Annotated in this window: 52 protein-coding genes and 1 pseudogene (2 of these 53 cut by a window edge); 39 read left to right on the forward strand and 14 right to left on the reverse strand. The window is 43.3% G+C overall.

Going from position 1 to position 57,671, the window contains the following annotated elements:
- The 9 genes from GGQ95_RS12365 to qoxD form a co-directional block, all read left to right on the forward strand.
- Nucleotides 1-430: the end of a branched-chain amino acid ABC transporter permease gene (locus GGQ95_RS12365; RefSeq protein WP_044745180.1), read on the forward strand. The gene continues 557 nt to the left of window position 1, outside the view; 430 of the gene's 987 nt are visible here — the last part of the coding sequence; the start codon falls outside the window, past its left edge; its stop codon occupies nucleotides 428-430.
- A 9-nt stretch (nucleotides 431-439) separates the two neighbouring features.
- Entirely contained in the window at nucleotides 440-1,738 is a 1,299-nt protein-coding gene (locus tag GGQ95_RS12370) for a branched-chain amino acid ABC transporter permease (RefSeq protein ID WP_066150750.1), read from the forward strand.
- Nucleotides 1,719-2,498, forward strand: a complete 780-nt coding sequence (locus GGQ95_RS12375) for an ABC transporter ATP-binding protein (protein WP_066150748.1) — start codon at nucleotides 1,719-1,721, stop codon at nucleotides 2,496-2,498. The genes GGQ95_RS12370 and GGQ95_RS12375 overlap by 20 nt, the downstream gene beginning before the upstream one ends.
- A 16-nt stretch (nucleotides 2,499-2,514) precedes the next feature.
- On the forward strand, nucleotides 2,515-3,222 hold the full coding sequence (locus GGQ95_RS12380; RefSeq protein WP_066150745.1) for an ABC transporter ATP-binding protein: 708 nt from the start codon (nucleotides 2,515-2,517) through the stop codon (nucleotides 3,220-3,222).
- A gap of 108 nt (nucleotides 3,223-3,330) precedes the next feature.
- Nucleotides 3,331-4,038, forward strand: coding sequence for a TrmH family RNA methyltransferase (locus GGQ95_RS12385; RefSeq protein WP_066150742.1), 708 nt, complete (start codon nucleotides 3,331-3,333; stop codon nucleotides 4,036-4,038).
- A gap of 236 nt (nucleotides 4,039-4,274) precedes the next feature.
- Complete coding sequence (qoxA, locus tag GGQ95_RS12390; RefSeq protein ID WP_080862688.1) at nucleotides 4,275-5,177, forward strand: cytochrome aa3 quinol oxidase subunit II; 903 nt, start codon at nucleotides 4,275-4,277, stop codon at nucleotides 5,175-5,177.
- 274 nt (nucleotides 5,178-5,451) lie between these two features.
- Nucleotides 5,452-7,398, forward strand: a complete 1,947-nt coding sequence (gene qoxB, locus GGQ95_RS12395) for a cytochrome aa3 quinol oxidase subunit I (protein ID WP_066150736.1) — start codon at nucleotides 5,452-5,454, stop codon at nucleotides 7,396-7,398.
- Nucleotides 7,399-7,401: 3 nt separating this feature from the next.
- Nucleotides 7,402-8,016 (forward strand): cytochrome aa3 quinol oxidase subunit III, encoded by a 615-nt coding sequence (gene qoxC, locus GGQ95_RS12400; RefSeq protein WP_066150733.1) that lies wholly within the window; start codon nucleotides 7,402-7,404, stop codon nucleotides 8,014-8,016.
- A 1-nt stretch (nucleotide 8,017) separates the two neighbouring features.
- Nucleotides 8,018-8,317, forward strand: coding sequence for a cytochrome aa3 quinol oxidase subunit IV (qoxD, locus tag GGQ95_RS12405; protein WP_066150730.1), 300 nt, complete (start codon nucleotides 8,018-8,020; stop codon nucleotides 8,315-8,317).
- 184 nt (nucleotides 8,318-8,501) lie between these two features.
- Here qoxD and GGQ95_RS12410 read toward each other — a convergent pair whose 3' ends face one another.
- The 3 genes from GGQ95_RS12410 to GGQ95_RS12420 form a co-directional block, all read right to left on the reverse strand.
- A complete protein-coding gene (locus GGQ95_RS12410) occupies nucleotides 8,502-9,224 on the reverse strand; it encodes an amino acid ABC transporter ATP-binding protein (RefSeq protein ID WP_044745188.1) in 723 nt (240 codons plus the stop codon).
- Nucleotides 9,221-9,877 carry an amino acid ABC transporter permease gene (locus GGQ95_RS12415; RefSeq protein ID WP_044745189.1) on the reverse strand — a complete coding sequence of 219 codons (657 nt, stop codon included), beginning with the start codon at nucleotides 9,875-9,877 and terminating at the stop codon, nucleotides 9,221-9,223. The genes GGQ95_RS12410 and GGQ95_RS12415 overlap by 4 nt, the downstream gene beginning before the upstream one ends.
- Nucleotides 9,878-9,941: 64 nt before the next feature.
- Complete coding sequence (locus GGQ95_RS12420; RefSeq protein ID WP_159720661.1) at nucleotides 9,942-10,760, reverse strand: basic amino acid ABC transporter substrate-binding protein; 819 nt, start codon at nucleotides 10,758-10,760, stop codon at nucleotides 9,942-9,944.
- Between the two features lie 559 nt (nucleotides 10,761-11,319).
- Between GGQ95_RS12420 and putP the strand changes: the two genes are divergently transcribed.
- Nucleotides 11,320-12,774: a sodium/proline symporter PutP gene (putP, locus tag GGQ95_RS12425; protein WP_159720659.1), complete on the forward strand. Its 1,455-nt coding sequence runs from the start codon at nucleotides 11,320-11,322 to the stop codon at nucleotides 12,772-12,774.
- 492 nt (nucleotides 12,775-13,266) lie between these two features.
- On the opposite strand, the gene ald is transcribed toward putP, so the two are convergent.
- Nucleotides 13,267-14,403: an alanine dehydrogenase gene (gene ald, locus GGQ95_RS12430; RefSeq protein ID WP_066150725.1), complete on the reverse strand. Its 1,137-nt coding sequence runs from the start codon at nucleotides 14,401-14,403 to the stop codon at nucleotides 13,267-13,269.
- A gap of 112 nt (nucleotides 14,404-14,515) precedes the next feature.
- On the reverse strand, nucleotides 14,516-15,754 hold the full coding sequence (locus tag GGQ95_RS12435; protein ID WP_159720657.1) for a PucR family transcriptional regulator: 1,239 nt from the start codon (nucleotides 15,752-15,754) through the stop codon (nucleotides 14,516-14,518).
- A 593-nt stretch (nucleotides 15,755-16,347) separates the two neighbouring features.
- On the opposite strand from GGQ95_RS12435, the gene GGQ95_RS12440 reads away from it, so the two are divergent.
- The 7 genes and pseudogenes from GGQ95_RS12440 (at nucleotide 16,348) to GGQ95_RS12475 (ending at nucleotide 25,637) form a co-directional block, all read left to right on the forward strand.
- Nucleotides 16,348-17,979, forward strand: a complete 1,632-nt coding sequence (locus tag GGQ95_RS12440) for a M20/M25/M40 family metallo-hydrolase (RefSeq protein WP_183186884.1) — start codon at nucleotides 16,348-16,350, stop codon at nucleotides 17,977-17,979.
- An 89-nt stretch (nucleotides 17,980-18,068) separates the two neighbouring features.
- The gene (locus GGQ95_RS12445) at nucleotides 18,069-19,265 is read left to right on the forward strand and encodes an MFS transporter (RefSeq protein ID WP_080862186.1); all 1,197 of its coding nucleotides are present in this window, start codon (nucleotides 18,069-18,071) and stop codon (nucleotides 19,263-19,265) included.
- Between the two features lie 77 nt (nucleotides 19,266-19,342).
- Entirely contained in the window at nucleotides 19,343-20,260 is a 918-nt protein-coding gene (locus GGQ95_RS12450; protein WP_183186885.1) for a DMT family transporter, read from the forward strand.
- A gap of 16 nt (nucleotides 20,261-20,276) precedes the next feature.
- Entirely contained in the window at nucleotides 20,277-21,092 is an 816-nt protein-coding gene (locus GGQ95_RS12455) for a glycosyltransferase family 2 protein (RefSeq protein ID WP_183186886.1), read from the forward strand.
- A gap of 296 nt (nucleotides 21,093-21,388) precedes the next feature.
- Nucleotides 21,389-22,771 (forward strand): glycine--tRNA ligase, encoded by a 1,383-nt coding sequence (locus tag GGQ95_RS12460; RefSeq protein ID WP_183186887.1) that lies wholly within the window; start codon nucleotides 21,389-21,391, stop codon nucleotides 22,769-22,771.
- A 635-nt stretch (nucleotides 22,772-23,406) separates the two neighbouring features.
- Nucleotides 23,407-24,648: pseudogene (locus GGQ95_RS12470) on the forward strand (MFS transporter).
- 311 nt (nucleotides 24,649-24,959) lie between these two features.
- Nucleotides 24,960-25,637 carry a uracil-DNA glycosylase gene (locus GGQ95_RS12475; RefSeq protein ID WP_066150707.1) on the forward strand — a complete coding sequence of 226 codons (678 nt, stop codon included), beginning with the start codon at nucleotides 24,960-24,962 and terminating at the stop codon, nucleotides 25,635-25,637.
- 125 nt (nucleotides 25,638-25,762) lie between these two features.
- Here GGQ95_RS12475 and GGQ95_RS12480 read toward each other — a convergent pair whose 3' ends face one another.
- A complete protein-coding gene (locus GGQ95_RS12480) occupies nucleotides 25,763-27,379 on the reverse strand; it encodes a glycoside hydrolase family 13 protein (protein ID WP_159720651.1) in 1,617 nt (538 codons plus the stop codon).
- Between the two features lie 96 nt (nucleotides 27,380-27,475).
- On the opposite strand from GGQ95_RS12480, the gene GGQ95_RS12485 reads away from it, so the two are divergent.
- Nucleotides 27,476-27,727, forward strand: coding sequence for a YwdI family protein (locus GGQ95_RS12485; protein ID WP_236546369.1), 252 nt, complete (start codon nucleotides 27,476-27,478; stop codon nucleotides 27,725-27,727).
- A gap of 116 nt (nucleotides 27,728-27,843) precedes the next feature.
- Nucleotides 27,844-28,212, forward strand: coding sequence for a DUF423 domain-containing protein (locus tag GGQ95_RS12490; RefSeq protein WP_066150701.1), 369 nt, complete (start codon nucleotides 27,844-27,846; stop codon nucleotides 28,210-28,212).
- Between the two features lie 135 nt (nucleotides 28,213-28,347).
- Here GGQ95_RS12490 and gerQ read toward each other — a convergent pair whose 3' ends face one another.
- From gerQ to hemQ, 3 genes are all read right to left on the reverse strand, one after another.
- Nucleotides 28,348-28,851, reverse strand: a complete 504-nt coding sequence (gene gerQ, locus GGQ95_RS12495) for a spore coat protein GerQ (protein ID WP_066150698.1) — start codon at nucleotides 28,849-28,851, stop codon at nucleotides 28,348-28,350.
- Nucleotides 28,852-28,877: 26 nt separating this feature from the next.
- Nucleotides 28,878-29,300, reverse strand: coding sequence for a cell wall hydrolase (locus GGQ95_RS12500; protein WP_044741496.1), 423 nt, complete (start codon nucleotides 29,298-29,300; stop codon nucleotides 28,878-28,880).
- Nucleotides 29,301-29,537: 237 nt separating this feature from the next.
- Nucleotides 29,538-30,284 (reverse strand): hydrogen peroxide-dependent heme synthase, encoded by a 747-nt coding sequence (hemQ, locus tag GGQ95_RS12505; RefSeq protein WP_044741497.1) that lies wholly within the window; start codon nucleotides 30,282-30,284, stop codon nucleotides 29,538-29,540.
- Nucleotides 30,285-30,493: 209 nt separating this feature from the next.
- On the opposite strand from hemQ, the gene pta reads away from it, so the two are divergent.
- Together pta and lipL are read left to right on the forward strand one after the other, a co-directional pair.
- Complete coding sequence (pta, locus tag GGQ95_RS12510) at nucleotides 30,494-31,468, forward strand: phosphate acetyltransferase (RefSeq protein WP_183186889.1); 975 nt, start codon at nucleotides 30,494-30,496, stop codon at nucleotides 31,466-31,468.
- Between the two features lie 82 nt (nucleotides 31,469-31,550).
- Nucleotides 31,551-32,384: an octanoyl-[GcvH]:protein N-octanoyltransferase gene (lipL, locus tag GGQ95_RS12515; protein WP_080862191.1), complete on the forward strand. Its 834-nt coding sequence runs from the start codon at nucleotides 31,551-31,553 to the stop codon at nucleotides 32,382-32,384.
- Nucleotides 32,385-32,734: 350 nt separating this feature from the next.
- Here lipL and GGQ95_RS12520 read toward each other — a convergent pair whose 3' ends face one another.
- Nucleotides 32,735-33,382 carry an RsfA family transcriptional regulator gene (locus GGQ95_RS12520; protein ID WP_044741500.1) on the reverse strand — a complete coding sequence of 216 codons (648 nt, stop codon included), beginning with the start codon at nucleotides 33,380-33,382 and terminating at the stop codon, nucleotides 32,735-32,737.
- A gap of 582 nt (nucleotides 33,383-33,964) precedes the next feature.
- On the opposite strand from GGQ95_RS12520, the gene GGQ95_RS12525 reads away from it, so the two are divergent.
- The 4 genes from GGQ95_RS12525 (at nucleotide 33,965) to GGQ95_RS12540 (ending at nucleotide 36,320) form a co-directional block, all read left to right on the forward strand.
- The gene (locus GGQ95_RS12525) at nucleotides 33,965-34,192 is read left to right on the forward strand and encodes a YuzB family protein (RefSeq protein ID WP_044741501.1); all 228 of its coding nucleotides are present in this window, start codon (nucleotides 33,965-33,967) and stop codon (nucleotides 34,190-34,192) included.
- 137 nt (nucleotides 34,193-34,329) lie between these two features.
- Complete coding sequence (locus GGQ95_RS12530; RefSeq protein ID WP_066150687.1) at nucleotides 34,330-35,631, forward strand: HD domain-containing protein; 1,302 nt, start codon at nucleotides 34,330-34,332, stop codon at nucleotides 35,629-35,631.
- Between the two features lie 13 nt (nucleotides 35,632-35,644).
- Nucleotides 35,645-36,157, forward strand: coding sequence for a YwgA family protein (locus GGQ95_RS12535; RefSeq protein ID WP_044741503.1), 513 nt, complete (start codon nucleotides 35,645-35,647; stop codon nucleotides 36,155-36,157).
- Nucleotides 36,158-36,167: 10 nt separating this feature from the next.
- Nucleotides 36,168-36,320, forward strand: a complete 153-nt coding sequence (locus GGQ95_RS12540; RefSeq protein WP_156450557.1) for a hypothetical protein — start codon at nucleotides 36,168-36,170, stop codon at nucleotides 36,318-36,320.
- Nucleotides 36,321-36,369: 49 nt separating this feature from the next.
- Here GGQ95_RS12540 and GGQ95_RS12545 read toward each other — a convergent pair whose 3' ends face one another.
- Together GGQ95_RS12545 and thmT are read right to left on the reverse strand one after the other, a co-directional pair.
- Nucleotides 36,370-37,671, reverse strand: coding sequence for an NCS2 family permease (locus tag GGQ95_RS12545; RefSeq protein ID WP_080862193.1), 1,302 nt, complete (start codon nucleotides 37,669-37,671; stop codon nucleotides 36,370-36,372).
- 121 nt (nucleotides 37,672-37,792) lie between these two features.
- Nucleotides 37,793-38,038, reverse strand: coding sequence for a 2-hydroxymuconate tautomerase (gene thmT / locus GGQ95_RS12550; protein WP_080862194.1), 246 nt, complete (start codon nucleotides 38,036-38,038; stop codon nucleotides 37,793-37,795).
- A gap of 116 nt (nucleotides 38,039-38,154) precedes the next feature.
- Here thmT and GGQ95_RS12555 point away from each other — a divergent pair, with 116 nt between their 5' ends.
- Nucleotides 38,155-38,775, forward strand: coding sequence for a site-2 protease family protein (locus tag GGQ95_RS12555; protein WP_183186924.1), 621 nt, complete (start codon nucleotides 38,155-38,157; stop codon nucleotides 38,773-38,775).
- A 12-nt stretch (nucleotides 38,776-38,787) separates the two neighbouring features.
- Nucleotides 38,788-39,297, forward strand: coding sequence for a YwhD family protein (locus GGQ95_RS12560; RefSeq protein ID WP_044741507.1), 510 nt, complete (start codon nucleotides 38,788-38,790; stop codon nucleotides 39,295-39,297).
- A gap of 154 nt (nucleotides 39,298-39,451) precedes the next feature.
- Here the strand turns inward: GGQ95_RS12560 and GGQ95_RS12565 are convergent, their stop codons facing one another.
- Complete coding sequence (locus GGQ95_RS12565; RefSeq protein ID WP_183186890.1) at nucleotides 39,452-41,515, reverse strand: transglycosylase domain-containing protein; 2,064 nt, start codon at nucleotides 41,513-41,515, stop codon at nucleotides 39,452-39,454.
- A gap of 181 nt (nucleotides 41,516-41,696) precedes the next feature.
- Here GGQ95_RS12565 and speE point away from each other — a divergent pair, with 181 nt between their 5' ends.
- The 5 genes from speE (at nucleotide 41,697) to GGQ95_RS12590 (ending at nucleotide 46,137) form a co-directional block, all read left to right on the forward strand.
- Nucleotides 41,697-42,524, forward strand: a complete 828-nt coding sequence (gene speE, locus GGQ95_RS12570; protein ID WP_044741509.1) for a polyamine aminopropyltransferase — start codon at nucleotides 41,697-41,699, stop codon at nucleotides 42,522-42,524.
- A 13-nt stretch (nucleotides 42,525-42,537) separates the two neighbouring features.
- Nucleotides 42,538-43,419, forward strand: coding sequence for an agmatinase (gene speB, locus GGQ95_RS12575; RefSeq protein ID WP_044741510.1), 882 nt, complete (start codon nucleotides 42,538-42,540; stop codon nucleotides 43,417-43,419).
- Between the two features lie 251 nt (nucleotides 43,420-43,670).
- The gene (locus GGQ95_RS12580; protein WP_066150680.1) at nucleotides 43,671-44,105 is read left to right on the forward strand and encodes a YwiB family protein; all 435 of its coding nucleotides are present in this window, start codon (nucleotides 43,671-43,673) and stop codon (nucleotides 44,103-44,105) included.
- Entirely contained in the window at nucleotides 44,105-45,775 is a 1,671-nt protein-coding gene (gene argS / locus GGQ95_RS12585; protein ID WP_183186891.1) for an arginine--tRNA ligase, read from the forward strand. Before GGQ95_RS12580 ends, argS begins: the two co-directional genes overlap by 1 nt.
- A gap of 194 nt (nucleotides 45,776-45,969) precedes the next feature.
- Nucleotides 45,970-46,137 carry a XapX domain-containing protein gene (locus GGQ95_RS12590; protein ID WP_066150676.1) on the forward strand — a complete coding sequence of 56 codons (168 nt, stop codon included), beginning with the start codon at nucleotides 45,970-45,972 and terminating at the stop codon, nucleotides 46,135-46,137.
- A gap of 29 nt (nucleotides 46,138-46,166) precedes the next feature.
- Here GGQ95_RS12590 and cls read toward each other — a convergent pair whose 3' ends face one another.
- Entirely contained in the window at nucleotides 46,167-47,354 is a 1,188-nt protein-coding gene (gene cls, locus GGQ95_RS12595) for a cardiolipin synthase (RefSeq protein WP_066150674.1), read from the reverse strand.
- Nucleotides 47,355-47,557: 203 nt separating this feature from the next.
- Here cls and GGQ95_RS12600 point away from each other — a divergent pair, with 203 nt between their 5' ends.
- The 7 genes from GGQ95_RS12600 to icmF form a co-directional block, all read left to right on the forward strand.
- Complete coding sequence (locus tag GGQ95_RS12600) at nucleotides 47,558-49,663, forward strand: heterodisulfide reductase-related iron-sulfur binding cluster (RefSeq protein ID WP_066150671.1); 2,106 nt, start codon at nucleotides 47,558-47,560, stop codon at nucleotides 49,661-49,663.
- 216 nt (nucleotides 49,664-49,879) lie between these two features.
- Nucleotides 49,880-51,058, forward strand: a complete 1,179-nt coding sequence (locus GGQ95_RS12605; protein WP_183186892.1) for an acetyl-CoA C-acetyltransferase — start codon at nucleotides 49,880-49,882, stop codon at nucleotides 51,056-51,058.
- 158 nt (nucleotides 51,059-51,216) lie between these two features.
- Nucleotides 51,217-52,068, forward strand: a complete 852-nt coding sequence (locus GGQ95_RS12610) for a 3-hydroxybutyryl-CoA dehydrogenase (protein WP_044741517.1) — start codon at nucleotides 51,217-51,219, stop codon at nucleotides 52,066-52,068.
- Between the two features lie 43 nt (nucleotides 52,069-52,111).
- A complete protein-coding gene (locus GGQ95_RS12615; RefSeq protein ID WP_044741518.1) occupies nucleotides 52,112-53,245 on the forward strand; it encodes an acyl-CoA dehydrogenase in 1,134 nt (377 codons plus the stop codon).
- 16 nt (nucleotides 53,246-53,261) lie between these two features.
- On the forward strand, nucleotides 53,262-54,404 hold the full coding sequence (locus GGQ95_RS12620) for an acyl-CoA dehydrogenase (RefSeq protein WP_044741519.1): 1,143 nt from the start codon (nucleotides 53,262-53,264) through the stop codon (nucleotides 54,402-54,404).
- 21 nt (nucleotides 54,405-54,425) lie between these two features.
- Entirely contained in the window at nucleotides 54,426-55,055 is a 630-nt protein-coding gene (locus GGQ95_RS12625; protein WP_044741591.1) for a TetR/AcrR family transcriptional regulator, read from the forward strand.
- A 21-nt stretch (nucleotides 55,056-55,076) separates the two neighbouring features.
- Nucleotides 55,077-57,671 carry the 5' portion of a fused isobutyryl-CoA mutase/GTPase IcmF gene (gene icmF, locus GGQ95_RS12630; RefSeq protein WP_183186893.1) on the forward strand. 663 nt of this gene lie beyond the right edge of the window, so 2,595 of the gene's 3,258 nt are visible here — the first part of the coding sequence; it begins with the start codon at nucleotides 55,077-55,079; the stop codon falls past the right edge of the window.

Below are 57,671 nucleotides of genomic sequence, written 5' to 3' on the forward strand. Positions count from 1 at the left end.
CGTGAATAGAACCAAATGGGGAATGGCGATGCGCGCTGTTGCACAAGACCGGGAAACAGCGGCGTTGATGACGGTAAACGTGAATAAAGTCATCGCTCTTACATTTTTTATTGGCTCAGCATTAGGAGGAGCCACGGGAGTATTGTTTGCCGTTCAATACGGAACGATCGATCCGTACATTGGCTTTATTCTAGGGCTAAAGGCTTTTACGGCAGCGGTTTTAGGCGGTATTGGCAATATCCGCGGTGCGATGTTTGGCGGGATTCTCATCGGTTTGCTTGAGATGTTTGCCGCGGCGAATTTGCCGATCGTTTCCCACGGAGTTCTCGGCGCAGAATATAAGGATGTATTTGCTTTTGCTATTTTAATTATCGTATTAATTTTCAAGCCGGAAGGTTTATTCGGAAAAGTGACAGTAGAGAAAGTGTAGGTGATCGACATGAAAAATTGGCTGAGTACGATTCAAGCGAACAAGCGCCTTCAGGCAATCATGATCGGATTGTATATTGTTGTGACATTTCTGAGCTTATATTTGGCTCAAAAATCTGTTATCGCTTTTTTATTGCTCCTTGCTTCCTTATTATTATTGTATTTTACCACATTTTCCAATCGCATCAAATGGCTGGTGGCCGGCTTAGTGATGGTGGTACTGCTCCCCTTTGCCGCTAGCCAAGGGGAAGCGTATCAATCTTATATGGAAGTGGCAACGTTAGTCGGCATTTATATTGCGATGGCACTCGGATTGAATATTGTTGTAGGGATGGCAGGGCTTTTAGACTTAGGATTTGTCGCCTTTTTTGCCATCGGGGCCTACACATATGGCATTTTTGCCACATCGCAGGCAAATAATTTTATGCCGTTTGGACATTATCCTCTTTCTGGAGGGAGCTTTTGGGTATTTATTTTTATCGGATGTCTCGCTGCGGCGTTATTCGGAATATTGCTAGGGATTCCTGTTTTACGGGTTAAAGGAGACTATTTAGCGATTGTTACGTTAGGTTTTGGAGAGATTATCCGCATTATTTTCAATAACTTGGATAAGCCTGTGAATATTACGAATGGAGCCATGGGGCTCGCATCGGTTCAACCGCCTAAATTATTCGGACTGGACTTTATGTATCCAAGCCAATTTTATTACATCGTATTAGTTATTTTACTGGTAGTTATTTTCGCCGTTCGCCGTTTGGAATACTCAAAAATCGGCCGTGCATGGAAAGCGGTGCGGGAAAATGAGATTGCCGCCCAATCGATGGGGATTCATCTTGTGCGGACGAAGCTGATGGCGTTTGCCGTCGGGGCATCGTTTTCCGGAATGATGGGGGTCGTATTTGCTGCCAAGCAAACGTTTGTTGACCCGACAAGCTTTACGCTGCTTGAATCCATTACGATTTTAGTCATGGTGATTTTAGGAGGAATGGGCAGTGTGCCAGGCGTCATCCTTGGTGCCGCTCTTGTGACGATTCTAAATCTCCAAGTGTTAACAGAGCTGACAAACTGGCTCAATCAGCTTAGCTTAAACGGTGTGATCAGTATTCCTGACGCTCTTTCGCCAGCGAAAATGCAACGGTTTATTTTCGGAGCTATTTTGATTTTATTTGCACTTTACCGCCCGCAGGGATTATTGCCGGCGAAAAATCCGGTATTTAAAAAAGAGGATTTAACAGACACATCAGGACATCCGCCAATGAATGCCGGCGTACAAAAGGAGGGGGCACAGCATGTCCATCTTGACAGTTAAAAATTTAACGAAGCAATTCGGCGGACTTGTCGCTAACAGCAACATCGACATGGACGTGGAAAAGGGTTCGATTACAGCTGTGATTGGTCCGAACGGTGCCGGAAAAACGACGTTTTTTAACATGGTGACAGGCGTTTACCAGCCGACAAGCGGTGATATCTTATTAAATGGCGAATCGATTGTAGGGTTAAAGCCGCACCAAGTCACGAGAAAAGGCATTGCTCGTACCTTTCAAAATATTCGGTTGTTTGGGGCGATCACTGTTTTAGAGAATGTGATGGTTGGTATGCATACGCATCTTCATGGCGGACTGTTCAGTACAATTTTTAATTTACCTCATGTAAGAAAAGAAGAGAAGGAAGCAAGAAAAGAGGCTTATCGCTTACTAGAATATGTCGGGCTCGAATCACTATTTAATGAAGAAGCGCAAAATCTGCCATACGGAGCGCAGCGTAAGCTAGAAATCGCCCGCGCATTGGCGACGCAACCGAAAGTGCTGCTGCTGGATGAGCCGGCGGCCGGGATGAACCCGAAGGAGACGAGTGAGCTAACAAAGCTTATTTATAATATGAGAGAAGAGCTTGATTTAACGATTATTTTGATTGAACACGACATGAAGCTTGTCATGGAAATTTCCGAGCATATTGTGGTGTTGGATCATGGGGAAAAAATTGCCGAAGGTACACCTGATGAAATACGTAACAATCAAAAAGTCATCGAAGCTTATTTAGGAAAAGGCGCGGCTGCAACAGCTTCATAAAGGGAGGACCTCGCAGATGAGTTTATTACGTTTAGAGAATATTAATACGTTTTATGGCGGTATTCACGCTTTAAAAGGAGTTACGCTTGAGGTGAATGAAGGGGAAATCGTTACGCTGATCGGCAGCAATGGTGCCGGAAAATCGACGACGCTGAAGACGATCAGCGGGCAAGTCAAACCGAAAAGCGGCACGATTTTGTACAATGGAAAGGATATTACGAATACGCCTCCGCATGTCACAGCTTTTGATGGAATTGCCCATGTGCCGGAAGGACGACGCATTTTCCCGCGTTTAACGGTAAAGGAAAATTTAGAAATGGGGGCATTTTCTGTAAAGGATCGAAAAGTCATTGAGGAGCGTATGGAACGCGTGTTTCACTACTTTCCTAAAATTAAAGAGCGGCTTCATCAAAAAGGCGGCACGATGAGTGGTGGAGAGCAGCAAATGCTAGCCATCGGCAGAGCGCTGATGATGCAGCCAAAGCTCTTAATGCTAGATGAGCCATCGATGGGACTTGCGCCGATTATCGTTGAACAAATTTTTGAAATTATCCATGAGCTCAACGAAGAAGGGATGACAATTTTGCTTGTCGAGCAAAACGCGTTCCAAGCGTTGCAAATTGCTCACCGTGGTTATGTGATTCAGACAGGGGAAATCGTCATGACCGGACCTGGACAAGAACTGCTTGTCAATGAGCAGGTGCGCGAGGCTTATTTAGCGTAGACGGAAAGGGCTCTATATAAAGAGCCCTTTTTCATTTGCTGGATACCTTGAAATTTTGTACAATGAAATTCGTTCTTAGAAATTTTGATAGGAACGAAGGTGAAGCCGATGAACGATCAAGAAGCAAAGGCGTTCATTGAACAATTAAAGCAAGAGGGTTTATTAACAGAAGAAAACCAACCTATTTGGGAAATGATTGTACCTGAGCGATTAAAGCGAATGTATGATGTGTTAAATAAGAGAACTCGCCATATTACGATATTAACGGAAGCGGTAGATGATCCGCATAATCAAGCGGCTGTGCTACGTTCGGCGGAGGCTTTTGGACTACAGGATATATATGTGGTCACAGGACAAGCGCCGTTTCAGCCGAATCCTTTTGTGACAAGAAATGCGGATAAATGGCTGACGGTTCACCAGAAATCGGATATCTCCACTGCTATTCGAGAGTTACAATCTGCCGGATATCAGGTACTCGCGAGCTATTTAAGGGAAGGAACCATTGCGCTTCATGAGATGGATGTGTCGCGTCCCACGGCGCTTCTGTTTGGCAACGAGCATCGCGGTGTATCAGAGGAAGCGCTTCATTTAGCTGATGGAACGTTTATGATTCCGATGCATGGCTTTGTACAAAGCTTTAACATATCAGTAGCAGCTGCTTTGACGCTCTATGACGTGACACAACGGGCGCGGAAGCAGGCGGGGGAAGCGTATTATTTAACGCTTTCTGAGAGAAAAGAACTATATGAAAAATGGATGTGGCAAACCCTTCATCCGCGTACAAGAAAAATGATGAAAATGCGCCTGGGAAAATAAAGCTGATCCTTCCAAAAGGATCAGCTTTATTTTGAATTTGGGGGTTTTTCATATTTTATCCACACAAATGAATATTTCATGAACAGTTTTTGAACACATTGTGACAAATATTTTTCTGATTTATGAACTTTTTTCATAATTAGTTTCAAACATTTTTACTTTTGATATGTTAGAAACGGATTAAAACAATTTCTACGTAACAGTGTTATCTTGTTTGTGAAGGGGGAAGCAAAGCGATGAAGCAGAAGATATGGAAATGGGCTTCGTTGCTTCCGTTATCTTTAGTGCTGTTATTAAGCGGTTGCAGCGAAAATATGCTAGTCATGCGGCCAAAAGGGCCAGTAGCCAAAACGCAATACGATTTAATCCTTTGGTCGATTGGATTTATGCTGCTCATTATTGTCGTCGTATTCGTATTATTTACCGTTGTACTGATTCGCTATCGGGAAAAACCGGGGATGGAAAATTATGAGCCAGAAGAAGAAGGAAACACATTGCTGGAAATCGTCTGGACAGCCATTCCTATTCTTATTGTTACAGCATTGGCCATTCCGACTGTAAAGGCTACCTTTGCTTTGGAAAAGCCAACGAAGGAAAAAGTAGAGCCTATAACGATCCATGTAACAGCAGCGAACTGGAAATGGATTTTTAGCTATCCGGATCAAAATATTGAAACGGTAAACTATGTCAATATTCCTGTAGACGTTCCCGTCAAGTTTAAATTAACGTCCGTTGGCCCGATGAACTCTTTTTGGGTTCCGCAATTAGGTGGACAAAAATATGCAATGGACGGTATGGAAACAGAATTGTTCCTAGAAGCAGATGAACCAGGCTCATACATGGGACGGAGTGCGAACTTCTCAGGAGAAGGCTTTACTCATATGGAGTTTGAAGTAGTGGCCCAAACGCAAAAAGAGTTTAATAAATGGGTCAAAGAGGCACAAAGCACAGCTCCTAAATTGAGTGAAACGAAATATGAAACCATTTTAAAACCAGGGCTCGTTGGCAGAATGACATTCTCCAACACACATCTTGAATGGATCGACCATTCCAAACAGAACAGCCATCATGCGGGAGAGGCCGACGAACAAGCAAGATTGTGCAATCCGCTTGAGGGCAACGGGATAGTAGTAGAGTAGGTTTCGAAGAACATGAAGATAGGGAGCTGTTGTTTGGCGTGCGAGAGATGGTTGGTCAATAGAATGAGGATGTGAGCGATCAACAGCTCCTAAACAATATGTGGCGAAGAGGCTCTTTGTTAGGTAAATGACGTTTTGAACACGTACCTTGCATGGATCGAGCATGCGAAACGATTCGTGAAGGGAGAGAGCGTGTCAGATCGATGAGAGACCGTATCGTCAAGGACAAAGGGACGAAGACGTGCATTCAATGTAAGGAAGGAGGAACAGGTGCATGAAGTGGAGCGAGTTTTTTGTTACAGGGGAACCGCTGATCTATGCAGCCGATGTAGCGATTGTATTAACGGTGATTGGTATTGTTTTCGTTCTTACGTATTTTAAAAAATGGAAATGGCTTTGGGATGAATGGTTGACAACTGTTGACCATAAAAAAATCGGAGTCATGTACATTATTTCAGCGGTGCTGATGTTGTTCCGCGGCGGTGTGGATGCGCTGCTTATGAGGGCGCAATTAACAGCACCAAACATGAAATTTCTCAATTCAGAACATTATAATGAAATTTTCACTACTCACGGTACGATCATGATTTTATTCATGGCGATGCCGTTTATTATCGGGTTGATGAACATTGTCGTACCTTTGCAAATCGGAGCGCGTGATGTCGCGTATCCTTATTTGAATGCGTTAAGCTTTTGGTTATTTTTCGTTGGTGCGATGTTGTTTAATATCTCCTTTGTCATTGGGGGATCGCCGAATGCCGGTTGGACTTCGTATTTCCCGCTTGCTGGCAACGAATTTAGTCCAGGTGTTGGGAATAACTATTATGCGGTTGCTTTGCAAATTTCCGGTATCGGTACGCTGATGACGGGGATTAACTTTCTCGTGACCATTTTAAAAATGCGTGCGCCAGGCATGACATTGATGCGCATGCCAATGTTTACATGGACGATTTTAATCACGTGCGTATTAATTATTTTCGCGTTCCCAGTGTTGACAGTCGCATTGGCGCTTATGACGTTTGACCGTCTATTTGATACACAATTCTTTACGATGGCGAATGGCGGGATGTCGATGCTTTGGGCGAACCTATTCTGGATTTGGGGACATCCGGAAGTATACATTGTCATTTTGCCGTCGTTTGGAATTTTCTCTGAGGTAGTGAGCACGTTTGCTCGCAAACGTCTTTTTGGTTATAAAGCGATGGTCTATTCGATTGTAGGAATTGCCTTTTTAAGCTTTATCGTTTGGGTGCATCACTTCTTTACAATGGGAGCTGGAGCAGCTGTTAACTCGGTTTTCTCGATTACAACGATGGCGATTGCCGTTCCGACGGGTGTGAAAATTTTCAACTGGCTCTTTACGCTTCGTAAAGGGAAAATTCGTTTTACAACAGCGATGCTTTGGTCATTGGCATTCATACCGAACTTTGTCATTGGTGGGGTCACCGGTGTCATGTTAGCCATGGCTGCGGCGGATTATCAATATCATAACAGCTATTTCTTAATTGCCCACTTCCATTACGTGCTAATTGCCGGTACCGTTTTTGCTTGCTTTGCAGGATTGCATTATTGGTATCCAAAAATGTTCGGGCATATTCTAAACGAGCGTTTAGGAAAATGGACATTCTGGCTGTTTATGATCGGATTTAATATTTGCTTCTTCCCAATGTATTTCTTAGGATTAATGGGTATGACGCGACGCATGTATACGTATTCTGAGGGGCTTGGCTGGACGCCGCTTAACGTTGTCGCATCCGTTGGTGCGGTTCTAATGGGAATCGGGTTTATCGTGCTTTGCTATAACATTTATTATAGCGCGCGCTACGGGGAACGCGATATGACGGGAGATCCATGGGATGGCCGTACACTTGAATGGGCGACGTCTTCCCCGGTGGCACATTACAATTTTGCGATCACCCCTGAGGTGAAGGATTTAGATGCATATTGGGAGATGAAGAAATCCGGAAAGGGCTTCGAAATTGATGAGGAAAAATTAAAACCGATTCATATGCCAAGCAATTCCGGTCGTCCGTTCCTTATTTCAATCGCCTTTTTCTTTGCGGGCTTCGGCCTTGTATTTAAATGGTTTTGGTTGGCGATTATCGCAACGATCTTTATTGCTCTTGGATTGATTCTCCGTTCATTTGACGATGATGACGGTTATTATATCAGCGTAGATGAAATTAAACGTACGGAACGTTTGTCGGGAAAGGGGGCATAAGAGATGGCAGAAGCAGCTCATCAGTACGATGAAACGATGCCATTGGAGTATCGAACAGAGGAAAGCCGCCTAAATATTCTAGGGTTTTGGATTTTTCTTGGTGCTGAGGTCGTGTTGTTTGCGACCTTATTCGCCACCTATCTTGTTTTATTCCAACGGACGGGCAGTGGTCCAACGACCAGCGACTTGTTTGAAATTAAAGATGTGATGATTGAGACATTGCTTCTTTTAACAAGTAGCTTTACGTGTGGGCTTGCGGTGTTTGAGATGCGCCGTCGCCGCTTGTCCGGTTTGTTAACATGGCTTTTAGTGACGCTTCTTTTAGGGGCAGGATTTATTACGTTTGAAATTCGTGAGTTTATTCATTATGTGCATGAGGGCGCGACGATCCAGACAAGCGCATTCCTTTCGAGCTTTTTTGTGCTCGTTGGGACGCACGGAGCGCACGTGAGCCTCGGGATTTGCTGGATGATTTTAATTATTATTCAGCTGTTGCAGCGTGGTTTTACTCCAAGAACGGCGCGTAAAGTGTTTATCGTCAGCTTGTACTGGCACTTTCTTGATGTCGTCTGGATTTTCATCTTTACTTTAGTTTATTTGACAGGGATGGTGATGTAAGATGGGAGCAAACCATCACCATGAGACATTTCCTTGGAAACATATTGTCGGGTTTATTTTATCTCTTGTGCTCACATTTATCGCGTTATGGGTGGCTCTGTCGTCAGGCTGGACCATAAAAGCGATTCTTGGCGTGATTGTGACGCTAGCTGTGTTGCAAGCGGCATTGCAGCTGTTTATGTTCATGCACATGACGGAAAGCGACAGCGGCAGAGTTCAAACCATTAATATGCTCTATAGCTTTTTCATCGCTGTTGTTGTTGTCGCTGGTTCGATTTGGGTTATGTGGTTCGTTTTATAATACAAAAGACCGATCTCTGTAACAGAGACCGGTCTTTTTTGTGTATTCGTGTATGACTAAGCTGGATTCGATGGGCTGAGCGGATGCCTCGCATGTCGCGTCATAAAAAATGATCCACTTTGTCCGAAACTCGTCTCTTTTTGAGGTGAGACGTGTTTTCGTTAAAGTGGATGACAAAGGTTTTTTATAGCACTTTCGATAAAAATGATTTTGTCCGTTCGTGTTGCGGGTTGTCGAAGATGTCGCTTGGCGCTCCTTCTTCGACGATATAGCCGCCGTCCATAAACAGGACGCGGTCGCCAACCTCGCGAGCAAAGCCCATTTCATGTGTGACGACAACCATCGTCATTCCTTCGTTGGCTAACTGCTTCATAACGGATAATACTTCTCCGACCATTTCCGGATCTAATGCCGATGTTGGTTCATCAAACAGCATCACCTTCGGCCCCATGGCTAAGGCGCGGGCGATCGCGACGCGCTGAGCTTGACCGCCAGAGAGAGAGTCAGGATAGACGTTCGCTTTATCTTGAAGGCCGACTTTTTTCAAGAGCTCCAATGCCGTTTCTTTCGCTTTTTCTAGCGTCCATTTGCGGACTTTGACAGGAGCTAGCGTAATGTTATCCAGTACGGTCATATGCGGGAATAAGTTAAAGCGTTGAAACACCATGCCGACTTCTTCACGCACTTTGTTGATGTTCGTGTTTTTGTCTTTTAAATGGAATCCATCGATTATAATATCGCCCTCGTCAAAGTCTTCAAGCAAATTTAAACAACGTAAAAAGGTGGATTTTCCTGAACCGGATGGGCCGATGACGACCACAACCTCGCGTTCTTTAATGTGTGCATTAATTCCTTTTAATACTTCAAGATCGCCAAATGATTTTTTTAAATTTGTCACTTTAATCATTGGTTCGAATACTTCCTTTCCAAATAATTTAGTAATTTACTAAGGGAAAGGGTTAAAATCAAATAAATAAGCGCGACCGTTAAATATGGCTCCCATACGCGATAATATTGTCCCTGTGCGGCTCTCCCCCAATACATGAGCTCCGGGGCCGCAATGACAGCACCAAGAGAGGAGTCTTTTATTAAGACGATAAATTCATTCGCAAATGGTGGAATCATTCGTTTTAACGCCTGCGGTAAAATAATATAACGCATCGCTTGGGTATGGGTCATTCCTAATGAACGGGCGGCTTCCATTTGTCCCTTGTCGATGGATTGAATGCCGGCGCGGAAAATTTCCGCCACATAGGCTGCAGAGTTTAAGGATAAGGATACAGCCAGTGATACGGTAGCGCTTGGCTGTGCAAAGAAAATAGGCATTAACCCAAAATGGACTAACAGCATTTGGACTAATAGCGGTGTACCGCGGAAAAAGTTCACATACCATTCAAATGGGAAGCGAATAAGCCGATTAGTGGACATTTTGCCTAGACCGATGGCAAGTCCGAGGATTGAACCGACAACAATGGAAATAATAGATACAAAAATCGTGATCCCTAGGCCTTTTAGAAAAAAGGGGGCATATTCCTGAATAATATCAAAACGAAAATCCATTCTCCTCACCTTTCTTATAAAAATTGCGTAACTAGCGACGAATAGTTACGCAATTTTTTACCGATTATGATGATTGTTGCTTTAACAAATTATCGAGATTTGGTTCTTTCCCGAACCATTTTTGATAGATTTCAGTATATTTGCCGCTGTCGATGACTTTTTTCAGCGCTTCATCGATTTTTGGCTTCAAATCGCTTCCTTTAGGAAACATAAAGCCGTAAAATTCTGGTTGGAAGTTTGTTGGATCTTCAATCGTTTTTAGTTTTTTATCAGGATTGTTTTTCACGTATTCGTTGGCGACACCATTATCTGTCACAACGGCCTCCACGCCGCCGTTTAAAAGGTCCATAATCGCGACGACGGTATTTTCAAATTTTTTAATGTTTTTGTTTTCAGCCCCGAACAACTTTTCCACGGCTGCTTGTCCCGTCGTTCCATTTTGGACGCCAATCATTTTGCCTTTTAAATCAAGGGCGTTTTTGACTGGGCTATTTTCTTTTACAAGAATCATTTGAATGGATTCGAAATATGGGATAGAGAAATCATAAGTTTGTTTCCGTTTATCGTCAATTGTAATTCCGGAAACACCCATATCCACTTCTTTTCCATTTTGTAAAGCTGCGAATAAAGGATCCCAGCCGGTGTTTTTTAACTCATATTTGATGTCTGCTTCCTTCATGACAGCATCTAACAAATCAACATCAAATCCTACAATTTTCCCTTTATCCATATACTCAAATGGTGCGAATGCAGCATCTGTTCCGACAATGATTTTTTTGTTGTTATCTCCACTTTCTGAAGATTGATCGGATGATTTGCCGCCACACCCTGCTAAAGCCACAAAGAGAGCAAGTATCACAGCAAATACCGCCATTTTTTTCATTATTTCCTTCCCCCTTTATATTGTAAAAATATAAAAAATAACATTAATTTCTCATTTAGTTTCAGCTGATCGATTTCTTCAAGTGTTTCCTAGGACGATTATCATACTACCAGCATTCGTTTGTTTATGCAATACTTTTTATAAAAACAATTTTTGTAATATTTAGAAACAAAGAGAAGAAGATGAGTTCTTTTAGAATAATATGTAATTGAATTCATTGGTTCTTAAAGCATATCGCAAATGTAAATGTAAAATTATACATTTTTAAAAAATGTTTTATTTCAATAAATATATTATAAATTAAGACGATTAAGAAAACAAAATATATTTTTATAATAGAGGAAGAAATAATGCAATCTAAATGCAATTGAATTATTTATTATTTTTTATTTGTCTGAATATTTTTTAAATATATGTTGAAAATGCCTAAAAACATTGATTTTTAGCGGCTTTATTGTTGTTATACTACAGATGGAAAAATATGATTACTATTGCATAAATAATATTCTTTCGTTTATGATGTTATTGACTAGAGACAACAAAGGAAGGGGAGAACACCATGGTATTAATTTCGGTCACGATTTATATGATCGGGATGTTACTGATTGGATATTGGGCATATAAGAGAACATCAAATCTCTCTGATTATATGCTTGGCGGACGTACATTAGGTCCTGCGGTTACAGCGCTCAGTGCCGGGGCTTCCGATATGAGCGGATGGCTTTTAATGGGATTGCCTGGAGCGATGTATGTACAAGGCTTAAGCGCTTCTTGGATTGTCATTGGTTTAACGCTTGGAGCTTATGCCAACTGGTTGTACGTGGCACCGCGCTTGCGCGTTTATACAGAAGTCGCTAATGATTCGATTACCATTCCAGAATTTTTGGAAAACCGCTTTGGGGACACATCGAAGCTATTGCGTTTAATTTCCGGTCTTGTCATTATGATTTTTTTCACATTTTACGTATCTTCTGGATTAGTATCCGGAGCGGTCTTGTTCCAAAACTCTTTTGGCACAAGCTATCATACAGGACTATGGATTGTTGCGGGAGTAGTTGTGGCTTATACGCTGTTTGGCGGATTTTTAGCCGTTAGCTGGACAGACTTTGTTCAAGGCTTGATTATGTTTATTGCTTTAATTCTTGTGCCTGTTGTCACCCTTTTTCATACAGGGGGCGTAGGCGATACGATGAACACGATCCGTGACATTAATCCGGATTTGTTAAATTTATTCAAAGGGACCACTTTGCTTGGCGTGATTTCTTTGTTTGCTTGGGGACTTGGATATTTCGGACAACCACATATTATCGTTCGATTTATGGCGATTTCTTCTATTAAGGAAATGAAAAACGCTCGCCGCATTGGAATGGGCTGGATGATTTTTTCTGTCGTTGGGGCTATGTTGACAGGGTTATTTGGAATCGCTTACTATTTTAAGTCAGGAGCAAAGCTAGCGGATCCAGAAACGGTATTCCTTAAGCTTGGCGAAGTTTTATTCCATCCGTTAATTACGGGATTTTTGCTTGCTGCGATTTTAGCGGCGATTATGAGCACGATTTCATCGCAATTGCTTGTTACGTCCAGTTCATTAACGGAGGATTTATATAAAGTATGGTTCCGTCGCTCAGCCTCTGATAAAGAGCTTGTTCTTATTGGCCGATTGGCTGTTTTGCTCGTGTCATTGGTCGCTGCTGCGCTTGCTTTCAAGCAAAACGATACCATTTTACGCCTTGTCGGCTATGCGTGGGCTGGATTCGGTTCTTCTTTTGGACCTGTTATTTTGCTAAGCTTATGTTGGAAGCGGATGACCAAGTGGGGAGCATTAGCCGGAATGGTTGTGGGAGCTGCAACGGTCATCCTTTGGACGCAGTCGGATTATTTGAAAAACCTGCTATATGAAATGGTTCCTGGTTTTGCGGCAAGCTTGCTCGCGATTATTGTCGTCAGCTTGTTGACGAAACAGCCATCCGATAAAGTTCTTGATCAATTTGACCAATTTAAAAAAGCGTTATAAGGAAACAGCCTTTCCTGAATGGGAAAGGCTGTTTTGCTTTTTGGCTAAGGACCGACTCGGATAGAGTTTCTCGAGACTCAAGTCGCACGATGTCTTCATCGTTGAGCCACGGCCGCAGGTGATGAAAAAGATTTCTAATTCCGTTCCGTTGACATCGGTCGTTGATCTCATGCAAGGAGGATGGACAGGAAAGCTGTTTGTATCAGACTTGTTGTTCGATTTTATTTTTCTAGCGGTTCTCTATGTAGGCAGCATTCTTATTGGAACTAGATATTTTAGATGGCAAGAGCAGAAGAATCCATGATTCCTTAGAGGAGATCGAACGGGTTCCATGTTTCCAGATTTTTGGCCATCCGGCTATATGAAGACGGTTGGATGTTTTTTAAAGCGATAATGTAAAGAAGGGTTCGTTAGCCTCCAAACAGAGGCTTTTCTTTCATTAAAAATAAAAAAACCGGGTACCACCATGATCCGATGGTACCCGGTTTTGCATTATGCTTGAACGGCAAATTGTTTTTCGAGCGCTTCTTCAACTGATACGTATTCGTAGCCAAGGTCACGGGCAACGGCTTCATATGTGATTTCGCCATTTGCGACATTGACGCCAAGTTTTAATGCGGCATTGTCGGCAATGGCTTGACGTACCCCTTTATTTGCGATTTGTAGCGCATATGGAATGGTTACGTTTGTCAAAGCAATGGTGGATGTTCTTGGTACAGCGCCAGGCATGTTGGCAACCGCATAGTGAACAACCCCGTGTTTTTCATATGTTGGGTTGTCGTGTGTTGTGACATGGTCGCTTGTTTCCACAATGCCGCCTTGGTCGATCGCAACATCGACAATGACAGAACCAGGCTTCATGTTTTTCACCATTTCTTCTGTTACAAGCTTAGGCGCTTTGGCACCTGGAATGAGGACGGCGCCAATCACAAGATCCGATTGTGCGACAGCTTGGGCAATGTTCATTGGATTTGACATAAGCGTTGTAATTTGGTTGCCAAAAATGTCGTCAAGTTCGCGAAGACGGTCAGCGCTCAAGTCGATGATCGTAACATCTGCACCTAGGCCGATCGCCACTTTCGCTGCGTTTGTTCCGACGACACCGCCGCCGATAATCGTGACTTTGCCGCGGCTAACGCCTGGGACACCGCCAAGAAGAATGCCTTTTCCGCCTTTTGGCTTTTCTAAAAATTGTGCGCCGATTTGTGCGGACATGCGTCCAGCGACTTCACTCATTGGTGTTAAAAGCGGAAGCGTGCGGCCAACTTGTACAGTCTCATAAGCGATGGCGATCACGCCTTTTTCTTTTAACGCCCGCGCTAATTCAGGCTCTGCCGCAAGGTGCAAGTATGTGAATAAAATTAATCCTGGGCGGAAATAGTCGTATTCACTTGCAAGCGGCTCTTTCACTTTCATAACCATATCAGCTTGCGCCCAAACGTCTTTCGCGCTATCAATGATTTGCGCACCAGCGCTTGCATAGTCTTCGTTTGTGAAACCGCTTCCAATCCCTGCGTCTTTTTCAATAATCACTGTATGACCAGCTTGAACGAATGACATAACTCCAGCCGGAGTGATTGCCACACGATTTTCGTTATTTTTTATTTCTTTTGGTACACCAATAATCATGGATGAGTTCCTCCCTCATATTGTCCTTACTTGCAGTATACACAGTTTCCATGATTTTTTCTTTGTTTAGAAAAGAAAAAGAAGCAGCATTATTTTGTGGATTTCCACAAAATTAATGCAATGCTTCATATTTGGCCAATTTAATATCGATATATAATTTGACTTTTTGGTTCATATTGTGCAAATCGATTTCACCAATTTCGGCGATGCGCTTGAGCCGATATGAAAGAGTGTTGGGATGGATATTTAACGCCTTTGCGGTTTCATTGACATTGCTGTCGTGATCGAAAAAGGCTTCATACGTTTCGATGAGGTTGGTATGATGCTTCTCATCGTAGGCCTGCAGTTTTGTCAGCGCTGAATTTGCAAATTCTCCTTGCTGTTTTTTTTCTAACAATAAATCAAAAAATTGATAAATACCTAATTGTTGATATCCATAAATGGAAAAAGTTTGCTCAGGAAACTTTTCTTTCATTGATAAAACGGTCAGGGCTTCCTTGTAGCTCTTTTCAATGTATTCGAACGTTTCATAAATGCCGCCAAAGCTGCTTTGAATGCTGTTAATATGGAAGCGTTCCTTCATTTTTGTCGCAAATGAGGAGATAAATTGATTCAATTCATACAATGGCTGATCGGCTGATTTTGGAGCCACCAATAAAATGAAATCGTTTCGTTCAACGGTATACAGTAGAACTTGAACTTGTTGAGTGGTTTGTAAAATGTAAGAAATTTGTTTTTCTAAATCGCTTGTAATGCCGTTGGCAAAGCGGAAGACAAGAACGGAAAAACGTGGGGCGGCCGGAATTTGCATCGCGCTAAAATTTTCATGAATTTCTTCATTTGTTTTAATATGGCCAGTAAGCAATTTCCAAAAAAATTCTTGCACCCGTTCTTCTCGTTTATTTTTGCGCATGTACAGCTGCAATACTTTATTTTTAGCCGCCTTCGCTGCTTTTTTCAGCAATTCCATATCATCCTTGGAAAGGGTTCTCCCTGTTTCTAGCGCCCAAATAAATCCAATCACCTCATTATTTTTCCAAATGGATACGGCCACTCGATTCCCGAGACCCACATCAGAGATCGTTTCGACGCGCAAAGGCTCTTCGCTACTTAACAACGCAGGAATGACTCCTGTTTTCCAGAGGCTATTAATGACTTTCTCTGGAACACGGCGGCTAATAATGGTGGCGGTCCGCGCCGGATCTGTATAGTCATCATGGGCGCTGTAGGCGATGAGCCGATGGTTCGCATCTTCAATCGTAATCGGGCATTGCAACAAATCACTGATGCGATCGGCAAACTCTTCAAGACTGTCGAAATTCGCTTTAAATGGATCTTCTTTATGTATCATGTCATCCCCGCTTCCAAACGAAATAATAGTTTCAGCTCATAAGACTGATCTGCCAGTAAAGCATGGTACGGATTATTTTTTGTCTATCGTTAAACATCGGTATGGTTGATCTAGAATCAAACAGAAAAGCAATGTTGATCGTACAAGTCATGGCTGGCAAATTAGGATGTATTTTTATTGTAGCAAAACAGAAAGGAAAATAAGCAATGATTTGTCGCTGTTTTGTAAACAAGCGATAAAGGGGATATTTTCCTAAGATTGGGCGATCGAACAGCGCTGTTTCACAGAACGATGAATAAGTCTGAAAACGGCGTTGTTTGGCTGTGGTCTATAGATAACATTTGTTTAACAATCCCCCAAAAAGTTTCCCGCTCTTAACGGAGTGGGGTGGGAGAGGTTCATGGTTTAAGTTGTATTTATATCGTTTGTTTATCCTCGATATTTGTTAAAATAGTAGCGATAAGGAAACGTGTGGATGGATGAATAAAGATCGAAGCATTCTATGCTTTCTTTATATCATAAGCACAAGCGTACTTTTTCAAAACCACTATCCATCAGCACGAAAGGATGACACAGAAAAGCGGGGGAAGAGGATGAAATGGCAGACAAAGCAACAGTTAAAGCAGCTGCTCTGTCAGTTAGTGCAGCATGCAAGTGTAAGTCATTCAAAAGCGGAGGTCGAGCTGGCGCATTATATTGCGCAACAGCTTTGTACACTTGAGTATTTTCAAGCGCACCCATCTCTTGTGCAACTGCATCCGACAGGAGACGGCCGCTATTTTGTCACAGCACTTGTTAAACAAGAGGAGCAGGTAGAAGATACGATTGTTCTTGTCAGCCACTTTGATGTGGTCGATGTACAAGATTATGGAATTTGGAAGGAGTGGGCATTTTCTCCGGAGACGCTGACCCAGTATTTTTATCATCATAAGGAGAAGCTGCCGGCAGCTGTTCAAGCAGACTTAGTACAAGGGGAGTGGCTGTTTGGCCGCGGGGTCATGGATATGAAATGCGGGCTGGCTTTACATATGTCGCTTATCGAGCAGGCATGCCACGGCTATTTCCGTGGAAATGTATTGCTTCTAACCGTGCCGGATGAAGAAGTGAATTCAGTGGGCATGCGGGCGGCTGTGCCAGCGCTGGTTGAGATGGCGAAAAAACATCGCCTGAATTATCGGCTTGTTCTTAATTCAGAACCGATGTTTACGCGTTATCCAGGCGATCAAACGAATTATATTTATACAGGTTCCATCGGCAAAGTGCTGCCAGGGTTTTATTGCTATGGGAAGGAAACGCATGTTGGTGAGCCATTAGCGGGATTAAATGCGAACGGGATGGTTTCGCAAATTGTGAATGAACTAGAGTTGAATGTTGATTTTTGTGAGCTGTTTGGTCAAGAAGTGAGCCCGCCGCCGACAAGTTTGTTCCAGACCGATTTAAAAGAGGATTATTCTGTACAAATTCCGCATCGTGCTGTAGCGCTATTTAATCTATTTTTGCAGCAAAAATCAATGGATGACATTACAGAATCGTTACGGCAATTAACAAAGCGGGCAGCGGAAAAGATTGAACAGCGATATCGTGAGCAAGCTCTCCGTTTTGCGCAAATGGAGCAATCTTCGCCGAGATCGCTATCCATTCATGTGTGGACGTTTGCTGAACTGCGACAAAGGGCGGTCGAGATGTTTGGAACGGAAAAAGTGGAGAAGCTTGAACAAAGCGTGTTGGCGGATGGAGACGGAAAAGATGAGCGGCAACGGACGATTGAGCTCGTTGATCAGCTAGCCATTCTTTGCAAAAATTTAGGACCGATGATCGTATTATTTTATGCGCCGCCTTACTATCCAGCTGTGAATTCCAGCGATGATCCGCTTGTTCTTTATCTCGTTGATCAGTTGCGGGCGTACGCCAAGGAAAAAGATGATATCTCCCTTGTACAGCAACATTATTTTGGCGGCATTTCCGATTTAAGCTATGTTGGATTGCATCAACCGCTCTCTGCTTTAAGAACGCTCACAGCCAATATGCCGCTATGGGGCCAAGGATATGATCTTCCTATTCAGGCGCTGGCGGAGTTTTCTGCGCCTGTGCTAAACGTTGGCCCTATTGGCCGTGATGCCCATCAGTGGACAGAGCGTTTGAATGTGCCATTTGCTTTTGAAACACTTAGGAATTGGTTAACATATGTGATCGAACAAGCTTTTTCATTCCGAACAAAGGAGTAAGCCTCCTTTGTTTTTTTGTTTGAATAACGGGGAATATATCAATATAATGAATGGTATAGATTGACACCTGTCAATAAAGGAGGCTTGTCATGAGTCAATATGCAATTTCACAGCGAAAACTTTTAGGAATTGCCGGCTTAGGCTGGATGTTCGATGCCATGGATGTGGGCATGCTGTCATTTATTATTGCGGCGCTGCAAAAAGAATGGGGGTTAACGGCTCAGCAAATGGGCTGGATTGGCAGCATGAACTCGATTGGCATGGCAGTAGGAGCGCTTGTGTTTGGACTTTTAGCAGACAAGATTGGAAGAAAGCAGGTCTTTATTTTGACGCTTTTATTATTTTCGTTAGGAAGTGGATTGTCTGCTTTAACGACGACTTTAGCAGCGTTTCTAGTGCTGCGCTTTATTGTGGGGATGGGCCTTGGCGGAGAGCTGCCAGTCGCCTCAACATTAGTGTCTGAAAGTGTTGCGGCAAGTGAGCGCGGGAAAGTGGTTGTCTTGCTGGAGAGCTTTTGGGCGTTGGGTTGGCTTTTATCAGCATTGATTTCCTATTTCATTATTCCGTCCTATGGGTGGAAGCTCGCCTTGCTTTTGTCAGCGATTCCTGCCCTTTATGCGCTTTATTTACGGTTGAATTTGCCTGATTCTCCGCGATTTACGAAGCCGAAAGCAGAAAGCAATGTTCTTGCGAATGTGATCAAGGTATGGTCTTCTGCTTACCGCCGTGAGACGATTATGTTATGGGTGCTTTGGTTTGCTGTTGTATTTTCCTATTACGGCATGTTTTTATGGCTCCCGAGCGTGATGGTCATCAAAGGATTCAGCTTGATTCAAAGCTTTCAATATGTCCTGATTATGACGCTGGCGCAATTGCCGGGATATTTTAGCGCTGCTTGGCTGATTGAGCGGCTCGGGCGAAAATTTGTGCTTATTGTTTATTTAATGGGGACAGCGGTCAGCGCCTACTTTTTTGGCAACGCGGAATCGCACGCCTTTTTAATGCTTTTTGGCATTTTACTTTCATTTTTTAACTTGGGGGCATGGGGTGCTTTGTATGCTTATACTCCAGAGCAGTATCCGACCTCGATTCGCGGAACGGGAGCAGGGATGGCTGCTTCATTCGGTCGGGTTGGCGGCATTTTAGGGCCGCTGTTAGTCGGCTATCTTGTCGCGCAAAAAGTGGGAGTGACCACAATTTTTACGATTTTTTGCATTTCTATTTTTATCGGTGTTTTGGCCGTATGGATATTAGGAAAGGAAACCAAACAGCAGGAGCTAGCATAAGAATTGACAAATAAGAAAAGGAGCGATACTTTTAGTATTATCGCTTCTTTTTATTTTGACAAAAGAGGTAAAATCAGATGACAAAATGGTCGCTATATATTGGGCTTGTATTCGTGATGATATGCTGGGGAGCCAATGTGGTTGCAATTAAAATATTAGTCAATGCTTTTTCCCCTATTACCATTACAGCTTTGCGCCTGTTGGTTGCCGCGTTGACCGTGCTCGCTATTTTGGCGGTAACGCGACAAAGCCAGTCGGTTACGGCGCGGCAGCTGGTGTGGATTGGTCTTGTGGGGCTGTTCAATGTGGTAGGCCATCATTATTTTTTATCAGCGGGTCTGGTGAAAACAACCGCTTCTAATGCAGGCATTATTTTAGGAATGTCGCCGCTAGTCACCGGATTGCTCGCCATCGTGATTTTGCGAGAGCGGCTGGGAGTAAGCAAATTTGTCGGGATCGTTCTTGGTTTTACAGGAGTAATCTTTATTGTGATACATAGCTCTGCAAAGCTCGGTTCCGTTTCCCTTGGCGATGTTTCTATTTTTTGTGCCGTACTCGCCCAAGCACTCAGCTTTATTTTTATTAAAAAGCTGGCGGAGACCATGGATGTAAGAGCATTAACGGCTTGGATGCTGTTGATAGGCTCTGTTATTTTGTTTATCATCGGCCTCGTTACTGAAAAAGACGGTCTGTCCAAATTGTTGGAGGGCCGAGGCTCTGCATGGCTTGTATTTTTGGCTTCTGCGATGGTGGCTAGCGGGTTGGGACAAATGATTTATAATCGGGCGATTCAGCAGCTTGGAGCCGCGGAAGCCGCTATTTTTATTAACCTGTCGCCATTTTTTTCGTTAGTCGCTTCGTCGCTTTTTTTAGGTGAGACGATCCAGATGGTGCAATGGCTCGGCTTTTTGTTGGTCGTTATCGGTGTTTTGTTTGCATCTGGAGCATTAGAGCAAGGGATGCGGCAGTCCCTGCGTAGAAAAATAATGGGGTGAAGGCAGTGACGCGACGATGAAACCATTTGTTTCGATTGTTGTTCCTACTTATAATCGACCGTATCCGCTCGCCGAGCTGTTGGAGTCGTTAAGCAGGCAAATATACCGCCATTTTGAAGTGATCATTGTCAATGATGGCGGTGAACGTGTTGATCATATTATCGCATTGTACCCAGAGATGCGCATTCGTTTGATTCATTGTCAGGCGAATGTCGGTCATGTGGAAGCGCGAAATATCGGAGTAAAAAAGGCGCGAGGCGAGTGGATCATGCTCTGCGACGATGATGATTTATTGCTGCCTTGCCATCTTGAGCGGATGGTGGAAGCGATGGTTGATGCGGATTTTGTATATTCCGATGTGGAAATCTTTCACTATCGAATGGATCGGGGACAGCGCATACCGCTCCGTCGTTTTTTGTTCGCTTATGAATATGATCAAGAAGCCATGCGGAAATTCTCCACCTATGTGCCATCCGGCAGCTTATATCGAAAGGAGATCCATGAGTCGATCGGCTACTTTGATCCTTTTGTACATAATTACTGGGATTGGGATTTCTTTTTGCGTGTGTCTGAGGTATTTCGCGTGAAGCGCGTTGCGGCGGCCAGCGTCTTGTACGCTTTTTCAGACGAAGGGGATCATTTATCGCGACAGATGGACAACAAACGGCAAATGTATTTAGACCGGCTTAGCGCAAAGCATCGCCTTGGGAAGCTGCCAACGAAGAATTTTTGGCTTTTGCTTCAAGAGCCGGAGGTGGCAAAGCGAAAAGCAAACAGTGAGGTTATTTGGGATGGAGCGCCGATCGTGTCGCGCTTAAGAAGAAAAATATAAAAAATAACTCCTGGCATTGACGAACATTTTTTATTTTTGTTATGATAAATAGCAAAATATGATATTGTAACGATGATGGATCAATAGTAGTTGTCCCTCTCTTCCATAGCGAGCCGGGGGCGGTGGAAGCCCGGTGAAGATGGTCAATGAAGCGGCAATCCGGAGTTGCTTTGGTACAAAGTGGATGCGGCATACGCATCAACTAGGGTGGAACCGCGGGAGTCACGCTCTCGTCCCTAGGCGCAAGGCCTAGTGGCGAGGGCGTTTTTGTTTGAAAAAATAAAGGAGGAAAAAAGATGTCAGTGACAATGGATCAAATCGTTGCTCATGCGAAGCATCGCGGATTTGTCTTTCCAGGATCAGAAATTTATGGCGGACTAGCCAACACATGGGACTACGGTCCGCTTGGTACAGAGCTCAAAAATAATATTAAGCGGGCATGGTGGAAAAAGTTTGTTCAAGAATCCCCTTATAATGTCGGCTTAGATGCCGCTATTTTAATGAATCCAAAAACATGGGAAGCATCAGGCCATTTAGGCAACTTCAATGATCCAATGATCGACTGTAAACAATGTAAAGCGCGTCATCGGGCTGATAAGCTCATTGAAACAGCTTTAGAAGCAAAAGGAATCGAAATGATTGTTGACGGGCTGCCATTTTCCAAAATGGAAGAACTGATCAACGAGCATCATATCGTTTGTCCGGATTGCGGCAGTCAAGATTTTACCGGCATTCGTCAATTTAACTTAATGTTTAAAACGTTCCAAGGCGTGACCGAATCAAGCGCCAATGAAATTTATCTTCGCCCAGAAACCGCGCAAGGAATCTTTGTCAACTTTAAAAATGTGCAACGCACGATGCGCAAAAAGCTCCCATTTGGTATTGCGCAAATCGGGAAAAGCTTCCGCAATGAAATTACACCAGGGAACTTTACATTCCGCACGCGCGAATTTGAACAAATGGAGCTGGAGTTCTTCTGCAAACCGGGCGAGGAGTTGAAGTGGTTTGATTACTGGAAGCAGTTTTGCGAGCAATGGCTGTTATCATTGGGAATGAAAGCCGAGAATATCCGTCTTCGCGACCATTCGGAAGAAGAATTGTCGCACTACAGCAATGCGACTACGGATATCGAATATAAATTCCCGTTTGGCTGGGGAGAGCTCTGGGGGGTTGCTTCTCGTACGGATTATGACTTGAAGCAGCATATGGAGCATTCTGGCGAGGATTTTCATTACATCGATCAGGATGCGAATGAACGCTATATTCCATACTGCATTGAACCGTCGCTTGGGGCGGACCGCGTCACACTTGCTTTTCTGATTGACGCGTATGACGAAGAAGCACTTGAAGACGGAACGACGCGCACCGTCATGCGCCTACATCCAGCATTGGCGCCGTATAAGGCGGCGGTGTTTCCGCTATCGAAAAAGCTTTCTGAGGGGGCGCGCCAAGTTTTCGCTGATTTATCCAAATATTTTATGGTCGATTACGATGAGTCTGGATCAATCGGTAAACGTTATCGCCGCCAAGATGAGATTGGCACGCCATTCTGCATTACGTATGATTTTGATTCAGAGCAGGACGGCATGGTAACCGTGCGCGATCGCGATACGATGGAGCAAACGAGAGTGCTGATTACCGAGTTAAAAAGCTTTCTTGAAGAAAAAATTCAATTTTAACATAATCCACCGCACCGAGAAGTCTCCCACCTCTAAACGGAGTGGAGGTGGGAGAGGTTCATCGTCGGGACATTTGCGGTAAGATGCGGTTGAACATTCATGGACTCTCTCCTGAGAGTCCTTTTTGCCGGTCATTTGCTTTTTCACCTTCCTGCGCTTCGTTTGGTGGCTCCGACAAGCGGTGCGAATAAAAGCTCGCAATCCTCGTCGGGGATCACTCCTACACTCTATCCACCAATCTTTCGCTTACACATACATTGTTAAAAAATGGAATAAAGCGATCTCGGCGATGCTGTCGGGGCATTTCTAATGTTTTAAAAAATAGAAATATTAATAAAAATTCTTGAATGTCAAATTTATTTTACGGTAAATTTTACATAAAAGGTAATATTAATGGTATAAAGCAGGGAGAAGGTCATCCTGAGTATTGAAAAAATTCGTATAAAAAACTTTTCCTTTCTTTAATGGGAATATATCCGTTGTAAAATGAAAGGGCTCTTCTATGGGAACTGCTCCTTTTGCTGTTTGGTTGCACTTTCATTTGAAGGAGATCCTCATGCAAGGGCTATTTTTTACGCTTGTCTGATTTTATCCAGCACCACGGGAATAAATAATTCATAATTTAGGGGGAAATGATGAGAAGAAAAATCTATCAAATTTCTATTTTCAAGTCATTGCGGTATAAAAATTTCTTTTTATTATGGTTAGGATTGTTTATTTCCAATATTGGAACTTGGTCACAAATGTTTGTAGAACAATGGTATATTTATAGTTTAAATAAGTCTCCGTTAGATGTAGGACTTTTAACTACTATGCAATTACTTCCTAATACGCTTTTTATGATTATTGGTGGAACTTTAGCAGATCGAATAAACAGAAAGAGATTGTTATTGTTTACCCAAACAAGTATGGCTGTATTGACACTTATTATAGCTACGTTCATATTTTTAGATAAAATGAGTATAGGATTGCTATTAGTCCTGAATTTCCTTTAGGGAATATTCGTTGCACTTGATATACCAGCTAGGAGATCTTTAGTTCCTAAGATGGTGCCAAAGGAATTTATAGGTAATGCAAATGCTCTATATGGAGCTACTTTTCAGATTGCATTATTTTTAGGGCCTATAGTTGGGAGTTTTATTACTAGTATGTTGGGATTTAAGTTTACCTTCTTCTTTAATGCCTTTACTTTTATTGTTATTATACTCTGTGTGTGGAAAATGAACGTTCCCAAGGAAAGTACTACTATCCATATTGAAAGTAAATTTTTGGATGATTTAAAAAATTCACGCAGTATATTCATAAGCAATAAAGCAATCTTTATGATGATCATTCTTGGATTTTTGAGTGCATTAATTTCGAAAATTGATTTTTTGCTTCCCGCATATGTAGATACATTAAATTCTAGCAATACAGAAATATTGGGATTATTGAATTCCTCCATAGGTTTAGGTCTTTTGTTTAGCGCCATTATATTTGGAAAGTACGATAGGAGCTTCCAGCAAAAGTCGAAACAACTTCTACTATTTGGGTTTCTTGTAATTTCTATATGTACTACTTTCATTCCATTTATAAAGTTCTATTTAGTTTCTGTCGTCATCATATTTGTTCGTTCACTATTCACACAATTTTGTTCTCTGATTATCATTTCCCAACTCCAATATTACACTAGTGACGAATACCTAGGTCGAGTGATGGGAGTATATAGTTCATTAATTGCTTTTTCTGGACTATTCTCTCTTCCAATATCGTATTTGGTAGACAAATTTTCTGTTGAGTTTGCTTTTATTCTATTGTCCATTATTTCCCTTTTCTCTGTCTTTGTTCTTCTTAATCGTAAAATGAACCAAGCACTTAACCAAACACATAATATGTAATGTCTTGTTCCGGTGCAACGAAACTTAGGCTGACTGTAAGCAATCTGTCAAACTCGGACATGCTGATGCCCGAGCTCGACAGTCACTAGGCAAACGTACTTTTTCGCCTCACGAACTGCTTGCTTGTCGATGCGAAGTGTTCCATCCTTCCATTGACGCAAGCATTTTTCATAGGACGGAGACCCCTGTCTACTTGACAGGGGTCGATTCATTGTGAGGTTACTTTAATACCGCACAACGATAGAACAGTTTATACAAGAGGTCTGATTGTGATACATTAATGGTAAAAGAATGAAGAAAGGGTTGTGACGATGGCCATTTTAAAGAATGATTGGGCTCCTTTGTTAGAAGAAGAATTTCAAAAGCCGTATTATATCAAACTGCGGGAATTTTTGAAAGCGGAATATCAGACGAGAACGATTTATCCGGATATGTACGATATTTTCAATGCCCTTCATTATACGCCTTATAAGCAAGTCAAAGTCGTCATTTTGGGACAAGACCCGTATCATGGCCCCAATCAGGCGCATGGACTCAGTTTTTCAGTGAAGCCGGGCGTTCCGCTGCCGCCTTCTTTATTAAACATCTTTAAGGAATTGCAGGATGATCTTGGCTGCTATATTCCAAACAACGGTTATTTAGTCAAATGGGCTCAGCAAGGGGTTCTTTTATTGAATACGGTATTAACCGTTCGCCGTGGAGAAGCGAATTCTCATAAAGGTAAGGGATGGGAGATCTTTACAGACCGTGTCATTGAGCTCGTGAACAGCAAACAAGAACCGGTGGTTTTTATTTTGTGGGGACGTCATGCCCAAGCGAAAAAAGAGCTGATTACAAACCCTGCCCATTATATGATTGAAGCGCCGCACCCGAGTCCATTTTCTGCCGCACGCGGCTTTTTTGGCAGCCGTCCGTTTTCCAAAACCAATGCCTTTTTGAAAAAAACAGGGAGAGAACCAATTGATTGGCAAATTGAAAATATGGGATAGAGCTGTCCGTTATTTGCCAGACTCAGGATCATCCGTTTTCAAGCCAGTCTGATAGGGGAAAATCACCAGTTGTAGACAAAATCCAAATGGACTTTGTCTACAACTTGGGATGACGTGCTTTCGCTTTATTCTAATTCGTAAATCCGCGCCTCATGAGGACGCATGTGCAAGGTATTTCCCGTCTCTTGCACGTCCTGATAATTGGTGAGCAAGAGCTGGCGGTTTGTAGCGGTTAAAGCTTTCGGCAGCTCGTAATGGTTGGCGTGGTCACAATGGTTAAGCACGACGAGAAGACGCTGTCCTTCCCATTCGCGCGTGTAAGCATAAATATACGGCTCGTTTTCGGTGTAGTCGCAGAAGGTGCCGTATACCATTTCAAGGCGCTCTTTTCGCAGTTGAATGAGCTTTCGATAATAATGATAGACTGAATTTGGATCGGCAAGGGCTTGTTTGACGTTAATAGTTTTATAGTTAGGATTGATTTTGATCCATGGCGTCCCTGTCGTAAAGCCTGCCTGTTCGCTGTCCTCCCATTGCATAGGTGTCCGCGAATTGTCGCGGCTTAACGGCTGCAAGCTTTCAAGCACCTCCTGCGGGTCGCGTCCTTTCGCGACTTCTTCCGCATATTTATTTTTCATCGCAATGTCGTTATAGTCTTCAATCGATGGGAAGCGGACGCCCGTCATGCCGATTTCTTCTCCTTGATATATGTATGGAATTCCCGGCAGTGTATGGAGCATGGTGGCAAGCAATTTTGCCGATTCCATGCGATACTCCTGATCATTTCCATAGCGCGTCACCTGTCGCGTATGATCATGGTTGTTTAAAAATTGCGAGTTCCAGCCTTTTCCCCATAATGCTTCGTACCAGCGTTTTTGAATTTGTTTAAAGCGGAGCGGATCCCAGCTTGGCATTTCATCGCATACTTCAAAATGGAACAGCGTATGCAATTCTTGCCGATCTTCTGCTACATATTTTAACCCCTCTTCCGGAGTGACAAAGGCGACTTCGCCAACGGTAAAAATGTCGTAATGACGAAACACTTTTTCGTTCATTTCCTTTAGGTAATCGTGCAGCCCCGGATGATTGGTCAAATAACGAATATCATTTGGGTTGGCGGCATCAGGAAATCCATCCGGTTTAGCGAGAAGAGCAATGGCATCTAAGCGAAATCCATCAATGCCTTTATCAAGCCAAAATCGCATCATTTCATAGATGGCTTCACGCACTTCAGGGTTTTTCCAATTTAAATCTGGCTGTTCAATCGCAAAGGAATGAAAATAGTACTGTCCTGTTGTTTCATCAAATTCCCAAGCGGATGGAGTGAAATAAGACCGCCAGTTATTTGGCTTGTCGCGCCAAATGTACCAGTCGCGCTTTGGATTGTCTTTGGATGAACGGGATTCTAAAAACCAAGGATGTTGGTCGGATGTATGGTTAACGACAAGATCCATAATGAGCTTCATGTCGCGCTTATGTACTTCATGGAGCAAGGTTTCCCATGTCTTCATGTTTCCGGCTTTATCCATGATTTGATAATAGTCGGAAATATCGTAGCCGTTATCTTTATCTGGTGATTGGTAGCATGGGTTAAGCCAAATCACATTAACGCCGAGATGCTGAATATAGTCCAGCTTTTCCATTAAACCTTGCAGATCGCCGTAACCATCGCCGTCGGAATCGTAAAAGCTTCGCCAGTAAACTTGATATACGACCGCTTCTTTCCACCATGTTTTTTTCACAGCTTTCGCTCCTCTCAAACTATCTTAGCTTGAAATGTTTTTATATATAGAATACCATTGAATCAACATGAGAAGAAAGATGGGAGTGAAAACGTTTTGGATGTTTCAGTAACAACGATTTTAACGAAAATGTCGGAACAGCTTCAAAAAGCTCGGTCGATACAAAATGAACAGCAGCTTCGCGAACATGTTGCCGCCCTTCGAGTTCTTTGCGATCTGATTTTAGAAGGAGAGCTTCAAGCGGCGCATGTTGCGGCTTCTTCATTTGAACCGCTAGTATTAGAAACAAAAACAGAGCGGATGGACATCGGGGATGATGCGAATGGGCCATCTTTGCTCGATTTTTAACATCATTCATCCAGAAATCCCCGCCTCTTAACGGAATGTAGAGGGAGGGTTTTTCTTTTGATGGTGAATGCGATATGATAAGAGTGGAACTTATATCAACGAGGGGAAGAAAAAGGATGAAGCTATTTGTCTTGCTGGGAGCTATCAATGGATTTTTAGCTGTCGCTTTGGGAGCATTTGGTGCACATGGACTAGAAGGAAAAATTCCCGAACGTTATTTAGAAATCTGGAAAACGGCTGTGCATTATCAGATGTTCCATGCTGCTGGTCTTTTTGTTGTCGCGCTTTTATTGGCCAAATGGCCCAACGCAGGATCGCTTCAAGCAGCGGGCTGGCTTATGTTCACAGGTATTGTCTTGTTTTCGGGAAGTTTGTATGTGTTAAGTTTAACACAAATCAAACCGCTTGGGGCGATTACGCCATTTGGGGGAGTGGCCTTTTTAATTGCGTGGGCGCTGATCGCTTACGCGGCCGTAAAATATTGAAAAAAACAGGTTGTAGACAAAGTCCTTTTGGATTTTGTCTACAACCATTTTAGGGGCTCTCCACTTATGATGGTTTTAATGAAGGCGTTTGTCAACAATCTGAAAAGGGCTGCGTTTGGCAGCCCTTTTGCCTTATCATCGAGGAGAGTAGGAGCTTAATCCAGCGGCACTGCCTGCGTATGGATATTCATAGGCAATCTCTTCATCAAAAGTCACATAATTAAGGTAAATCATCGGAAGCAAATAGCGCTTTCCATTTTGCGGATCACTTAAAATTAAATGATCTCGTCCAGCTGCTTCGATCGTGCCCCGAAAAACTTTGGCGTTCCATTCCCGATTGTTTTCAAAGGTCATATAAACGGTAGCCATTTTCCCTTTGTTTAAACGTAAAATATTTTCAATATAAGACTCTTCGAGCGGCAGCATCCCGGCTACCGGCTGGCTGGCAGTTGTGGGAGTTTGGGCTGCGAACGAAGGGGTCTGCATTCCAAATCCAGCCATTGGCGCGGCAGCCGGTTGATATGGTACAGCTTGTTGAGAGTATGGATAAGTGGTTGGATAATAGCCTTGCGGATAAGCATATCCATAAGGATATGATGCATAACCTTGGCTTTGTTGACGATCTTCTTCATACGTCATCTCAAGACCCTCCTATGAAAAGTAGATTAATATACTCGCGGACAATTGCTTCGCGTTGGTGCAAAGAAGCAATGTGATTTATAACGGCCGACGTTTTGCTGATTAAACCATTGCGGTGGGCAGTCGCCTTCCGGTTTGAAAAACCAAAGTGAATTCGTAGCTGGATGATAACGCCAGCCGCGAATCACTTGGCGGGCTAGCTGAATATCGAGATCTCTCGCTGCTTGGTAAAAGTATCCTTTTTGTGTGGCTTCAAAGCCGCCAGGTCTTTGAAAGACCATTTGCCGGATTGTGCGCAACCCTCGAAAATCAAGACAATCGGCGATTACCCGATTGACACCGACGTTGCCAACCATCAACATTCCGAGCCGTCCTTCTCCTTCCGCTTCTGCCCGCATCAGTCTTGCCAGCAGTTTAACATCCTCTGTATTGGTAGCTACAACAGCCAATATTGTCACCTCATTCTGTCTTTGTTCTCGACAATAATAGGCTATTGTAAAAGGAGAAAATGGTGACAATGAAAGGAGACATTTTTATTTTTATAGTTATGGGCAAGGAGGAGATGATATGACAAAAAAATTCGGGATGTCTGTTTATTTTGACATCCCGAATGCATCAAGCCGGAACTTGGCATGCCACGCCCTTTGGCGCGACAGAGGCAAGTCCATGATGGGCCTTAGTTTGTACTATACATGAAAAAAGGAAGAGATTTTATCTTGCGGAAGTTGATTTCCAACAAAGAAGGAGCCGAAATCTCCATAGCGAGCGCTGACCTCATCAAAGCGCATTTCATAGACTAGCTTTTTAAATTGCAATGCATCATCTGAGAACAAGGTAACGCCCCACTCGTAATCATCAAATCCGACAGAGCCTGTAATGATTTGCACGACCTTGCCGGCATACTTGCGCCCTGTCATTCCGTGTGCTCGCATCAGGTTGCGGCGCTCTTCCATCGGAAGCATATACCAGTTGTCGTTTCCTTGGCGGCGCTTGTCCATTGGATAGAAGCAAATATGTTTGGTCTTTGGCAAAATTGGGAACAAACGGCGGCGAACCTCTGGATTTTCGTAAGGATCCCCTCCATTAGAAGGCAAATAATTGCTTAGTTCAACGACGGATACATACGAATAAGCCGGTACAAGATATTCTGCTAGCTTTGTTTTGTTGAATGCTGTTTCAATTTCATTTAGCTCTTCCATTGTCGGACGCAAAATCATGAACATGATATCGGCTTTTTGGCCGACTACTGTATAAATGGCATGGCTGCCTTCGTTATTGTTTTCTGTTTGCTGCCATTTTTCTGCTAATGATAAAAATTCATGGATGGCTTCCTGCCGCTCATCATCTGTGAGCGTTTTCCAAGCGGACCAATCCACTGAACGGAAATCATGGAGACAATACCAGCCCTCAAGCGTTTGTGCTGCTTCACTCATCATTTTCCACTCCTTATGTATAAATGATCTTTTGTTACTACTATACCATAGTTTGTCCCGGAAACGCTCGAAAAACAAATGGTCTTGTCCATGCCTGAATTATTTTAATAAAAAGACTATTGTTTGTAAGGGGTTACCTTGGTTGCTTTTCCATACAATAAGAGTATGCTAATAGATAAGGAAGTTTATTGAATTGAGGAGGATTATGTGTGGGTGATTTATTTTCTATTTTAAAACAAAAAGTAACAGGAAAAAATATATCGATTGTATTTCCGGAAGGAACAGATGAGCGGATTTTGACCGCTGTCAGCCGCTTAGCACGTGAACAGGTGCTGCGTCCCATATTAATCGGTAACAAGGCGGCCATTCAAAATCAAGCAGCTGAAATCGGAGTTGAGCTTGCACATATAGAGATAATAGACCCGGAAACATATGAAAAAATGGATGAGCTTGTTCAAGCATTTGTTGAGCGCCGAAAAGGCAAAGTGTCTGAAGAAGATGCTCACCGTATTTTGTTAGATGAAAATTACTTTGGAACGATGCTTGTATATACTAATCAGGCGCACGGCTTAGTTAGTGGTGCGGCGCACTCGACGGCTGATACAGTGAGACCAGCCTTGCAAATTATTAAAACAAAACCAGGCATTCGTAAAACATCAGGCGTGTTTATTATGGTGCGCGATGAGGAAAAGTATGTATTTGCGGATTGTGCCATTAATATTGCTCCAGACAGCCAGGATCTAGCGGAAATTGCGGTTGAGAGCGCTCATACGGCGCGCATGTTTGATATTGAACCGCGTATTGCGATGCTAAGCTTTTCAACAAAAGGATCGGCTAAATCACCAGAAACAGAAAAAGTGGTGGAGGCTGTTCGTCTTGCTAAGGAAATGGCGCCGCAGCTGACTATTGATGGCGAGTTTCAATTTGATGCGGCGTTTGTGCCGTCTGTCGCGAAAAAGAAAGCGCCTGATTCCGTGATTCAAGGCGATGCTAATGTCTTTATTTTCCCAAGCTTAGAAGCAGGAAATATCGGTTATAAAATTGCTCAGCGCCTAGGCCATTTTGAAGCAGTTGGTCCCATTTTACAGGGCTTGAATAAGCCTGTGAATGATTTATCGCGCGGCTGCAACGCGGAAGATGTGTATAAGCTTGCTCTGATTACCGCTGCTCAAGCGCTTCAATAAGAGCAGAGAGGTTTGACGGCGTCGTCAAACCTCTTTTTTATGATATAATGAATGTAAACTATGGCAGCAAGGAGATTGATTCATGGCAAATGAGCTGTTACAGCAGCCGAGATGGCGAATTATTGACCAATCACATTTAGGTCCAATCTTTGATGCAAAGCAATCATTTGCGATTGATGATACGCTCTGTACAATGGTGGGACAAGGGGTATCAGAAGCGGTTGTCCGTACATGGGTGCATCATGATACGATTGTATTGGGCATTCAAGATACGAAACTCCCGTATTTGCGTGAAGGGATTTCTTTTTTGCAGGAGCAAGGCTACCGCGTAATGGTTCGCAATTCAGGAGGGCTTGCCGTTGTGCTAGACGAAGGTGTGCTGAATATTTCGCTGATTTTCTCAGAAACGAAAAAAGCGATTGATATTAATCAAGGCTATGAAGCGATGTGGGCGCTGATTCAGCAAATGTTTGCTTCCTATGGAGCGATCATCGAAGCGAAAGAAATCGAAGGCTCTTATTGCCCAGGCAGCTACGATTTAAGCATTAACGGCAAAAAATTTGCCGGTATTTCGCAGCGGCGCGTGCGCGGGGGAGTGGCTGTGCAAATATATATATGCGTTCATGGAAGCGGTTCAGCTCGCGCGGAGCTCATTCGCCAATTTTATGAGCGCAGTTTGCAGGGAGCGCCAACAAAATTTATGTATCCGCGCATTGTTCCGGAAACGATGGCATCATTGTCTGAACTGCTGCATGTGCCGCTGACGATTTCAGATGTGATGCTTCGTTTGCTGCAAACGTTGCGCTCGTTTGGAGCAGAGCTATATTCTTCTGTCTTAACGCAAGAGGAATGGCCGCTATATGAACATCATTTGCAGCGGATGATCGAACGGAATGAAAAAACGCTGTCGCAATAAAAGAGCGGTGCTCTGAGAACGGATTGGACAGCGTCACGATCATCAAAATAGTAGAAACATCAGAGGCATAAAGCCATGGTCATATAGAGATAACGAAAAGATTCCACTTATATCCGATTCAAATATGTATTGTTCTATTTTTTTGGCCGTACCACCATCGAAATTGGCTTATTTGCAAATGAAAAATATGAATGAATCGAGTGGTATCTATATAATTTAACCATTTTTCACTATTTTTTGTCCATTGAAGCCTTTTCACTTTTCATTGATGGCGATTTTCAATCTGAGTATAGTAAATAAAAGGTGACCCTCAAAGGAATGCTTTCTCCTTATTGGGGTCACCTTTGTCATTATTCGGCGATTTTTTCTAAATTGCCGTTTTTGTCCATTTTGAATTTTAGCATTTGCCGCTCCTCTTCTTCTTGCAAAGTAATTTTTCGAGCGCGGTTCATAATGCGTAGCATCGTTTCGTATTCTTCACGAATGGTAGAAGATTCTTCTTCTAGTTTCGCAATTTTCGTTTCTAATTCGTCATTTTTAGCTGCCAGCTCTTCTTTTTCTTGCCGCAGCCGTTCATTTTCACTTTTAAGCGCCTCGGCATTGACGCTAGTCGATTGGAATGATTGCAAAAAGGCAATGACATGATCAAGTGTCATCGTTGTTTGCTCAGGAGAATGGGTGATTTCTGTTATTTCTCCCAATTCTTCAAGAGCAGGAACGGGTGGTGTATACAACAATTTTTTGCGAACAGCTTGATTTTTGCCAAGTAGCCGCTGTCGCTCTTTTCTTTGTTTTTTCGCCAGCTGCAACGCTGTTTCGTAGCGGCTGCGAACGACTGCGTTCCAGCGGAATCCGCAAGCGGCAGATGTGCGGTTAAGTTTGTCTCCTACTTCCTCAAAAGCATTGAGCTGCGTGCTTCCTTCGCGCACATGGCGCAATACGGTTTCCGCAAGCAGCAAATCATCTTCTTCTGTCCATGCATCTTGTCGTTGTTTCATAATTTCTCAACTTCCTTTCTTAATTATGATCGCTTTATGAAAAAAGACAGCTTTGCTTTTAGTAGGAAAGCAAGCTATATGAAGCATCCATGATCCGTATCTGGACGGGCTGCCAGCTGCGGGCGGCTAAATGGATTGGCGTCATGTCAGGCTGGGCTGTTGGTTAGTAGTAGCATAGACAAAAATAAGAAAGTCTATACAATTTTTTGAGTTTTTGTGAATAAAAAATTGCAAGTTTTACAAGAAAGATACAAGCTCAATGCCGCCTGAAGGTGATCTCTATATCGACAGAAGCCCATCGCTCTCCTTATAGATAGAGGTGATAAGGAAGGTAGGACATATCACCGATTCAAAAGCAGCATTCTATTTTTTTGGAGGAAAGCTGGTTACTCTTTTATGGCGGTTTTTCGAGCCAAGTCGATATCGCCGGTGGAAATAGCTGAACAACAGGATTGTTGTTGTTCATTTTTGGTCGATGGAGTTGATTGGAAAATCAATTTACAGTTATATAGCTTGCATTGTGGACGAAGAAGAGGTAGAATACTCGTTAGCGCAAAAACGTTGGAAAGGATGACGTTCAAAATGGCCAACGAGTTTCGGGTGTGCGATGATTGTCAAGCCACTAATTTAAAAACGTTGCTGCCTCGGCTGAAAAAATTGGATCCAAATGCAACGATTCAAATCGGCTGCCAGTCGTATTGTGGGCCTGGCCGCAAAAAATCGTTCGCTTTTGTCAATAATCGTCCGATCTCTGCCGCAAATGAAGATGAATTAATCGAAAAAATTATGCAAAAGCTCAAAAAAGCTTAAAAAATCGCCTTCATTTTTATGAAAGGTGATTTTTTGTTTCTATTTTTAGGAAATATTAATCATAAAAAATCAAGTATTTTTTTGCATGAGAAAACACCTTATAATAGATTCATGCTATGAATGGAAGAGGGGATTATATGTCATATCCCGGCGGTCAATTAAGTGAAGAGAAAGTCTTCAAAGACCCTGTTCATCGTTACATACATGTTCGCGATAAGATTATATGGGATTTAATAGGAACAAAAGAATTTCAACGATTGCGCCGCATTAAGCAGCTAGGCACCACTTACTTAACGTTTCATGGTGCGGAGCACAGCCGTTTTAACCACTCGCTTGGCGTCTATGAAATTATCCGCCGCATTATTGATGATGTGTTTGTCGGCAGGGAGCATTGGGATCATAGTGAACGGCTGCTTTGTTTATGTGCGGCGTTATTGCATGATTTAGGTCACGGTCCGTTTTCACACTCATTTGAAAAAGTATTCCACCTCGATCACGAAGATTTCACACAGGCGATTATTTTAGGAGACACGGAAGTTCATGCGGTTTTAAAAAGAATGGGGGATGACTTTCCACAGAAAGTGGCAGAGGTCATTGCCAAAACGTATCAAAATAAGCTTGTCGTCAGCTTAATTTCGAGCCAAATTGACGCTGATCGCATGGACTATTTGCTTCGCGATGCCTATTATACAGGCGTCAGCTATGGAAACTTCGATATGGAACGCATTTTGCGCGTCATGCGCCCGCGTGAAGATCAGGTCGTCATTAAGCGAAGCGGCATGCATGCAGTTGAAGACTACATTATGAGCCGCTATCAAATGTATTGGCAGGTCTATTTTCATCCCGTAACACGCAGTGCTGAAGTGATACTGACGAAAATTTTGCATCGGGCGAAAACTTTGCATGAAGAGGGCTATATGTTCCGAACGCATCCGCATCACTTCTATTCTCTTTTTACGGGGCAGGTGATGCTGCATGATTACCTTAAACTGGATGAAGCGGTGATTCTGTACTACTTTCAACAATGGCAGGATGAGAAAGATGAGATTTTGCGGGATTTATGCCGCCGCTTTGTTCATCGCCGTTTATTTAAATATGTGGAATTTAGTCCGACCAATGAGCAAATGAAGAAGCTGATGGAGCTGACCGCTTTATTTAAAAAGGCGGGGATTGATCCAGACTATTATTTGGTGGTTGATTCCTCGTCTGATCTTCCATACGACTTTTACCGTCCCGGGGAAGAAGGGGAACGGTTGCCAATCTATTTGTTAATGCCAAACGGGGAATTTCGTGAGCTGTCAAGGGAATCGGTGCTTGTGGATGCGATTTCTGGCAAGCGCAGAACCGATCATAAATTGTATTTTCCGGACGATTTTCTGCAGGATTTTTCGACAAAACGTACGACAAAGAAAAAGATTCTTGAAATACTTGAGGGTTAGGAGATGACAAGGGGTGTTAACAGAACACGCAAAGATTGTAAAGGCATTTGCGGCGGCTGGGGAAATTGTAGGGCGAAAAAAGCTCCAAAAGATGATTTATATTGCCAAGAAATTAAATTTCCCTTTTTATGAGAAGTTTGACTTTCATTTTTATGGGCCATATTCAGAGGAATTGACATGGCGCATTGAAGAACTTTGCAATCTCGGTTTTTTAAACGAAGTAAAAGAGAAAAAAGGAGGCTATTTCCAATATCGCTATACGCTGACGGAAGCGGGAGCGGATTTTTTAAAGCATTATGATATTCATATGCCGCATTTAACAGAATGCCTCCAAGATATGAATGAACAAAATTCACGATTTCTTGAGCTTGTGTCTACCATCCTTTATTTTGACAATTTCAGCAAGGATGCAGTAAAAGAAAAAGTGTTTTTGGTAAAGAGCAAGCAGCGTTATACAGAAGAAGAGATTGAGCAGGCTTATCGATATATTGAGCAATTGCGTCATAAAACAGAAGCTCCTGTTTGAGGGTTTACAGATGGTGGACAAAGTCAACATGGACTTTGCCTACACCTTTTTACATCAGATTGGCTTGAAAACGCTTGGCAGACAAGGAACGCAGCCGAGTGAGGACGCGAATGGAACAAGAGATGGTCATGAGCGGACGACCGGGGTCCGTGACGCAGGATAAAAGCGTTTGTTAATGGTTTGAGAAGCCCTCTGAGCTGAGGGGCTTCTTTTTAATGGGGCAAAAATGCGAGCTGGTAGAAAAACAGCACGGCGAAAATATAAACGAGCGGATGGACCTCCCGCCACTTCCCGCGTGTTACCTTTAGCAGCGGATACGAGATAAAGCCTAGCGCGATCCCTGTGGCAATACTCGATGTGAGCGGCATACTCAGGATAATGAGAAACGCCGGGAACGCCTCATCTAATTCATCCCACTGAATGCGAGCAATGCTTCCCATCATTAAACTGCCCACGATAATAAGGGAAGGAGCCGTAATGGCTGAAATTCCAGAGACAGCGCTGACTAGGGGGGCAAAAAAGGCGGATAGGACAAATAAAATGGCAACCGTCAAAGCTGTCAATCCCGTGCGTCCGCCTGCTGCTACTCCGGCAGATGATTCAATATAAGCGGATGTTGGGCTGGTACCAAAGATGGCGCCGACAGTTGTCGCGACAGAATCAGCCAACAGGGCTTGACGAGCGCGCGGCATGGTTTTTCCTTTCATTAAACCAGCTTGCTGCGCTACGCCGATCATTGTGCCAGTTGTATCAAAAATCGTCACAAGCAAAAAGGAAAAAACAACCGCATATAAACCATATTGCACAACATCGCCAATGGCAGTGAAAGGGTTGGCGATGATGAGTCCTTTAGGAAGCGAAGGCATCGCAGCAATCCCCTGATCAAATTTGAGCTGTCCCGTAAAATAAGCGACAGCACCCGTGATGATCATGCCAATGAAAAGCGCCCCGTTGACGCGAAGCGACATTAAAATAAGGGTAACAGCTAAACCAATAAGCGTCAGCCAAGCAGAAGGGGCGTGTAAATCACCCAGCGCCACTAAATTTTGTGGGTGCGCCTTAATGATTCCTGTTAAGCGCAAGCCAATAAAAGCAATAAATAGGCCGATTCCAGCCGTAATGCCATGCTTTAAGCTTTCAGGAATCGCTTCAATGAGCTTGTGGCGTAACGGCGTTAGCGATAAGATAACAAACAAGATTCCTGCTACAAAGACAGAGGAAAACGCGACTTCGTAGGAGATGTTTCCATGCGATCCGACAACGGAATATGTAAAATAGGCGTTCAGGCCCATGCCTGGCGCGATCGCGATAGGATAATTAGCGAAAAGCGACATCCATAGCGTTCCGACCACAGTGGCAATGATCGTTGCCATAAATACTTGTTGAAATGGTACGCCGGCATCTGATAAAATGACCGGATTGACAACAACGATATAGACCATCGTTAAAAATGTCGTGAGCCCAGCGATGATTTCTGTTTTTATATTTGTGCGATATTCCGATAGCTTAAACATAGGCACCTCCAAAAATACGAACGTTTTATCAAACATATATTATATTATTCGTTTTTTATGGGATGTGCAATAAAAAAATAAGGAAGCCGGTCATAGGGCCTCCTCCAATCGCTATGTACGTTTATTCGTCGCTAAGACGCTTGCCGCCGATAGCGTAATGGTTTTTTGACATTTCTTCAATAAACACGACGATTTTTTCTTTTGGCGCTCCTGTCGTTTCGGCGACCGCTTCTGTCACCTTTTCGACAAGCGCTTTTTTCTGTGCTTCGGTGCGGCCTTCAAGCATTTTTACCGTTACATAAGGCATGATTGCCCGCCTCCTTTTTAAGAAAATCACTTTTATTATAGCATCAGCTAGGGAGTGCATGTGCACTTTTTGTGAGGAATCATGTATACTTAATTTTAGTAAATATTATAGAAAAAAGGAGAAAAGTCAACGTGGACATTTTGCCATACTCGCTCGGTGAAATCCCTTATGTGCTGATGGCGCTGGCCATTGCTTTTTCAGTTCATGAATTTGCCCATGCTTATGTCGCCTATAAATTTGGCGACCCGACGGCAAAAAATCAAGGAAGGATGACGCTGTCGCCGTTAGCTCATTTAGATTTGCTGGGGACGCTACTTATTTTTCTTGCCGGTTTCGGTTGGGCGCGCCCTGTGCCTGTTAATCGGCATCATTTTAAAAATCCGCGTTTAGCCGGCATCCTTGTCTCCATTGCGGGACCGATCAGCAACTTATTGCTGACGGCAATAGGATTTCTTGTTTGGTACAGCATGATTCGCTTTGGAGTCATGACGATGATTCCTGACTGGTTTGCCGCGGGATTCGATTTATTTTTCCGAATCTTCATCAGTTTAAATGCGTTGTTATTCGTGTTTAATTTGTTGCCGTTTCCTCCATTGGATGGATACCGGATTATTGAGGATCTTGCGCCTCGCCATGTGCGGGCGAAAATGACGCAATGGGAAAACTACGGCGCGCTTATCTTTCTGATCCTCGTGTTGACGCCGCTTGATCGATATACGATCCATCCGATTTTTAATATAGCGGTTCCTTTTGTGTTGCAGCAGATGCAATCATGGTTTTCATCCATTATTTTTTAAAGGGGTGTTTACATGGAGCAAAAAAAGAAAAACATCGGTTTTAATATTATTAAAAGTGATCCGACAGCTGGGCATGGCGGATTTGGAGCAGGAGCGCTAAGCTTGGACAACGTATCGCCTGTCATTATCGATGTGGAAGCTGGCGAAGCGTTTGTTGATATTGGGGCGATGCATGCTCGAAGCGTAGTGGAAAAAGGAATTAAATTTACGCCTAACCGCGATGAAGTACCGAATGGAAAACCTTATTGGCTTGTGTGGGTGACGATTGATCGAGCAGCCGAGGGGCCTTATTATGCAGGGGTCACTGCGTGTGAAATGACAGTGGATCGCCAAGCGCGTCGCGGATACAAGGTGCTTCCGGATCATGTCAATAAGCTTGATAAATCGCTGAAGCGGCTCATTCTTATCGACCATATGGACGAACGATCGAAGCGAGTGCTGGCTGACTTTTTAAAGCAGCATGATCGCGGGATGTGGGATCGCTCTAGCGATGAATTGAAGAATGGATTGGAATTTAAGTAATATTTATCCATATATATGGCTTTTTTGTGAACGTATGTAGGCGAGTACTTGAGCTTTTTTTGGAAAAAGAGTAAACTAAATCTACATGCATAACACAATAAAACTAGGACAGGAAAACCCTCAAGCAAATGTCGCTTGAGGGTTTTCTTTTTGCTTAAAACCATTTGAATAGCTTATCAAACCAGTTCGGTTCATTTTCTTCTTTATGATGAGGTGCCTTTTTCTTTTTCTTATCAAGGTGTTCCGTGCAATATTCAGTCGGTTCTGTTCCAGCCACATAATACGTGAGCCGTTTTATAGGGCATGCTTTTGTGGCTAATTTTCCGTTATCGGGATTGATATATACTCCGACGACTCCTTTTGTTGGTTTAAATGATTGAACCGGTTCATTTTTTAAGCTGTTTTCCATAAATTTGACCCAAATCTTTTTAGCGTATTGTTTTTCTGCCAGCTTCGTAATTTTTTCTCCGCGATCGTATCCTGTCCATACACCAGCTACCAGCTGCGGCGCATAGCCGATCATCCAGCTGTCCGTTTCGGTTGTTCCGGATTTTCCTGCGTATGGACGAGTAATATCATGAAGAACGGCTTGCCCAGTGACGGTCGTGTAATCGTTAAGCTTTGGATCGAACATGCCTGTCATCAGCTGAGTCGTTACATAAGCCGCATCGCGTTTAAGAATTTGCTTTGATTCTGCGTTGTATTCGTAGATCGTTTCTCCTTTATGGTTGACAACTTTCGTTATAAATACAGGCTCGACCTTCTTTCCATTATTATCTAATATACTGTAGGCATTGACCATTTCAATCACTCTTACTGGCGATGTTCCCAGCGCCAGTGACGGCACTTGCTTTAATGAACTGGTAATACCCAGCTTTTTGGCGGTTTGCACAAGCTTGTCTTCGCCAATAAATAGATGGGTTTTTACGGCAAAGACATTATCAGAAAGAGCGATGGCTTGCGCTAGTGTGATGGTATCATTAGCGTAATAATTATTATAATTATGCGGCGTATAAGTGGCCTTGCCATCGTCAAATGTAAAGGTGGTTAATTCGCTGCGCATTTCTGTTGATGGCGTAAAGCCTTGGCGGATCGCTGCATAATAAAGGAACGGCTTAAATGTTGAACCTGGCTGCCGTTCGGCTTGAACCGCTCGGTTATAAGGACTTTTATTGTAATCTCTTCCGCCGACAAGTGCTTTGACCTCGCCAGTATGAGGATCCATCGCTACAAATGCCACTTGAATCGCTGATGCTGGATCGATCGTGTCGCGAATTTGCTGTTCAGCAATGGTCTGCATCTTCGGATCTAAAGAAGTATAGACGCGCAAACCACCCATTTCAATGGTTTGTTCATCAATTCCTAATTTGTTACGCAATACATCCTTTACTACATCTTGAAAATAAGGAGCGATTTGCTTTTTTGTGACTTCGTGATTTCGCGAATAGACAAGCGGCGCTTTATATGCTGCTGCCGCCTCTTTTTTCGTAATATATCCGCTTTCAACCATGGATTGCAGCACAATTTTCTGTCTCGACTTGGCTCGTTGCTCGTTATTGAACGGCGAGTAGTAGGAGGGGCCTTTCGGAATGCCGGCTAACATGCTGGCCTCGCTTAGTGTGAGTTGTTTAGCTGATTTTCCAAAATAATAATTAGCGGCCGCTTCAATTCCATAAACGCCGTGTCCGTAATAGATTGTATTTAAATATCCTTCTAAAATTTCCTGTTTACTATAGTTTACTTCTAAGCGAATGGTATATAATGCCTCTTGCAATTTTCTCGTCCATGTTTTATCTAAGGTTAAAAATAAGTTCCGGGCATATTGCTGTGTGATCGTGCTGGCTCCTTGCACTTTACTCATGGCTTTTATATCAGCAATGACGGCAGCGGCGATCCGCTTGGTATCAAAGCCGTGATGCTCAAAAAAACTTCGATCCTCCACGGCGACGGTGGCTTGAATAACAGACGGAGAGATATCGCGCAGGTTCACCCAGTAACGCGTTTGTCCGTTATCGCTTTCCCCGATTTTTGTGCCGTCATCAGCATAAAAAATCGTCGTTTGCGGTACAGCCAAGGGAGGCGCTCCTTCAATTTTCGCCAGCGCAATGACCCCTGCTAGGCAGAGGGTGAATAAGATTGCTAGGATAAGGGTTATAAATATAAATGCACGAATGTATTTGACTGTTCCGCGGAACCGGCTGCTTGGGATGATTTCCAATGTTCATCACCTCATCGATGTTATTGATATTAGTATGAAAAAATTTTTCCCATTTTAAACATTTTTCTAGCAATTTTCACTTGAAATTTTGCTAGATTGCTCTATACTTTTTCATGTTTGGTTTTTTTGTGTGAGGAAATAATCATTGTATATGAATGCTAATCAAGAAAGGGTGTTCAGTATGGAACTATGGTTTACGGAAAAACAGACAGAAAATTTTGGAATTACTGCGAAAATTAAACGCACTTTACATACAGAACAAACGCAATTCCAAAAGCTTGATATGGTGGAAACAGAAGAGTTTGGAAACATGCTGATTCTTGATGGAATGGTCATGACGACGCAAAAGGATGAGTTTGTGTACCATGAAATGGTCGCACACGTTCCTCTGTTCACACATCCAAATCCGGAGAATGTGCTTGTGGTTGGCGGCGGCGATGGTGGAGTCATTCGCGAAGTTCTTAAGCATCCAAGTGTCAAAAAGGCAACACTTGTTGAAATCGATGGCAAAGTCATTGAGTATTCGAAGCAATATCTTCCTGAAATCGCTGGGAAATTAGAGGATTCGCGCGTCGAAGTGAAGGTAGACGATGGGTTTATGCATATTGCGCAAAGTGAAAACGAATACGATGTCATTATGGTAGACTCAACAGAACCGGTTGGTCCTGCAGTCAATTTATTTACAAAAGGCTTTTATGCAGGCATTGCGAAAGCGTTAAAGGAAGATGGCATTTTTGTAGCGCAAACAGACAACCCTTGGTTTAAAGCAGATTTAATTCGCAATGTTCAACGCGATGTACGCGAAATTTTTCCGATTACGCGCCTCTACATTGCCAATATTCCTACGTACCCTAGCGGCATGTGGACATTCACACTAGGTTCGAAAAAATATGATCCGCTTGCAGTAAGTGATGAACGTTTCCATGAAATCGAAACGAAATATTACACGAAAGAGCTTCATAAAGCATGCTTCGTGTTGCCAAAATTTGTGGCGGATTTAACGAAGTAAAGGAGAGGTGCTTATGCGATTCGATGAAGCGTATTCTGGCAATGTCTTTATTAAAAGCCATCCGAACTTTGAAGAAAGTGAAGCCGTGATTTATGGCATGCCGATGGATTGGACGGTCAGTTACCGTCCCGGCTCCCGTTTTGGCCCGGCGCGCATTCGCGAGGTATCAATCGGGCTTGAAGAATACAGCCCATACCTAGATCGTGAGCTGGAAGAGGTCAAATTTTTCGATGCTGGGGACATTCCGCTTCCGTTCGGCAATGCCCAACGGAGCCTGGATATGATTGAAGAGTTTGTAGACCGCATTTTGGCAGCCGATAAATTCCCGCTTGGCATGGGCGGTGAACATTTAGTTTCTTGGCCGGTGATGAAAGCTGTATATAAAAAATATCCTGATTTGGCAATTATTCATATGGATGCCCATACAGACCTGCGCGAGCAGTATGAAGGCGAACCGCTTTCTCATTCAACGCCAATCCGTAAAATTGCTGAGCTCATTGGACCGCAAAATGTATACTCGTTCGGTATTCGCTCAGGGATGAAAGAGGAATTTCAATGGGCGAAAGAAAACGGCATGTATATTGCTAAATTCGAGGTGTTAGAGCCGCTTAAGCAAGTGCTTCCGACGCTTGCGGGACGTCCTGTATATGTGACGATTGATATTGATGTGCTAGATCCAGCGCACGCACCAGGAACAGGCACCGTAGATTGCGGAGGCATCACGTCAAAAGAGCTGCTGGCTGCCATTCACGAAATCGCACGGTCAGATGTGCATGTAGTCGGTGCTGATTTAGTGGAAGTAGCACCGGTTTATGATCATTCTGAACAAACAGCTAACACAGCAAGCAAACTAATCCGCGAAATGATTCTCGGATGGGTGCAAAAACGAAAATAAACAAACCCCGTCTTTGTCAAAAGACGGGGTTTTACTTCATACTCACGCCTGCGTCCATTAGAATATATCAATAGTGGACAGTTCAACTGGTCCATTTTTGATAAAATTTTGCTTGAAGTGGCCTTGGAGGCTTGAAAGCATCCGGTTTCAAGCGAGCCGCTTTGTTTTCTTGTCTTCGCACTCTTGAATATCATCACACCATTTCTTATACTTATTAAAGTTATAACATGTTTATAAGGGTGTGTCCAACGATGGAAAAGGCCAACGGAACACCGATCCGTCTGAAGCATGTAACGGATATTCGGGACGGAAGCCGAAAAGAGACAATTGTATTGGAAGCGCATGGTCTATATTACATAAAAGAAAATGCTTCGTATTTAACATTTGAAGAAAGCCAAGACATCGGCAACGTGAAAACCGTTGTAAAAATAACGAAAGATGAGGTCGTCGTGATTCGTTCTGGAGCGGTTCAAATGCGCCATGTGTTTCGAAAAAAGCAAGAAACATCAGGAAACTACCGAACGCCGTTTGGAGTATGGACCATGAAAACGAAAACGGATCATATCGAATATTGGTATGAAGAAAAAACGAAAAAAGGGAAGCTATTTCTATCTTATACATTAGAAATGCAGCATGAGCGAGTGGGTCGCCACGCCGTAACGATCACATTTAGGGAGGAATTATGATGAATATTGTGGAACAGGTGAAGGAGCAGTTAAAGAAAGAAATCAAGCAAGCGGTAATCAAAGCGGGCCTTGCGACAGAACAGGAAGTGCCCAATATTATTTTAGAGGTGCCAAGAGAAAAGGCTCACGGCGATTACTCGACCAACATGGCGATGCAGCTTGCCAGAGTGGCTAAAAAAGCACCGCGTATGATTGCAGAAGAACTGGTCCGCCATTTTGACAAAACGAAGGCATCGATTGAAAAAATTGAAATTGCCGGTCCTGGGTTCATCAACTTCTACATGGATAATAGCTATTTAACCAACTTAATTCCGCTCATTATTGAAGCAGGCGCATCCTACGGGCAAACGAATGTCGGACAAGGACAGCGCGTGCAGGTCGAGTTTGTATCAGCCAATCCGACTGGGAGCTTGCATTTAGGACACGCGCGTGGAGCCGCTGTTGGTGATTCCTTGTGCAATGTTTTAGAAAAAGCGGGATTTGAAGTGACACGCGAATACTATATTAATGATGCAGGCAATCAAATTTTCAATTTGGCGAAGTCGGTGGAAGCTCGTTATTTCCAAGCGCTTGGCCTTGATAAAGACATGCCGGAGGACGGCTACTATGGCGAAGATATCGTTGAGCTAGGAAAACAGCTGGCTAAAGAGCATGGAGACAAGCTTGTAGCTTTGGACGAAGAGGAACGTTTAAAGCTGTTTCGCGAATACGGCCTAAACTACGAAATGAATAAAATAAAAAAAGATTTGGAGGATTTCCGCGTCCACTTTGATGTATGGTATTCGGAAACATCGTTATATCACAACGGTAAAATCGAAAAAGCGCTGCAAGCGTTGCGAGAGAAAGGGCATATTTATGAGCAGGATGGCGCTACATGGTTCCGTTCGACAGCCTTCGGCGATGATAAAGATCGTGTGCTCATCAAACAAGATGGTTCTTATACGTATTTGCTTCCAGATATCGCCTATCATCAGGATAAACTGCAACGCGGTTTTACGAAGCTGATTAACATTTGGGGAGCCGATCATCATGGCTATATTCCGCGCATGAAAGCGGCCATTGAAGCGCTCGGCTATGATCCGGCGGTATTGGAAGTCGAAATTATTCAGCTAGTAAGCTTATATCAAAATGGCGAGAAAGTAAAAATGAGCAAGCGTACTGGCAAGGCGGTGACGATGCGCGATTTAATGGAAGAAGTTGGCTTGGATGCGACTCGTTATTTCTTTGCGATGCGTTCAAGCGATACCCATTTAGATTTTGATATGGACTTAGCGGTTTCGCAATCGAATGAAAACCCGGTATATTATGCACAATATGCTCATGCGCGTGTCTGCAGCATTCTTCGTCAAGGAGCCGAGCAGAATTTGACATATGAAGGGACACAGAAGCTCGAGTATATTCAATCTGAAAAAGAAATCGAACTCTTGAAAAAGCTTGGCGAGTTTCCGTCTGCTGTTTCTGAAGCGGCTTTGAAGCGCACGCCGCATCGAATTACCAACTATGTTTTTGATCTGGCTTCTGCTTTGCACAGCTTTTACAATGCGGAAAAAGTAATTGATCCGGAAAATAAGGAAAAAAGCCAAGCGCGCTTAGCTCTTGTTAAAGCTGTACAAATCACGCTGCAAAACGCTTTAGCTTTAATTGGCGTGTCGGCGCCAGAAAAAATGTAATCGCCTATTTTATTTTTTGAATATCATATTAAGTGAAACAGGAAATGGATATATTTGTATTGAAGGCAACACAAATATATCCATTTTTTTTGACTCCTCATTTTGCAGAGAGTATGTTAAGATGTGTAAGGGCTGTCGATAAAAGTAGATATATGTCGAAAAATGGACAGCGGACATGAACGGAGGAGAATGTCATGAAAGAAGTAATTATATCATTACTGACCGGCATGGTCGTCGGTTTTTTATTTACCCTATTTCGTCTGCCGATTCCAGCTCCGCCGGCGCTGGCGGGAATTTCAGGAATTATTGGCGTTTATCTTGGCATGAAAGTATTTCAGTGGCTGAGTGTATTTTGGAAATAAAAATGTTGGGGAAAAAGCCCCAACATTTTTTATAGCCATTCAGAAAGAAGGAGAGATAGCGATTCTTTGCCGCGGTCCCATATGGTTCGTTTTTTCCAAAAATCGATCGTCAATCGTTCAGAGCGGGAAAGGTCGCGTTTAATCACCTGATGCATGTGCTGCATAAAGGAACGGTCATAAATCAAGCAATTCATTTCGCCATTTAAAAACAAGCTGCGCTTATCGAAATTAGCGGTGCCAATATCGCATACGCGATCATCGATCATGATCGTTTTCGCATGGTAAAATCCTTGATAAAAACGATAAATTTCCGCTCCCGCATTTAATAAGCGGTAGAAATAGGGAAAGGCGGCTTCCTTGACAAATAGATGATCCGCTTTGAGCGGAACGAGAATGGTCACCGCGACTTGGCGTTCTAATGCGTCAAGCAACGCGTTCATTACTTTAGCACTAGGAATAAAATAAGGGGAACCGATGATGATTTGCTGCTGTGCTTGGCGGATCAGCGCAATGAATTCATTTTCAAGTCCTTGCCCATTTGTCGCAATGAACTGATGGGTAATGGGGCCTTTATCTGCTCGTGGAAAGTACAGCTGGCGTGTCGTGAGCTTTTCTTTTGTCGCGGCTTCCCAATCATCAAAAAACTGTGTTTGCAAATCCGCTACCCCTTCTCCGGTTATTTTTAAATGATAATCACGCCAATCTCCAAAATCCGTATCCTGGCCAATGTACTCTTTGCCAATGTTGAAACCGCCAACATAGCCAATCATTCCGTCAATTACGGTTATTTTTCGATGATTTCTGCGATTTAGCTTGTAAAAGAAATAAGGGAATGTAGGTTTTCGGCTATAGACAAACTGGACACCACTTTTTCGTAGAGAACGAATAATTGATTTAGGAAGTCCAAAGCTGCCGATCCAGTCTACAAGCAAACGGACTTCCACTCCTTCTCTTGCCTTTTGCTGTAAAAGAGAAAAAAAATATTGACTAATGTCGTCCGTTTTGACAATATAAAACAAAATATGAATATGATTTTTTGCTTGTTCGATTGTTTGGAAATAATCGAAGAATAAATGTTTTCCATTGGTAAACAGCTCTATGTTGCCTTGGCGCATCGGGTATTCTTTTTTGGCATTTCCGCTTGTCCGTCTGCGCCCTATTTGTACATCTATTATAATCAGTACAACGAAAATGACAATGACCCACAAAATCATCATTGTACGTTCCTCCTGTCTGCATCGATCGTTATTAATGTTCCCTAAATGAAAAAAATTAGCACCTGCCCCAGCAAAACGTTGTTGACTGAATGCTCATTCATTATTAAAATAAAGCCAAGGGGTATAATTCTGAAAATTTCTTTTGTTATTAATATTATTTTTATTATTAATGGAAAAACAAGGGGGAAAGGAGCATTAGAAATATGAATGCGTTATTAGTGATTAACTTCCTTGCGTTTTTGCTTGTAACCGCTTACGCTGTGTATTTATTTGCGTATCTTGTAAAAACGCGCATTGCTTACATTAAGCTAGGAAAGAAAGTGGAATTTGACCAAAAGGTAAAAGAAAGGCTAGATAAAATTTGGGTGAATGTATTCGGGCAGAAAAAGCTTTTGAAGGATAAAAAAAGCGGTTTAATCCATGTCGTTTTTTTCTATGGATTTATTCTTGTTCAATTTGGGGCTATTGATTTTATTATGAAAGGAATTGTACCAGGAGCCCATCTTCCATTAGGGCCGCTTTATCCAGGATTTACGTTTTTCCAAGAAATCGTGACTCTCCTCATTTTAATTGCCGTATTTTGGGCGTTTTATCGCCGATATATTGAAAAGCTTGTGCGCTTAAAACGCGATTTCAAGGCTGGATTAGTGTTAATTTTTATCGGGGGGCTTATGCTTTCTGTGTTGTTTGGAAATGGCATGTCCATGATTTGGCACGCCGAGGAAGCAACATGGAGCGAACCGATCGCCTCTCTTGTCGCTGGTGCGTTTTTCTGGGTAGGAAAAACAGGAGCGACTGTACTTTTCTATGTCGCATGGTGGATTCACTTGCTGATCCTGCTTACCTTCTTAGTATATGTCCCTCAGTCGAAGCATGCACACTTAATTGCAGGTCCAGTGAATGTCTTCTTTAGTCGTTTATCCCGACCAAAGCTTGAGAAAATTAATTTTGAAGATGAGACACAGGAATCATTTGGCGTTGGAAAAATTGAAGACTTTAAGCAAACGCAGCTGATCGATTTATATGCTTGTGTGGAATGCGGCCGATGTACGAACATGTGCCCAGCCACAGGAACGGGCAAAATGCTTTCGCCGATGGACTTAATTTTAAAGCTGCGCGATCATTTAACGGAAACAGGAGCGGCTGTGACCTCCAAAGCTCCATGGGTGCCGGCATTTGCGTTTAAAAATACGCGAGGCAATCAGCTGGCGTTTGCCGCACAAGGCTTGCAGGAGCAAGCAGCTACGCTCGAAATGCCAAGCTTAATTGGCGATGTCATTACTGAAGAAGAAATTTGGGCCTGTACGACATGCCGTAACTGTGAAGATCAGTGCCCAGTCATGAATGAACATGTCGATAAAATTATCGATCTTCGCCGTTATCTTGTATTAACAGAAGGAAAAATGAATCCCGATGCCCAACGTGCCATGACCAATATTGAGCGCCAAGGAAATCCATGGGGGCTCAATCGAAAAGAGAAAGAAAATTGGCGGGAGCTGCGCGAGGATGCTCATATTCCGACGGTGAAGGAAATGCAAAAAGCCGGCGAAGAATTTGAATATTTATTGTGGGTTGGTTCAATGGGCGCATTTGATAATCGAAGCCAAAAAATCGCTTTAGCATTTGCGCGCTTATTAAACGAAGCAGGCGTCAAGTTCGCCATTTTAGGAAATAAAGAGAAAAACTCCGGTGATACCCCACGCCGGCTCGGAAATGAATTTTTATTCCAAGAATTAGTGAATAGCAATATCGCTGAATTTGAAAAAGCAGGTGTCAAAAAGATTGTAACAATTGATCCACATGCTTATAACACATTTAAAAATGAATATCCGGATTTTGGATTCGAAGCAGAGGTTTATCATCATACGGAACTTCTTGCCAAGCTTGTGGAGGAAGGGCGATTAGTACCGAAATATGAAGTGAATGAAACCGTTACGTTCCATGACTCTTGCTATCTTGGGCGCTACAACGAAGTATATGAGCAGCCGCGCAGCGTTTTGCGAGCGATTCCAGGCGTCAAGCTTGTAGAAATGGAACGCAACCGCGAAAAAGGAATGTGCTGTGGCGCCGGTGGCGGTCTCATGTGGATGGAGGAAACGACAGGAACGCGTATTAACGTTGCACGTACGGAACAGGCATTGGCTGTCAATCCAACGGTGATCAGTTCCGGCTGCCCATATTGCTTAACGATGCTGACGGATGGAACAAAAGCGAAGGAAGTAGAGGAAAAAGTGGCGACGTATGATATTGCCGAGCTTTTAGAAAAAGCGGTATTTGGTGACGAAAACCAAAAGGATATGGTATCTTAAAAAAAATTGAATAAATAATTCGTATTTTTAAAAATAATTAGTATAATAGAAGAGGGAGGTGTGCGAAATGTACACCTTTCTCCTAGTCTATTGTATCGAGCGAGCGTTCAGTCTGTATTTTGTAATCGCTTTCTAAATTCGAACAGTCCATCGTACAGACTGCTGACACTTAAACATGGCTTAAGTGGATAAATATAGTTCAAAGGGGAGAGGAAGATGGGAAAAACGGTTATTTTAAGCGGAGTGCGTACGCCGTTTGGAAAATTTGGCGGAGGACTTAGCTCATTAACGGCTTCACAATTAGGCGGGATCGCTATTAAGGAAGCGCTTCATCGGGCTAATCTTAGCGCTGAGCAAATTGATGAGGTCATTTTAGGAACTGTTCTACAAGGAGGGCAAGGACAGCTCCCTTCACGCCAAGCGGCTCGCTATGCCGGAATTCCGTGGGAAGTGCGCACGGAGACGATTAATAAAGTATGTGCCTCTGGTATGCGGAGCGTAACATTGGCTGACCAAATCATCCGCGCTGGAGATGGCGAAGTGATTGTCGCCGGAGGAATGGAATCCATGAGCAATGCACCGTATGTTTTACCAAAGGCACGCTGGGGGCTCCGCATGGGCGATTCGACAGTAAAAGATTTAATGGTGTATGACGGTCTCACATGCAGCTTTACAGGTGTCCATATGGGCATATATGGAGGCGAGACGGCCAAAGAATTAGAAATTTCCCGGCAGCATCAAGACGAGTGGGCGTATCGCAGCCATCAGCGCGCGATCGCGGCGATCGAGGCAGGGTTGTTAGCAGAAGAAATTGTACCGGTTGAAATACCGCAACGCAAGGGTGGAACGCTGTTGGTGGAGCATGATGAATCACCGCGTAAAGATACATCGCTTGATAAATTAGCAAAGCTGTCTCCTGTATTTGATCCGTCTGGCACGATTACAGCCGGCAATGCTCCAGGAGTCAATGACGGAGCAGCTGCGCTTGTTTTAATGAGCGAAGAACGAGCGCTAAGAGAAGGAAGAAAGCCGTTAGCGACCATTATCGGTCATGCTGCGATAGCTGTTGAGGCAAAGGACTTCCCAAAAACACCAGGGCTTGTCATTAATGAATTGCTCAGAAAAACAGGAAAAAAAGCGGAGGCAGTCGATTTGTTTGAGATTAATGAAGCGTTTTCAGCAGTCGCTTTAGCCAGCATCAAGATTGCTGGATTAGACCCTGAAAAAGTGAATGTGAATGGCGGGGCGGTCGCACTAGGACATCCGATTGGTGCAAGCGGCGCGCGGATTATTATCACGCTCATTCATGAATTGCAACGTCGCGGCGGCGGCATCGGAATTGCGGCTATTTGTAGCGGCGGCGGTCAAGGGGATGCCATTATGGTACAAGTATAAACATTACCAAGGCCCGCAGCTGTACATGGAATGAATAGTGTGGAAAATAAGCCTTGTAGACAGAGCGGGCCATTCTTGACAAGAGGCCAATCGCGATTGATCGACCTATTTCAATGCTGAAGATTTTACAAAAAGTTTGATTGATGGAGGATAGAAAGATGGATGTAAAAAAAGTAATGGTAATTGGTGCCGGTCAAATGGGATCAGGTATTGCGCAAGTATGTGCCATGGCTGGATATGATGTGTTTTTGCATGATTTAAAACAGGAATATGTAGATCGCGGCCTTGCTACGATTTCAAAAAATTTAACGCGACAAGTCGAAAAAGGAAAGCTGACTGAAGACGAAAAAGCAAGTATCTTGCATCGCCTTACCCCTTCTCTAGATCTACAACATGCAAGCGAAGTAGATTTAGTCATTGAAGCGGTTGTGGAAAATATGGAAGTGAAAACAAAGCTGTTTGCACAGCTTGATGAAATGGCCCCTGCGCATGCCATTTTAGCAACGAACACATCCTCGCTTCCGATTACAGAAATCGCCGCAGCAACAAAACGACCAGAGAAAGTGATTGGCATGCATTTTATGAATCCAGTTCCTGTAATGAAGCTTGTCGAAATTATTCGGGGGCTGGCAACCGCTGAAGAAGTCTATCAAACGATTGAAGATATGACCCACAAGCTCAATAAAGTACCTGTCGAAGTAAACGATTTTCCAGGATTTATTTCAAACCGTATTTTAATGCCGATGATTAATGAAGCGATTTATGCGCTATATGAAGGTGTAGCGACAAAAGAGGCGATTGATGAGGTCATGAAGCTCGGTATGAATCATCCGATGGGACCATTAACCTTAGCAGATTTTATCGGCTTAGATACATGCCTTTATATTATGGAAACGCTTCACGAAGGATTTGGCGATGATAAATATCGTCCATGCCCGCTGTTGCGCAAGTACGTAAAGGCTGGATGGCTTGGACGCAAAACAGGAAAAGGCTTCTACACATATGAATAATCAACAGATGGTTTGACAGTATCCAACAAAGAGGGTGACAAACATGAATTTACATTTTACAGAAGAACAAGAAATGATGCGCAAGATGGTCAGAGAGTTCGCAGAAAGTGAAATTGCCCCGTTTGTAGAGCAAATGGAGAAAGGAGAATTCCCTCGCCCCATCCTCAGCAAGATGGCGGAGCTCGGTTTAATGGGAATTACGATTCCAGAAGAGTACGGCGGGGCAGGAATGGATTTTGTTTCGTATATTATTGCGATTCATGAAATTTCAAAAGTCAGCGCAACGGTCGGCGTGATTTTATCTGTGCATACATCTGTCGGCACGAATCCTATTCTTTACTTTGGAACGGAGGAGCAAAAAAGAAAATATGTGCCGAAGCTTGCAAGCGGTGAATATTTAGGAGCCTTTTGCTTAACAGAGCCTAGCGCAGGTTCAGATGCGAAAAGCTTAAAGACAAAGGCCGTTCGCCAAGGAGATTATTATATCTTAAACGGTTCAAAAGTGTTTATCACAAACGGCGGGGAAGCAGATACGTATATTGTATTTGCCCGCACAAATCCAGACGAAACAGGAAGCCGAGGCATTTCTGCTTTTATTGTGGAAAAGGATACGCCAGGATTTATCATCGGAAAAGATGAAAAGAAAATGGGGCTTCACGGTTCACGAACCGTACAAATCTCTTTTGAAGATGCGAAAGTGCCAGCGGAAAATTTATTGGGCGAAGAAGGACAAGGCTTTAAAATCGCCATGGCCAACCTTGATGTTGGGCGCATCGGCATTGCTGCCCAATCGCTCGGTATTGCGGAAGCAGCGCTTGAGCATGCAACGGCTTATGCAAAGGAAAGAATCCAATTCGGCAAACCGATCGCTGAACAGCAAGGAGTGGGGTTTAAACTTGCTGATATGGCGACAGCGACGGAGGCTGCCAAGCTGCTCGTTTATCGTGCTGCCTTTTTGCGCGCAAATGGAATTCCGTGCGGCAAAGAAGCATCAATGGCTAAGCTGTTTGCATCGCGAGCGGCTATGGAAAATGCCATTGAAGCGGTACAAATTTTCGGGGGGAACGGATACACCGAAGATTATCCGGTAGAGCGCTTATTCCGTGATGCAAAAATTTGTGAAATTTACGAAGGAACAAGTGAAATTCAACGGTTAGTGATTAGTAAACAATTATAAAAACGGGGGAGAGGACATGAATTTCCAATTAACAGAAGAGCATGAAATGATACGAAAAATGGTGCGGGATTTTGCCAAAAATGAAGTCGCGCCAACAGCGGCAGAGCGCGATGAAGAGGAGCGCTTTGACCGCAGTATTTTCGATAAAATGGCCGAGCTTGGCTTAACCGGCATTCCATGGCCGGAAGAATACGGCGGCATTGGCAGTGATTATTTAGCTTATGTGATTGCTGTGGAAGAGCTATCAAGAGTTTGCGCTTCGACAGGCGTAACATTGTCGGCCCACATTTCTTTGGCAAGCTGGCCTATTTATAAATTTGGTACTGAGGAGCAAAAACAAAAGTATTTACGCGCTCTTGCAACTGGCGAAAAACTTGGAGCTTACGGCCTTTCGGAGCCAGGGGCAGGATCGGATGTTTCTTCCATGAAAACGCGGGCGGTGCTTGACGGGGATCACTACGTGCTAAACGGCTCGAAAGTATGGATTACGAACGGCGGAGAAGCGGAAATTTATGTTGTATTCGCGGTGACAGACCCAGAGAAAAAGCATAAAGGCATTAGCGCGTTTATTGTAGAAAAAGGAACGCCAGGATTTTCGATTGGTAAAAAAGAGAAAAAACTTGGTATCCGTTCTTCGCCAACAACCGAGCTTATTTTTGAAGATTGCCGCATTCCGAAGGAAAATCTTCTCGGTCAAGAAGGGGAAGGCTTTAAAATTGCCATGATGACATTAGATGGCGGGCGCAACGGCATCGCTGCACAAGCAGTAGGCATCGCGCAAGGAGCATTGGATGCGGCGGTGGAATATGCAAAAGAACGCGTTCAATTTGGCAAGCCGATCATCGAGCAGCAGGGAGTCGGATTTAAGTTGGCGGATATGGCGACAGCCGTTGAGGCGTCTCGCTTGTTAACCTACCAAGCAGCATGGCTAGAATCCAATGGTCTTCCATATGGCAAAGCGTCAGCGATGGCCAAACTGTTTGCTGGAGACACAGCGATGAAAGTAACGGTAGATGCGGTTCAAGTTTTTGGTGGATATGGATATACAAAAGATTATCCAGTCGAACGTTTTATGCGTGACGCGAAAATTACGCAAATTTATGAAGGAACACAAGAAATTCAACGAATTGTCATTTCAAGAATGCTCACAAAAGAATAAGCGGAGCGATCCACGATGAATATGAAAAAACGAGAAGTCCCAGCATCTGTAAAGGATGAACGCCTTGTGAAAAAAAGGCGCAATGAAATGATTAAAGGGGCCATTTCCCTTTTCAAGCAAAAAGGATTTCATCGTACCACAACAAGAGAAATTGCGAAAGCATCAGGGTTTAGCATCGGAACTTTATATGAATATATCCGTCAAAAAGAAGATGTGCTGTATTTAGTGTGTGACCGCATTTACGATGAAGTACGCGAACGGATGGAAAAGGACATTGATACTCATCATGGAACAATTGAAAGCTTTAAATTGGCGATCGCTCATTACTTTAGGGTGGTCAATGAATTGCAGGACGAAGTCCTTGTCATGTACCAAGAAGCAAAATCATTAACGAAAGATTCGCTCCCATATGTTCTTAATAAAGAACTACAAATGGTCGGAATGTTTGAAAATATTTTGCAGGCTTGTGTGCAAAATGGCGTGTTTGAATTAACAGAACAAGAAATTCAGCTGTTTGCCCATAACATTTTTGTGCTAGGGCAAATGTGGGCGTTTCGCCGTTGGGCGCTGCACAAAATGTATACATTGGAAGAATATATTGAATTGCAGACGGATTTGTTATTAAGGGGTATTTTGGAAAAACGGTCATAATGACAATAAGGGGGAGAGAGGATGGCTCACATTTACCGTCCGAAACATCATGTTCGTTTTGTGACAGCCTCTAGCTTATTTGATGGCCATGACGCTTCAATTAATATTATGCGCCGCATTTTACAAACAAGCGGCGCCGAAGTCATTCATCTAGGGCATAACCGCTCGGCAGAAGAGATTGTCAATGCGGCCATTCAAGAAGATGTTCAAGGCATTGCTGTTTCTTCTTATCAAGGAGGACACGTCGAATTTTTTAAATATATGTATGATCTGTTGCAGGAAAGAGGCGCTTCCCACATCCGCATTTATGGCGGAGGGGGCGGCGTCATTATTCCTAGGGAAATAAAAGAGTTACATGACTATGGAATTGCCCGCATTTTTTCGCCAGAAGACGGTCGTGTTCTCGGCTTACAGGGAATGATCAATGTCATGTTGGAAGAGTGTGATTTTCCAACGGTTCGAACGATCACGGATGAACTTGAACGCTTGCCAAATGGCGACGTTCAAGCGGTTGCCCGCCTGATTACCTTATGTGAAAATCGGATGGATACGGCAACAGAAGTCGCCGCTGCTGCGGAGACGGTTCTTGATAAAATAAAAAAGCTGACAAAACCTGTTCCGGTTGTAGGGATTACAGGAACGGGGGGAGCAGGAAAAAGCTCGTTAACCGATGAATTAATACGCCGCTTTTTAAATGAAATTCCGGATAAAAAGGTGGCTATTTTATCAGTTGACCCAACGAAGCAAAAAACAGGTGGCGCGCTATTAGGAGACCGCATTCGTATGAATTCCATTCATTCTCCGCGAGTCTATATGCGCAGCCTAGCCACTCGTAGCTCTCGTTCTGAGCTTTCATTGGCGATTCAAGATGCCATTGAAGTCGCAAAAGCGGCCGGTTTTGATTTAATCATTGTTGAAACGAGCGGAATCGGTCAAGGGGATGCTGCGATTACCGAAGTATGTGATATTTCCATGTATGTCATGACGAGCGAATTCGGTGCGCCGACACAGCTTGAAAAAATTGACATGATCGATTATGCAGATTTAATCGTGATCAACAAATTTGAGCGCAAAGGTTCTGAAGATGCAAAGCGCCAGGTGCAAAAGCAATATCAGCGCAGCCATCAATTGTTTGATAAAGATTTATCAGAAATGCCGGTATATGGAACGATTGCAAGCCAATTTAATGATCCGGGCACGAATACATTGTTTGTCGCTTTAATTGATCTGATCAATAAAAAAGCGGGAACGAACTGGACAACAACGCTTGAATCGGTGGCAGATGTTCAAAAACAAAATGTGATTATTCCGAATGATCGCCGCTATTATTTGCGTGAAATCGCTGATACCGTTCGCTCTTATCACAAAAAATCTGAGCAGCAAGCCGATGTGGCTCGGCGGTTGTTCCAATTAGAAGGGGCCATTGAAGCCGTCAAAGAGCGTGAACGAAACGAGGAAGTGCTCGCCTCGCTCGAAGCGTTAAAGCAACATTATGAAAATCAATTAACAGCGGAATCTAAGCAAATTCTTGCCTCATGGGAAGAGCTTAAAGCGAAATATGCAGCCAAGCAATTTGTGACAAAAATTCGCGATAAGGAAATTGTGACAGACTTAACGACGAAAAGCTTGGCCGGCTTAGATATTCCAAAAGTAGCACTGCCGAAATTTAAAGATTATGGGGAAATTTTACGATGGGTATATAAGGAGAATGTACCGGGTTTCTTTCCATATACAGCTGGCGTATTCCCGTTCAAGCGCCAAGGGGAAGATCCGAAGCGGCAATTTGCTGGCGAAGGCACGCCAGAACGGACGAACCGCCGTTTTCACTATCTCTGTAAAGATGATCCGGCGAAGCGCTTAAGTACGGCTTTTGATTCGGTCACCTTGTATGGAGAAGATCCGCAATATCGTCCTGATATTTTTGGGAAAGTAGGCGAAAGTGGTGTAAGCGTTTGTACGCTTGATGATATGAAGAAGTTGTATAAAGGCTTTGATTTATGCCATCCATCAACCTCTGTTTCCATGACCATCAATGGTCCAGCGCCCATTATTTTGGCGATGTTTATGAATACGGCAATTGAACAGCAAGTGGAAAAACGAGAAGAAGAATTAGGCCGTCCATTAACAGAGGCAGAATATGAAGAAGTGAAGGCTTGGACGCTGCAAACCGTGCGCGGCACGGTGCAAGCGGATATTTTAAAAGAGGATCAAGGACAAAACACATGCATCTTCTCGACAGAATTTGCGTTAAAAATGATGGGAGATATTCAAGAATACTTTATTAAAAACAAAGTGCGCAACTACTATTCCGTTTCGATCTCCGGCTATCATATCGCCGAAGCAGGAGCGAATCCGATTACACAGCTCGCGTTTACGTTGGCGAACGGCTTCACGTATGTTGAATATTATTTAAGCCGGGGCATGCATATTGACGATTTTGCACCAAACCTTTCCTTCTTCTTTAGCAACGGATTAGATCCTGAATATACGGTAATCGGGCGTGTGGCTCGCCGTATTTGGTCCGTTGTTATGCGTGAAAAATACGGCGCAAATGAGCGCAGCCAGAAGTTAAAATATCACGTGCAAACATCCGGGCGCTCTCTGCATGCACAGGAA

Source organism: Anoxybacteroides rupiense (assembly GCF_014196195.1).
Taxonomy (GTDB): domain Bacteria; phylum Bacillota; class Bacilli; order Bacillales; family Anoxybacillaceae; genus Anoxybacteroides; species Anoxybacteroides rupiense.

Excerpts from the sequence above, each read along its gene's own strand:
- GGQ95_RS12415 (WP_044745189.1), bottom strand. The coding sequence starts at position 9,877 with ATGGATTTTCGTTTTGATATTATTCAGGAATATGCCCCCTTTTTTCTA.
- gerQ (WP_066150698.1), bottom strand. The coding sequence starts at position 28,851 with ATGACGTATGAAGAAGATCGTCAACAAAGCCAAGGTTATGCATCATAT.
- GGQ95_RS12455 (WP_183186886.1), top strand. The coding sequence starts at position 20,277 with ATGAAACCATTTGTTTCGATTGTTGTTCCTACTTATAATCGACCGTAT.
- lipL (WP_080862191.1), top strand. The coding sequence starts at position 31,551 with ATGGCAAATGAGCTGTTACAGCAGCCGAGATGGCGAATTATTGACCAA.
- GGQ95_RS12410 (WP_044745188.1), bottom strand. The coding sequence starts at position 9,224 with ATGATTAAAGTGACAAATTTAAAAAAATCATTTGGCGATCTTGAAGTA.
- GGQ95_RS12540 (WP_156450557.1), top strand. The coding sequence starts at position 36,168 with ATGGTGGACAAAGTCAACATGGACTTTGCCTACACCTTTTTACATCAG.
- GGQ95_RS12375 (WP_066150748.1), top strand. The coding sequence starts at position 1,719 with ATGTCCATCTTGACAGTTAAAAATTTAACGAAGCAATTCGGCGGACTT.
- GGQ95_RS12620 (WP_044741519.1), top strand. The coding sequence starts at position 53,262 with ATGAATTTCCAATTAACAGAAGAGCATGAAATGATACGAAAAATGGTG.
- qoxD (WP_066150730.1), top strand. The coding sequence starts at position 8,018 with ATGGGAGCAAACCATCACCATGAGACATTTCCTTGGAAACATATTGTC.
- ald (WP_066150725.1), bottom strand. The coding sequence starts at position 14,403 with ATGATTATTGGTGTACCAAAAGAAATAAAAAATAACGAAAATCGTGTG.
- GGQ95_RS12435 (WP_159720657.1), bottom strand. The coding sequence starts at position 15,754 with ATGATACATAAAGAAGATCCATTTAAAGCGAATTTCGACAGTCTTGAA.
- GGQ95_RS12450 (WP_183186885.1), top strand. The coding sequence starts at position 19,343 with ATGACAAAATGGTCGCTATATATTGGGCTTGTATTCGTGATGATATGC.
- speB (WP_044741510.1), top strand. The coding sequence starts at position 42,538 with ATGCGATTCGATGAAGCGTATTCTGGCAATGTCTTTATTAAAAGCCAT.
- GGQ95_RS12625 (WP_044741591.1), top strand. The coding sequence starts at position 54,426 with ATGAAAAAACGAGAAGTCCCAGCATCTGTAAAGGATGAACGCCTTGTG.
- GGQ95_RS12605 (WP_183186892.1), top strand. The coding sequence starts at position 49,880 with ATGGGAAAAACGGTTATTTTAAGCGGAGTGCGTACGCCGTTTGGAAAA.
- GGQ95_RS12460 (WP_183186887.1), top strand. The coding sequence starts at position 21,389 with ATGTCAGTGACAATGGATCAAATCGTTGCTCATGCGAAGCATCGCGGA.
- GGQ95_RS12590 (WP_066150676.1), top strand. The coding sequence starts at position 45,970 with ATGAAAGAAGTAATTATATCATTACTGACCGGCATGGTCGTCGGTTTT.
- GGQ95_RS12545 (WP_080862193.1), bottom strand. The coding sequence starts at position 37,671 with ATGTTTAAGCTATCGGAATATCGCACAAATATAAAAACAGAAATCATC.
- GGQ95_RS12580 (WP_066150680.1), top strand. The coding sequence starts at position 43,671 with ATGGAAAAGGCCAACGGAACACCGATCCGTCTGAAGCATGTAACGGAT.
- thmT (WP_080862194.1), bottom strand. The coding sequence starts at position 38,038 with ATGCACTCCCTAGCTGATGCTATAATAAAAGTGATTTTCTTAAAAAGG.
- putP (WP_159720659.1), top strand. The coding sequence starts at position 11,320 with ATGGTATTAATTTCGGTCACGATTTATATGATCGGGATGTTACTGATT.
- GGQ95_RS12445 (WP_080862186.1), top strand. The coding sequence starts at position 18,069 with ATGAGTCAATATGCAATTTCACAGCGAAAACTTTTAGGAATTGCCGGC.
- GGQ95_RS12600 (WP_066150671.1), top strand. The coding sequence starts at position 47,558 with ATGAATGCGTTATTAGTGATTAACTTCCTTGCGTTTTTGCTTGTAACC.
- GGQ95_RS12610 (WP_044741517.1), top strand. The coding sequence starts at position 51,217 with ATGGATGTAAAAAAAGTAATGGTAATTGGTGCCGGTCAAATGGGATCA.
- GGQ95_RS12380 (WP_066150745.1), top strand. The coding sequence starts at position 2,515 with ATGAGTTTATTACGTTTAGAGAATATTAATACGTTTTATGGCGGTATT.
- GGQ95_RS12525 (WP_044741501.1), top strand. The coding sequence starts at position 33,965 with ATGGCCAACGAGTTTCGGGTGTGCGATGATTGTCAAGCCACTAATTTA.
- GGQ95_RS12530 (WP_066150687.1), top strand. The coding sequence starts at position 34,330 with ATGTCATATCCCGGCGGTCAATTAAGTGAAGAGAAAGTCTTCAAAGAC.
- argS (WP_183186891.1), top strand. The coding sequence starts at position 44,105 with ATGAATATTGTGGAACAGGTGAAGGAGCAGTTAAAGAAAGAAATCAAG.
- GGQ95_RS12370 (WP_066150750.1), top strand. The coding sequence starts at position 440 with ATGAAAAATTGGCTGAGTACGATTCAAGCGAACAAGCGCCTTCAGGCA.
- qoxC (WP_066150733.1), top strand. The coding sequence starts at position 7,402 with ATGGCAGAAGCAGCTCATCAGTACGATGAAACGATGCCATTGGAGTAT.
- GGQ95_RS12385 (WP_066150742.1), top strand. The coding sequence starts at position 3,331 with ATGAACGATCAAGAAGCAAAGGCGTTCATTGAACAATTAAAGCAAGAG.
- GGQ95_RS12560 (WP_044741507.1), top strand. The coding sequence starts at position 38,788 with ATGGAGCAAAAAAAGAAAAACATCGGTTTTAATATTATTAAAAGTGAT.
- GGQ95_RS12475 (WP_066150707.1), top strand. The coding sequence starts at position 24,960 with ATGGCCATTTTAAAGAATGATTGGGCTCCTTTGTTAGAAGAAGAATTT.
- qoxB (WP_066150736.1), top strand. The coding sequence starts at position 5,452 with ATGAAGTGGAGCGAGTTTTTTGTTACAGGGGAACCGCTGATCTATGCA.
- cls (WP_066150674.1), bottom strand. The coding sequence starts at position 47,354 with ATGATGATTTTGTGGGTCATTGTCATTTTCGTTGTACTGATTATAATA.
- GGQ95_RS12440 (WP_183186884.1), top strand. The coding sequence starts at position 16,348 with ATGAAATGGCAGACAAAGCAACAGTTAAAGCAGCTGCTCTGTCAGTTA.
- GGQ95_RS12520 (WP_044741500.1), bottom strand. The coding sequence starts at position 33,382 with ATGAAACAACGACAAGATGCATGGACAGAAGAAGATGATTTGCTGCTT.
- GGQ95_RS12555 (WP_183186924.1), top strand. The coding sequence starts at position 38,155 with ATGGCGCTGGCCATTGCTTTTTCAGTTCATGAATTTGCCCATGCTTAT.
- GGQ95_RS12420 (WP_159720661.1), bottom strand. The coding sequence starts at position 10,760 with ATGAAAAAAATGGCGGTATTTGCTGTGATACTTGCTCTCTTTGTGGCT.
- qoxA (WP_080862688.1), top strand. The coding sequence starts at position 4,275 with ATGAAGCAGAAGATATGGAAATGGGCTTCGTTGCTTCCGTTATCTTTA.
- hemQ (WP_044741497.1), bottom strand. The coding sequence starts at position 30,284 with ATGAGTGAAGCAGCACAAACGCTTGAGGGCTGGTATTGTCTCCATGAT.
- GGQ95_RS12490 (WP_066150701.1), top strand. The coding sequence starts at position 27,844 with ATGAAGCTATTTGTCTTGCTGGGAGCTATCAATGGATTTTTAGCTGTC.
- GGQ95_RS12615 (WP_044741518.1), top strand. The coding sequence starts at position 52,112 with ATGAATTTACATTTTACAGAAGAACAAGAAATGATGCGCAAGATGGTC.
- speE (WP_044741509.1), top strand. The coding sequence starts at position 41,697 with ATGGAACTATGGTTTACGGAAAAACAGACAGAAAATTTTGGAATTACT.